Origin of the sequence: Pseudomonas sp. FSL R10-1350 (assembly GCF_009600525.1) — a bacterium.
In the GTDB taxonomy this organism is placed as follows: domain Bacteria; phylum Pseudomonadota; class Gammaproteobacteria; order Pseudomonadales; family Pseudomonadaceae; genus Aquipseudomonas; species Aquipseudomonas helleri.
This window is the reverse complement of sequence record NZ_WIVR01000042.1, coordinates 1-45,832: the sequence shown is the minus strand read 5'-3', so window position 1 is coordinate 45,832 and position 45,832 is coordinate 1. Positions and strand designations below refer to the sequence as shown.

Genomic DNA, 45,832 nt, shown 5'->3' with positions numbered 1-45,832 from the left:
CTCCACAACAGGCCCATGGCCGAAACGCCGGCGTAATCGCCTGCCACCGGCGCGTCCTGCGTCAGGTCAACCCGGCCCTGGGCGTTGGCGATAAACGTCGCCGAACTGCGCCAGAGCAGCCCGTTGCCGCGCACGGTCTGGCTGGTCAAGGTTACCCGTGCGCCCGCTGCCAAGCCTTCCAGGACAATCTGCCGGAGCTCATCGAGCAAGCCATCGGCCGGGGTGATATGCAGGTGCGCCATTACTTTTTTTCCTCGGTGACCATCATCGCCGTGGTCCGGTCACTGAGCCATGGCTCGACCCGCAGCCCTTTACGCGCCGCCCAGATGTTCTGGTAATGAAACAGCGGCAACACGCCCACGTCGTCGGTCACAAGCTTGACTGACTCGCGCAAAACGGCCTCGCGCTTGCTGTCGTCAAACTCGGCCGAGGCCTGTTGCAAGGCTTGGTCCACCAGCGGGTTGCTGTAGCGCCCCCAGTTCGATGAGCCCAGGCCTTTGTTGGCGTCGGCCGTGGCCAGCACGTTCGCCAGCCCGTAGCTGGCCTCGCCAGTGCCGTTGCCCCAGGCGATCACCGTGACGGCGTATTCGTTTTTGTTGGCGCGGCTGGCGTAGACCGACCACGGCACCACTTGCAGATCAACCTTGACCCCGATGCGCGCCCAGAACTGCGCCACGGCTTGCAGGGTTTCCGGGGCCAGCGGGTAGCGATCACCCGGCACGTGCACGGTCAGTTGGAAGCCGTCGGGGTAGCCCGCCTCGGCCAGCAGTTTTTTTGCCTGCGCCGGGTCATTGGCGATGTCTGTGACCGCCGGGTTGTAGCCGAAGGTGTTGGCCGGCATCCACTGGTTGGCCGGGGTCACGGTGTTTTGCAAGATGCGCTCAGCGATTGCCTTGCGGTTGATGGCCAGCGACAGCGCCTGGCGGACCCGCACATCACGCAGCGGATTTTGCGCCAGCGGCTGGCCCGCATTGTCGCGAATAAACTCGTTGGGCCCCGCACGGAAGCTCGGCTGAATCAGCAACGCACGCAAGCCGGGGTAGGCAAAGACGCTGACACTCGGCGTGGCGCTGAGCTTTTTCACGTCCGAGGGCGACACCTTGTCGATCACGTCCACGTCCCCGGCCAGCAAGGCGGCCGTGCGGCTGGCCGGGTTGGCGATGTAACGGTAATCAACCGTGTCCCACGTTGCAGGCTTGCCCCAGTAGCCGGTGTTGCGTTCAAACAGGGTACGGTCGCCCTGGGCATTGGAGACCAGCCGATACGGCCCGGTGCCGACCATCGCCTTGCCGCTGTTGTAGTCGGCTGTACTGGACTGTTCACCGACATGCCGGCTGACGATGTAAATCGAGTCGATATTTTGCAACAGCAATGGATTGGGTTCAGACGTCTTGACCCGCAAGGTGTAAGGGCCAGGGGCGCTCACCGACTCGACGGTGCGCAGCGAACTGGAATACGGCGCCACGCTGCCGGGAACGTTACGCGCCCGCTGCAATGAATACACCAGGTCATCGGCGGTCAGCGGCTGGCCATCCTGCCATTTGACGTCCTTGCGCAGGTAGAACTCCCACGTGGTGGCATCCACGGTTTTCCAGCTTTCAGCCAGCCCCGGCAGGGTCTTGTCGTCGCGACGTTCCAGCAGCGACTCAAACACATGCAGCGCCAGCGAACGGTCACCGGCGTGGTTGTTCAGTTGCGGATCCAGCGACGACACCGGGTCGGCGTAGGCGATGCGCAGGGATTGGGCATTGGCCCCCGCCGCGCCGGTCAACAGTGCAGCGGTCAGTAACGTAAGCAGCAGCGGTTTCATGGCAGTTATCCGAAGGTTCAAGAAACAAGGTTGAGATGGCAGGCGCTGAGGTGCCCCGGCGACACTTCACGCAGCGTCGGCGCCTGTTCGCGGCAACGTTGGCTGGCGTGCGGGCAGCGCGGGTGAAAGTGGCAACCGGACGGCGGATTCAGCGGGCTGGGCATTTCGCCGCGAATGGCCTGGTACTGGCTGCGGCGCAGCTCGAAACGCGGGATCTGCGCCAGCAATGCCTGGGTGTACGGGTGGTTGGCGCGGCTGAACAGTTCATCCACCGTGGCCGACTCCACCACCCGCCCCAGGTACATCACCACCACCCGGTCACACAGGTGCTCGACCACGCCCAAGTCATGGCTGATAAACAGGTAAGTCAGGCCCAGTTGCTCGCGCAGGTCCATAAACAGGTTGAGGATCTGCGCCTGAATCGACACGTCCAGCGCCGCCACCGACTCATCGCACACCAGCAACTCAGGCTGCACCGCCAGGGCCCGGGCAATGCCGATGCGCTGGCGCTGGCCGCCACTGAACTGATGCGGGTAGCGTTGACGCAGATCCGGGCTTAACCCGGCACGACGCAGTTGCGCACTGACGTAGTCGTCAAAATCGCTGCGACTGGTCAGGCCCTGGCGCAAGGCGCCCTCACCGACAATGCGGTCAACCCGCAGGCGTGGATTGAGGCTGGCGTAAGGGTCCTGAAAGATCATTTGCACCTTGAGCCGCGCACCTGCGCTCAAGGACTCATAGGGTTGCCCCTCGACATTGACGCTGCCGCTGGACGCTGGCAGCAGGCCCGCGACCATGCGCCCCAAGGTCGACTTGCCGCAACCGGACTCACCCACCAGCCCCACCACTTCGCCACGGGCGATGCGCAGGTCGACGTTGTCCACAGCGCGGGTCAAGGGCCGTGGCTGGCTCAAGCCCAAGCGTTGCAGCAGGCCACCAGGTGCCTGACCAAATTGCTTGCTGACCTGGCGAAGTTCGATCAAAGGCACGGATTCATTGGCCATGGGCAGCTCCAGCTTCATAGACGGCGGGATGAAAGCAGCGCAAGCTGCGCCCCGGTTCAATTTCAACGGCGGGTGGCAATTCGCTGCATGCGCTGCTGGCCCGGCTGCAACGCTGGGCAAAGGCGCAACCGTCGGGCATCGACAGCAGGTTGGGGGCCATGCCGGGGATCTGCCGCAGGCGTTGCCCGCGCTGATTACGGCTTGGCAGGCTGTCGATCAGGCCTTGGGTGTACGGGTGCAGCGGGCGGTCGAGCACCGCATCGACACTGCCCTGCTCGACAATGCGCCCGGCGTACATCACCGCCACTTGATCGGCCAGCCCGGCCACCACCGACAGGTCATGGGTGATCCAGATCAGCGACGTGCCCTGCTCACGTACCAGCTTCTGCACCTCGCCCAAAATCTGCGCCTGAATCGTCACATCCAGCGCCGTGGTCGGCTCGTCAGCGATGATCAGGTCCGGGCGGTGCAGCAAGGCAATCGCAATAGCGACCCGCTGGCGCATGCCGCCAGACAACTGATGCGGGTAGGCGCGCAGGCGCTCTTCCGGGCTGGCGATGCCCATCGACGCCAACGTGTCACAGGCGTGCTGGCGCGCCTCGCGACGGCTCATCGGGCTGTGCGCGCGCACCGCCTCGATCATTTGTGCATCGATGCGCAGCACCGGGTTGAGGGTCATCATCGGGTCTTGAAAAATCATGGCGATCCGATTGCCCTGCAAATGGCGCAGCTCTTTGGCCGACAACCGGGTCAGGTCGCGGCCCTGAAAGATGATCTCTCCGCCGCTGATTCGCCCCGGAGCATCCACCAGCCCGAGGATCGAAAAACCGGTCACCGACTTGCCCGAGCCCGACTCGCCCACCAGGCCCAGAATCTGCCCCGGCTGCAAGCGCAAGGACACCTCGCGCACGGCAGGCAGCACGCCGTCACGGGTATGGAATGAGGTCGACAGGTTGCGCACTTCAAGGGTCGCAGGCCGCACGTCTTGCTGGAATGCATTCATCGTTGCAGCCTCGGGTTGAGTACATCACGCAGACGGTCACCCACCAGATTGATCGCGACGATGGTTAACAGCAGCGCCAGACCGGGGAACACGCTGATCCAGTATTCGTCGCCGAGCATGAATTGAAAGCCGTTGGCAATCAGCAGGCCCAACGACGGCTCGGTAATCGGCACACCGAGGCCGAGAAACGACAGGGTCGCTTCCAAGGTGATGGCGCGGGCGATCTGCAAGGCGCCGATCACAATCAGCGGCGGCAGGCAGTTGGGCAGAATGTGCCCCACCAGAATCCGCCAGCGGCTGATGCCCTGCCCGCGTGCGGCCTCGACGTATTCGCGACGGCTTTCGACCAGCGCCTGGCCCCGCGCGGTGCGGGCGTAATAGGCCCACTCCAGCAGCACCAGGGTCAGCATCACGTTGCCCACGCCCTTGCCCAGCCAGGCGAGGATCATCAGCGCCATGAGAATCCCCGGAAACGACAGCAGCAGGTCCACCAGACGCATAACTAACGCGTCGACCCAACCCCCTGCATACGCCGAAATCAGCCCCAGCAACGTCCCGATCACGGCCGCGATCAAGGCCGAGCCCACGCCCACCAGCAAGCTGATGCGCAAGCCATAGACAATCGCCGAATACAGATCACGGCCCTGCCCGTCTGTGCCCAGCCAATAGGTGTAAGCCCCTTCGGCGCTGTGCGCTCCGGGCGCCAAGCGCGCATCGAGAACGTCCAGTTGCATCAGGTCATAAGGGTTTTGCGGGGTGATCCAGGGCGCAAACAGTGCGGCCAGGGTGATCGACAGCAAAATCAGCAGGCCGACCATCGCCAAAGGCGAGCGGATAAAATCCAGCGCACCGCGTTGCCACAACGATTCGACGCGCAACACGCGCGGCGGGTTTTGCAGGGCGGTCATTGCGCACCTTCCAGACGGACACGCGGGTCCAACAAGCGATACAACACATCCACCAGCAGATTGAGGCTCACAAAAATCACCACCACGACCAGCAGGTACGCCACCACCACCGGCCGGTCGAGGTTGTTGATGCTGTCCAGAATCAGCTTGCCGGCACCGGGCCAGGCAAAGATGGTTTCGGTGACCACCGCATAGGCGATGGTCGAGCCCAACTCCAGCCCCAACACGGTGACCAGCGGGATCAAGGTATTGCGCAGCACGTGCATCACAATCACCCGCCTGGGCGACAAGCCTTTGGCCCGGGCGAATTTAACGAAGTCCTGGGGGAGGATTTCACGCACCCCGGCGCGAGTCAGGCGCAGCACCAGCGAGACTTTGAACAGCGCCAGGTTCAACGCGGGCAGCAACAAATGCTGCCAGCCATTGAGGGTCAGCCATGACCACTGAATGCCAAACAATTCCCGCGTCTCGCCACGGCCACTGGCGGGCAACCAGCCCAGGTGCACCGAGAACAGCAGAATCAGCATCAAGGCGACCCAGAAAGCCGGCAGCGAAAACCCGACAATGCTGCCCGCCATCATCAGCCGCGCCGCCTTACTGTCCGGGTACAACCCGGCAAACAGCCCCAGCGGCACGCCGATGACGATGGCCATCAACAAGGCACTGAACGCCAGTTCGAAGGTCGCGGGCAGGCGCTGCAGAATCAGTTGCAGGGCGTCTTCGTGATAGACATAACTCTTGCCCAGATGCCCGTGCACAATCCCGCTGAGAAAATTCAGGTATTGCTGCCACAGCGGCTGGTCCAGGCCCAGCCGGGCAATCGCTTGCAAGCGCTCGGCCTGATTGAGGTCTTCACCGATCAGAATGTCCACCGGGTTGCCGATGGCATTGAGCCCGACGAACACAATCAGGGTCATCAGCAGCATCACCAGCAAGGCTTGCCCCAGCCGCCGCAACAACCATCCGGTCATGTGCGCAACTCCTGAGCGCGCAGGATGCCCGGCTGCCATTCATCGCCCTTCAATTCCGGCTCGGCATAGGCTTGCATCGCCTCGAAATGCAGCTCGATATCGTCGTTGAACAATTGCCCGGCCAGCCCTTGGGCCATGCGTTTGGCGCCTTCGCTGATGGCCGGAATATCGCCAGACACACCGCCGTAAGTCAGCGCTGCCGGGTAACTGAAGCAATGCACGCGGTCCAGCCCCGGGCAGGTGCCAGGCACACGTTCGAGAAATTCGAATAATGGCCCCAGGTCGGGCAACTGCGACAGCTCAAGATCTTCTTGCCCGGCCGGGGCACTGTAACGGTCGCTCCACAGTTTGATGTGCGGGGCAAACGGCGAGAACTCCGGGCGCAACGCCCAGTTGCTGCGAAAGCCGGTGGCAAACACCAGAAAGTCGTAGTGCAAACGGGCGGTTGGCGTCTGCAGCAACAGGCTGCCATCGGCTTGCACCGCCACCGATTCAACCGGGCTGCCCAGCAAGAACCGCGCGTTGGCGTGCCGCGACACGCGCAACGTACTGCCCTGCGGCGGCGGCACTTGTTGCAGGTTGAGGTAGTGGCGAATGCTCCATTTCCAGTCATCCGGCAGGCGCCAGTAACCGTGGGTCATGCCCGGGCTGCCGGCACCTTTGCCCTTGTTGATACGGGGTAAATCCTTGCGCCGGACCAGCACGTCCACCGACCGGGCGCCCGCCTCCAGCGCAGTACCGGCAGCGTCCATGGCCGAGGCGCCGCCGCCGATCACCGCCACGCGCTTGCCGACAAACCAGTGGTCCTGCAAACCGTCAGCCGAGTGCGCCCAGTATTCACGGGGTAGCGCGTCAGCCACTTCTGGTACCCAAGGCCCGCCCAAACCATCGCGACCGGTGGCCAGCACCACGTGCCGGGCCGAAACGTTGAGGGCTTGCCCGTCGGCATCAATACTCAGTTCGACGCGACCGTCCGCCCTCGGTTGCACCCGTGTCACGCGGTGACGATTACGCACATCCAGACGCAGCACGTGCCGATACCAGCGCAAATACTCAGCCCATTGCAGGCGCGGAATCTTGTCCAGTTGCTCCCACTCGGCCAGGCCGAACTGGGCTTCAAACCAGGCGCGAAAGGTCAAGGCTGGCAAACCCAACGCCGGGCCGCTCAATTGCTTGGGCGAGCGCAGGGTCTGCATGCGTGCTGTGGTCGCCCACGGCCCTTCAAAGCCTTCTTCGGACTGGTCGAACACCACCGCCTTCACCCCCAGATGGCGCAACTCGGTTGCCAGCGCCAACCCGGCCATCCCCCCGCCAATCACGGCCACTTCAAGCAGCAACTGGCCTGCTTGATGACGAGGTTTGACCCACGGCTGAGCCGGTAAATCGAGCCACTGCAAATCCTCGCGCAGGCGCGCTTCGAGGGCTGGCAGGCCAATGGGAGCTGTGGTGTGGGGCATTGTCGGTATCTCTAATAAAGTCATGAACGCTTCGCAGGATCTGCCGCAGACTGCGGCAGATCCTGCGAAGAGCGGGCCAGGCGTTGGCCCCGGGTTTAAAAATCGATGTTCAGACGGCCGTAGTAAAACGCCCCGTAAGAGCCAAACGGTGAGATCGACGAGTAGTACGAGCCACCGGAGACATCAATGATCTGGTGCTTGTCCGGGTACACGTTGAACACGTTGTCGGCCCCCACAGACACGGTGATGTTGTCGGTCAGGGCGTAGTTCACGTCGACATCGGTGATCCACTTGGCGCTGAAGGTTTCGTCAATGCCGCTGGTACCGCTGCCCAGGCGCTTGACCTTGCCGTAACGGGTGCTGCGCAGGCCAATGTCCCAGTCGCTGACTTGCCAGTTCACGCCGACGATGTACTTGCTCTTGGGCACCAGGTCGGTCACACCGCCCAGCTCCGTGCGCTCAAAACGCGACAGGCCGAGGCTTTGCAACTGGCCGGGATTGGCCTTGAGGTCGGTAATGGTGGCTTTGTTCCAGTTCGCCCCCAGGTTCCAGCGCAGACGTCCGTAACGGTCCAGGTGCTGGGTGTAATCAGCCACCAGATCCAGGCCCTTGGTGCGGGTATCAAAGGCGTTGGCGTAGTACTGCACCTGCTGCACATGGGAGAAACCATTGGCCGCGAGGATCTTGTCGACTGCCGGGCCTGACAGCGGGCTGATCAGTGCAATACGGTCTTGCAGGTCAATCAGGTAGGCATCCAATGCGATGTTGAGGTTCTGCACCGGGCTCCAGGTCAGGCCCGCCGAGATGCTTTCAGACTTCACCGGGTCCAGGTCTTCAGCGCCCAACGCCCGGCCAATCGCCGAGTTGGGTTGCACACGCTTGATCATGATGTCCTGGGTTTCATTGCCCACGGTGCGACGGCCCAAGCCGGTCTTGGCGTAGCCCTGTTGCACCATCGACGGCGCAACAAAACCGGTGCTGATGGCACCTCGCGCAGCCAGCTCCGGGGTAAAGGCATAACGGGTCGACAGCTTGCCGGTCCAGGTATTGCCCGAGCTGTCGGTGTAATGCTCAAAACGCCCGGCGGCGCCGACAAACCACTTGTCCGTCACATCCAGCCCCAGGTCGACATAAGCGGCCGAGTTGCTGCGACGCAGATTGACTTCATCCTCGGGCAGCAGCAGGTAGTTGCCCAGCGCACCGATGGCCGACAACTGCCCCGCCCGCGGGTGGCCTTGCGGGTAACGGTAACCGCCGTTGGCATAGGAATCGGCGTCCCCGGACTCTGTGCGGTACTGCTCGAAACGGTATTCGAGGCCGGTGGCAAAGTTCAGCGGGTTACGCGTGCCGATGTCCAGCTTGCGGTTGAGGTCCAGGTTGGTCGTCCACTGGGTGAACGTGTTGGTCTGCAGGTCAAAGTGCCGCGGGCTGTCCGGCCCCAACGACGGGTTGAGGTTGTTTTTGGTGCTTTGCTTCTGCCGGTTCGAGCCGTAAGAGGTGCTCAAGTCCCAGCCCCAGCCCGCCAAGTCATCGCCACGGGCACCGAACACGCTTTGGTAGTCAAAGCTGTCAAAGGTGAAATCCGGGGCCACGCCGTCCGGGTACAGCTCGTTGATAATGGTATTGCCGTTCGGCCGACGGTAAGCGATCGACACCAGCGCATCCTGCTGGCCGACCGTGCTGAAGGAGTACAGCGAGATCGAATCGTTAAGCGGCAACTCGGCGTTGTACGACACGTTGAGCTGCTCGATCTCCGGCAGGCCACCGCCATAGGTGCGCTTGTCGATGGTGTTTTCACGCGGGTCAGGCTGGCCGTTCACCGGGTAGTAAAAACTGCCGGTGGCTACCCCGGAACGTTTGGTGCTGTCCTGCTTTTTGGCATCCAGGGCGAAGTTGAAAAAGCCGTCATTGGGCAGCGGCAAACCGATGTCGAAGGTCTGCTGGTAGGTCTCACCGTTGGAGCCCACCCCGCTGTGATAATGCGAACGACGCCCGGCCATGGTGCTGGCGCTGCCGCCGCTGCTGTTGGACTTGAGGATGATATTGATCACCCCGGCGATGGCGTCCGAACCGTATTGCGCTGCCGCACCGTCGCGCAGCACTTCCACGCGGTCGATAGCGCTGATGGGGATCAGGTCCAGATCGGCCGGGTTCCAGCCTTCGGACAGCACCGAGTTTTCCGAGGCAACCGAACCGCCATGGCGGCGCTTGCCATTGACCAGCACCAGCACATAGCCGCCACCCAGGCCGCGCAAACCGGCCGAGCGGGCCACGTTGCTGTAGGCGCCGCCGGTCACCTTGGCCACGTTGAACGAAGGCAGGGTTTGCGCCAGGGCATCGCGCAAACTGGTACTCGCACCTTGCTTGAGCAGTTCCTGGCCGCTGATCACATCGATCGGCACGGCACTTTCAGCCACCGTGCGCTGAGTACCGCGGTTACCGACCGAAACCACGGTTTGCATGACCGGCTCCGTTTTAGCGTGAGCCTTGTCGTCATCTTCTTGTGCCACTACCGGTCCGCTGACCAGGCACAGGCCGGTCAGCGCGAGGGCTGCCGGGGTAAAAAGTGAAGCCGATGAAGCGCCGGATTGCATATGCAAACTCCCCGATAAATCGCCAAAAAAGTTAAAACACGTCTTGCGGCGATTTGCCGAGGTCGGCTGGATGCCCGCGAAGCTGAAGGTCTGTGTTAGCAGCCTTCAATTCATTTTCATGATTCATTAGCGCATTGAATGCGGTAAATGAATACTAAGGAGCAGCGGTTATTCCATCAACTGGCAAAAAAGAATATGGATATTTCCTTCTGGAATAAAAACTGTAGGAGCAAGCTTGCCTCCCGATCTTTTAGAAGGTCAAAAGATCGCGAGCCAAGCTCGCTCACACACGGGCAAGGGGTTTAACCGGCGTAGATGCTTTGCATCAACGCATCATGGCTGCTGGCCGGGTGCACGATCATGCCCGGCAGTAAGGCCTGGGATGAGGTTTTGAGGGTTTCGACCAACGCCTTGGCCACTTCTGATAACGGTGTGGCGTAGGCCGAGATCAAGCCAAAAAAGAACGGGACGTTGCTTTCAATCGGTCTCACCACCACCCCGTTCAATGGTACGCCAAAGGCCGTAAACGGGTCGGCCAGCGCCACGCCCAGCCCCACGCGGGCCATTTGCATGGCGGTCAGCGAGGTGTTGGTGTCAAGAATGTGCTGCGGCTCAACCCCGGCGGCTTCGAACGCGCGGTTGATGCGGCGGCGGAAGCGGAACGGGTTGGAGATGCTGATCAAGGTCTGTTGTGCCAGGGTTTGCATGCTCAACACCGGCTCTGCCGCCAGCGGCGAGTCGGCCGCCAGCACCGCCACGCAGGCGGCTTCGCCAATCCAGTGCAACTCAAGGCCGCGATGTTCCAGCGGCAAACTGACCACCCCCAGATCCACGGTTTTGGCCAATACCGCCTGCACCGCTTCTTGCGCGCTGAGGCTCTGGATTTGCAGTTGTTGCGGCTGCAAACCCGGCGGTAACTGCGCCAGCGCAGGCGGCAACAGGCCCGAGGCCAGGGCCGGGGTGGCCACCAGACGCAAACTGAGGTTTTCGTCACGGGCAATGTTCAGAGCCCGCTGCTGCACGTGACGCACCCCTTGCAGGGCATTCTCGACCTCGGCCGAGAGCATGAACGCCTTTTGCGTCGGGGTGACTTTCGGCCCGCTGCGTTCGAACAGGGCAAACCCCAGTTCCTGCTCCAACTCCTGTATCAGCCGGGTCACGGTAGGCTGCGAGCGCCCGAGCATCTGCCCCGCCCCCGTGACACTGCCCGCCGACATGACCGCAGCAAACGCTTCCAACTGGCGTAGATCCACCGGGATCTCCTTTGACATGACCTGAGGCGATGCAGTGTACACAGCACCGCCGGTTCGGGGCAGGTCACTCAGCCCGCCAACAGCGCAACCAGGGCCGGTACGGTCAGCACCGCGGTGTAATACCCCATGAACTGCACGCCGATGTTGAAGCCCAGAAAGCGCGAGAGAAAACCGCCCAGCAGGCCAACGGTGACAATCACCAGCAAGCCGAGCAAACCGCCCTCCCAGATCCCGATCACCAGAATCAGCCCGACAAACGTCGCGATTACCGCTTCGTGGCTGATTTTGCGCGACACGTACGACGCCGCGCGATACGCGTAGTTCATGGTGAAGGGATAGGCGATCAACAAGGCCACCACCACTGCCAACATGCCGTAACCGAGAAATTCCCAGGTGCTGAGCAACGAGTGCAGGTTGTGCACCTCGCCCGAGGCCGAGTCCACGCTAAAGCGCGGCGGCGCGTTGAACAACGGCGCTGCCGGGCCCGCCGCCACCGGGCTCAGTGGCAAGCCAAAGGCAATCAGCGGGATCAGCGCCTCGGCAATGTAAGTGGACTCGGTCACGCCATTGCGCGCGGTAATCACTGTCGTCAGGCGATGGTAAACATGCTTGACCCGCGAGCCGACCAGTTCACCCATGATCACGGTCATGGCCACCGGGCTGAACACGAAGGTGGCACTGGAGATTACAGCGGTAATGCCGGTCCACAGGCTTTGTTTGCGGTCCAGAACCTTGAGCGGGTTGGGAAAGAAGCCGCCGCCGCTTTTTACATCAGGCGACAGTGAAAACGTGCGCACTTCACTGCGGCGCATGTTCTCGCGCTCGGCCGGGGCCATCATCGCGAACAGGGCTGCAATCAACGGCCCGATGGCGATGCCCAGAAAGTAACTGACGGTGAGCTTGACCCCGTATTGGCCGGTGAGAGTTTGCAGGCCGAGAATGATCAGCACAAAGGGGATCAAGGCCAGTACTGCCGCCAGCCGCCCTTTCGAAAACCACGCAATGGCAATCGCTGCCGCCAGGAAAATCCACGGTGCCGAGCGTTTGATAGTGTCGCCAAACGGCGCCAGCATGACCGCAAACAGAACCGCCATGGGCACGGCGATCAGCGCAGCAATCACCGCCCCGGAAATCATCTTGCGCAAGGCAATGTGCGGCACCCCGAGGTTGCGCAAAAAGTTGGCCTCGCGCATTAACGGCGTGGCCATGGTGTCACCGGGAATCCCCAGCAGGGCCGTAGGCACGGCGTGGGTCATGTGCTTGGCCACCGCACCGGCCAGAAAGAACGTCAGCACCCCCGGCGCAGGCACGCCCAGCAGCACCACCAGCAAGGTCAGCGGTGCCAGGGTGGTGGTTTCGTCGCTGCCGGAAATCAGCCCGATGGCGGCAAAAATCACCGCCCCCAGAATGCCCATGCCCAGAGCAATCAGCACTTGATCGAACAATGAAACGATCATGAGCGACCTCCATTGGCAGCCAGGCCATCGACCGCTGGCGCCGAGTCAGCCCCGACGTTGTGCAAGCCCTTCTCGTAGTCCACGAACAGCTCGTACAGGTCCATCTCCTTGAGCTCGGCGATGGTTTCGGGGGGCAAATCAGCTAGACGCCCAAGGTCACCAAACTCGCTTTGCAAATCCTTCAAGATCTGGCTGCGCCAGGCCGGGTCTGCCTCGTGTTCGACCACATGGCGCTTGGGTTTGAACAGGCTCGCACTGATTGCCCCGCCCACCAGACAACCTACGATGCCCACCAGCATGGCGTAGGCCCGGGCCATCTGTGCGGAGGCCACCCACTCAAGCAAAAAGTGCTGTGCGGTAAAAAACGCGCTGAGGCTGACGATGGCGCCAATCACAATGGCGTACACCAGATGGCGCACATCAACCGTGTCACCCCAGACTTCATAGAGTTCAGGTTTCAAAGAATTCTCCCACTGCTTTTATTGTTATGGAGGTGAAGAGAGATGCCCCAATACCTGTAGGAGCGAGCTTGCTCGCGATCTTTTAAAGGCTCGCGAGCAAGCTCGCTCCTACAGATGAAGTGGTGTTTTACATCACAGCCCGCGTTTTTGCTTGAGCAGTGCCGCCGCATGATCCGCACGCACGTCGTGGGCTTCGACCATCTGCTTGACCAACCAGTCGAGTTCTTCACCCTTGGCGCCCGCCGTCAGCGCAATGTTGCGCGCATGCAAGGCCATGTGTCCGCGCTGGATGCCTTCGGTCGACAGCGCCCGCAGCGCACCGAGATTTTGTGCCAGCCCGACTGCAACGGCAATTTCCGCCAGTTCCTGAGCACTCTCGACACGCAATATGCGCAGCGACAACTGCGCCAGAGGGTGAGTTTTGGTGGCGCCGCCCACCAGCCCGACCGGCATCGGCATTTCCAGGGTGCCCACCAGATTGCCCTGGCCGTCTTTCTCCCAGGTGGTCAGCGAGCCGTAATGGCCATTGCGACAGGCATAAGCATGTGCGCCCGCCTCCACCGCCCGCCAGTCATTGCCGGTGGCGACAATCAACGGGTCTATGCCGTTCATGATGCCCTTGTTGTGGGTGGCGGCGCGGTACGGGTCAATCACCGCGAAGTTGTAAGCGTCGAGAATGCCTTCGATCACCTCCTCCCCCTTGAATGCAGGCGTGGTGAGCAACTCGGGGGCGATGCGGATTTGCGCACGGGCCAGACGCAAGTCGGCCAGATTGGAAAGGATGCGCAGGCGCACCTTGGCCCCGGTGATTTCTTCGATCAGCGGCGCAACCGCCTCGGCCATGGTATTGACCGTGTTGGCGCCCATGGCATCGCGCACATCGACGATCAAATGCGCGACCAGCATCGGCCCGCGCGGGCTTTGCGCAAAGGTGTGGACTTCAATGTCCCGGCAGCCGCCGCCCAGCGAGTTGAGGAGTTGGTCTTTGCGGTTCGCCAGCTCGATGATTTCGTCCTTGCGCCGCAAAAGGCTCAAGCGCGCATTGAACGGGTCAGCGACATCAACGATCTGCACCTGCGCGCGCATCAACGGCAACGAACTGGAGGTCTGGAACCCGCCCGCCTCCCGCGCCAGCTTGGCCATAAAGGACGCCGCCGCTACCACCGACGGTTCCTCGACCACCATGGGCACGATAACGTCGCGGCCATTGATCTGGAAGTTGCTTGCGACGGCATAGGGCAATTCGAAGGTGCCGATCACATTCTCGATCATGCCGTCAGCCCGCTCCAGCGCCAACGCCCCCGGATCACGCAGCAGCGCGACGTCATCAGCGGGCAGGTCGAGCAGCGCTTGCAGGTGCTGCAAACGCTCGGCGGGCGCCAGGCTACGGAACTTGGGAAGGCGCGAATCAATACTCATGGTTCAATCCTGTGGTCATTATTGTTGTCTTTGAGCGCCACCCTAAAGCGCCCTGTGCCCGCATGAAAGGTACAGTTCGCACAAACAGTACCCAAGCTGTACCCTCGCTAAAAAACAGCAGGATGGCCAACCATGGTGCGTCTGACACTCGCTCAGCAACTGACCGCGTCACTGGTCGAACAGATCGGCAATGGCACTTATCGGGTGGGCGACCGCCTGCCGTCACTGCGTGAATGCATGCGCCTGTTCGGCCATTCGAAAAATACCGTGATCAATGCCTATGAAGCCCTGGCGTCCCAAGGGCTGGTCGAACCGCGCCATGGCCAGGGCTTTTTTGTCCGTCAGGGCAGCCCCAACCACAGCGAACCGGACGAACCGCAGCCCTATGCGCGGGCCATGGACACAATCTGGCTGATGCGCCAGCAGTTCGTCCGTGAACCGGGGCATTCGCCGCTCGGTGAAGGCTTCCCGCCGGTGGAATGGCTGATGGACATGCGCCTGGACAAGTTCACCCGCCAGATCATGCGCACCGAGGTCAACACGCTGTTTCGCTATGGCAACCGCCTGGGCAATGCCAGCCTGCGCCAGCATCTGGCGCAAAAACTGGCCAGTTATTCGATCACCGCCAGCCCCCGCCAGATCGTCACCACTCACGGCGCCAACCATGCGCTGGACCTGATCATCCGGCGTTTCATTGCCCACGGCGATACGGTACTGGTTGAAGACCCCGGCTATTACCCGCTGTTTGGCAAGCTGCAACTGCAAGGCGCACACATGCTCTGCGTACCGCGCCTGGCTGATGGCCCGGACCTGCAGGTGCTGGAGCAACACCTGCGCAGCCACAAGCCGAAACTGTTTTTTATCCAGTCGGTGGGCCACAACCCGACCGGTTCAGATATCTCGCCGGGCAAGGCCCATCGGCTGGTGCAACTCGCGCAGCAACACAACTTCATTCTGGTTGACGACGATGCCCTGGCCGACTTTAAACCGGCGTCTGCGATCAAGGTGTCTGCGCTCGATCAACTGCAGCGTTCACTGTACGTGGGCAGTTTTTCCAAATCGGTGTCTGCGGCGCTGCGAGTAGGCTTTATCGCCGGCAGCAAGGACGTGATTGATGAACTGGGCGACTTGAAAATGTTGTTGCACACCAGCTCTTCTGAACTGTGTGAGCGAACCATGGACGTGATCCTTACCGAGGGGCATTTCCTGCGCCATTTGATTCGCCTGCAAGAACGGCTGCAAGCCGCCACCGCTGCCGGGCTGGCGATGCTCGATGAGATTGGCGCCGAGGTGTTTTGCCGCCCGCAACAAAGCTTGTACCTGTGGGCACGCTTTGCCCACATCGACGACGCCAAAGACCTGACCCGCCAGTTGCAGCCCAAGGGCTTCATGATCGCGCCGGGGCACATCTTTTCTCCCGAGCAATCGCGCACCAACCCCTGGACCCGGCTCAACGTGGCGTATTTGAACGACCCGCTGCTTAAAGCGCTGTTCAAGGGCTGACGGACGGTATAACGACACAACCTGACAGATACGCGGCCCAAGGCGTGACTTTCCAGCAGCCCGCCCCTAGTATCGCCGGCGTTTTAAATCCCTTCCCTAACAATAAAGTATGGAAACTCGCATGCTCCCTTTCGCTCGCACCCTGCTCGCCCTCTCTCTGGGCATGACATTGCTGCAAACCCCAACCTTCGCCGCTCCACCATTGACCATGAGCAATGGCGTCGCGCAGGTGAACACCCAAGACAGCAACGCCTGGGTTGAAATCAACAAAACCGCGTTTGAACACAATATTCAGGTCCTGAAAGACACCCTCGGCGACAAATCGAAAATCTGTGCGGTGCTCAAGGCCGATGCCTACGGCCACGGCATAGGTTTGTTGATGCCTTCGATCATCGCCACTGGCGTACCTTGCGTCGGCGTTGCCAGCAACGAAGAAGCCCGCGTGGTCCGCGAGAGCGGTTACAAAGGCCAATTGATTCGCGTGCGCACCGCCGCCCTCAGCGAGCTGGAAGCGGCGCTGCCATACAACATGGAAGAGTTGGTCGGCAACCTCGATTTCGCTAAGAAAGCCGCGCAAATTGCCGAAAAACACGGCCGTCCGCTCGTCGTGCACCTGGGCTTGAACTCCAGCGGCATGAGCCGTAACGGCGTAGAAATGAGCACCGCTCAAGGCCGCAGCGATGCCGTAGCCATCACCAAAATACCGAACCTGCAAGTGCGGGCGATCATGACCCACTTCGCCGTGGAAGACGCCGATGACGTGCGCACGGGCCTGAAGGCGTTCAACGAACAGGCACAGTGGCTGATCAAAGAGGCCAAGCTGGATCGCAGCAAAATCACCCTGCATGCGGCCAACTCATTCGCCACCCTGGAAGTGCCTGAGTCGCACCTGGACATGGTCCGCCCAGGCGGCGCGCTGTTCGGTGACACGGTGCCTTCGCACACCGACTACAAGCGCGTCATGCAGTTCAAGTCGCACGTGGCCTCGGTCAACAGCTACCCGAAAGGCAATACCGTCGGCTACGACCGCACCTACACCCTGGCGCGTGATTCGAAGCTGGCGAACATTACGGTTGGTTACTCCGACGGCTATCGTCGTGCGTTCACCAATAAAGGCATTGTGCTGATCAACGGCCACCGCGTGCCGGTGGTGGGCAAAGTGTCGATGAACACCCTGATGGTTGACGTGACCGATGCGCCGGACGTCAAAAGCGGCGATGAAGTGGTGCTGTTCGGCAAACAGGGCGACGCCGAGATCAGCCAGAGCGAAGTTGAAGACATCAACGGTGCATTGTTGGCTGACCTGTACACCGTATGGGGCAACTCCAACCCTAAAGTCTTGATCGAAGAGTAAGACACTTGCCTCGCGATCTTTTAAAAGATCAAAAGATCGCGGGGCAAGCTCGCTCCTACCGGGTTTGGGTGGTTATTTATCCGATTTGATGCTGGTCCAGGTGCGGGTCCGTACACGCTCCAGCTTTTGTGGCAGTGGTTGCACCACATACAGTGATTTCAACGCCTCTGGCGTCGGCGTCAGGTTCGGGTTGCCGGTGATGTCTTTATTGATCAGTGGCAGCGAGTCTTTGTTGGCGTTCGGGTAACCCAAAAAGTCACTGATCGACGCAATCACCTTGGGCTCCAGCAAGGTGTTCAGGAACTCATGCGCTTCTTCGACATTCTTTGCACTTTTAGGGATAGCGAAGGTGTCAAACCAGATCGGTGCGCCCTCTTTTGGCAAACGCCAGTCCACTACCACCCCGTTCTTTGCTTCTTTGGCCCGGTTGCCAAACTGGTAAAAACTGCCCGAGTACCCAATGGCCACGCAGATGTCGCCGTTGGCGATATCGGTCATGTATTTGGCCGAGTTGAAGTAGGCGACATACGGGCGAATCTTCAGCATCAGCTCTTTGGCTTTTTCATAGTCGGCCGGGTTCTGGCTGTTCGGGTCCAGGCCCAGGTAATGCAGGGCTAGCGGCAAGATCTCTGACGGCGAATCCAGCATGGCGACGCCACAGGATTTCAGCTTGGCCATGTTCTCGGGCTTGAACACCAGGTCCCAACTGTCTACCGGCGCGTCGTCGCCCAAGGCCGCCTTGACCTTGGCCGGGTTAAAACCGATCAACACCGTACCAACCATGTAGGGCACGGCGTACTGGTTGCCGGGGTCGTTGGTTTCCAGCAGCTTGAGCAATTGCGGGTCTTGGTGCTGCCAATTGGGCAGCTTGGATTTGTCGAGCTTCTGAAACACCCCGGCTTTGATCTGGGTGTCGAGGAACTGGTTGGACGGCACCACCAGGTCATAACCCGAGTTGCCGGTCAGCAGCTTGGCTTCCAGCGATTCGTTGGTGTCGAAGGTGTCCCAGGTCACTTTGATCCCGGTGTCCTTGGCAAAGTCTTTGGGCACTGACGGCAAGATGTAGTCCGCCCAGTTGTACACCCGCAATTCGCGCTGATCGGCTTGCACCGCGCTGGCCAACAGTGACAACCCACATACCGTGGCGCCCAGTAAGCGTTTGATCGTGCTCATGAATGTATTCCCCATCTTTGGCGTGAGATCGATAGTTGTTATGTTTTGTACACGGCAGCAGCCCGCAAAAAGGGCAAGGGTCAGGAAGACAACTCTTATAAGTTGATTTGATTCTTGCCGACCGCTGGAGCGGTTCACAGGGGTAGGCAGGCCAAAAAGGGATCGTTACGGCCATTGTTTGTGTCCGAATCTATGTCCGCCATCGCCCTCTTGCATCGCCCAAGTGTTCATCCAGCAACTGTTGCAAATCAAACAGCAAATCTGCACTTAACCACTCAATCAACAGCGCCCGCCTTGCCCGCCTCCGGCCAACCCCCCGAATTACAGGGGGTTTGCCTGTTGGTACGGAGATTGCTGACAGGGAGTACCTGTCCACAGTCTGCTGAACACTAGCCAAGGATTCGAACATGTCTAACGCGCTGCAAGTCGTCGTCGTTTCGGGTGGGGCGTACAGCCCTTCGCGCACTCTGGTGTTGGCCAAGGCCATTCTCGATGAACTGCAAACCCGGCTCACTATCGAAAGCCGCTTGATTGAGCTGGGCACTATTGCCCGGCAACTGGGCGGCGCCTTGTCACGCCAGGAACTGAGCCCTGAGGTCGATGCCGAGATCCAGGCGATTGAAAACGCCGACCTGCTGATCATTGTCACCCCGGTGTATCGCGGCTCCTACCCCGGCCTGCTCAAGCATCTGTTCGATCTGGTGGATATCAACGGCCTGATCGACACCCCGGTGTTGCTGGCCGCCACCGGTGGCAGCGACCGCCATGCGCTGGTGCTCGAACACCAGTTGCGTCCGCTGTTCAGCTTTTTCCAGGCGTTGACGCTGCCGATCGGCGTGTATGCCACCGAATCTGATTTCGCCAATTACCAAATAATCAGCGAGCCCTTGCAGGCTCGTATCCGCCTTGCTGCAGAACGTGCCGCGCCGCTGTTTGGCGCCTCGGCCACACCTTTGCTGAAAATCGCTTAAGGACTTCTTCATGAATGTGTTTTGGTTCCTCCCCACCCACGGTGACGGCCACTTTCTGGGCACCACCAAAGGTGCTCGCCCGGTCACGCTCAACTACCTCAAACAAGTCGCCCAGGCGGCTGATGACCTGGGCTACTACGGCGTTTTGATCCCGACCGGGCGCTCCTGCGAAGACTCGTGGGTCATCGCCTCGGCATTGGTACCGTTGACCGAGCGCCTGCGTTATCTGGTGGCGATTCGTCCGGGGATCATCTCGCCGACCGTGTCGGCGCGCATGGCGGCCACACTGGACCGGCTGTCCGGCGGGCGCTTGTTGATTAACGTGGTGACCGGCGGCGACCCGGATGAAAACCGCGGTGATGGCAGCTTCCTCAGCCACAGCGAACGCTACGAAGTGTCGGATGAGTTTCTGAAAATCTGGCGCCGGGTGCTGCAAGGCGAGTCGGTCGACTTTGAAGGCAAGCACTTACACGTGAAGAACGCCAAGGCGCTCTACCCGCCGGTGCAAAAACCTTATCCGCCGCTGTATTTCGGCGGCTCGTCCGATGCCGCTCACGATCTGGCCGCCGAGCAGGTTGACGTGTACCTGACCTGGGGCGAACCGCCTGCGGCCGTGGCAGAGAAAATCGCCGATGTGCGTGAACGCGCAGCACGCTTGGGCCGCACCGTACGCTTTGGCATTCGTCTGCACGTGATTGTCCGTGAAACCGAGCAAGAGGCCTGGAAAGCCGCCGACACCCTGATCGAACACATCAGCGACGAAACCATAGCCGCCGCGCAAAAGTCCTTCTCACGCTTTGATTCCGAAGGCCAGCGGCGCATGGCTGCGCTGCACGACGGGCGCCGCGACAATTTGGAGATCTCACCCAACCTGTGGGCAGGCGTCGGCCTGGTTCGCGGCGGCGCCGGCACCGCGCTGGTGGGCAACCCGCAACAGGTGGCTGAACGCATCAAGGAATACGCCGACCTGGGCATCGAAAGCTTTATCTTCTCGGGCTACCCGCACCTGGAAGAAGCCTATCGCTTTGCCGAACTGGTGTTCCCGCTGCTGCCCGAACCTTACGCCAGCCTGGCGGGTCGCGGCATCACTAACCTGACCGGGCCCTTTGGCGAAATGATCGCCAATGATGTGCTGCCAGGACAGGCCAAACCCTGATCGAACCTGCATCTAGCCGGATAATATCCGGCTAGTTCAACCCCGAAGCGCCTCGGTTATTTTTAGGGCCATATTTAGAAATTACACTTGGCTTTGCCATGCCTATAGCGAGATGCGCCCAAGAATCCGCATTATTAAGAAATACCCATTGATTTGCTGCAGTTTCCGTACAACTTCCTGCGGCTGGTGTCGGCATTTTAGCCATCACCTCCCTGTATTTATCAACATTGCGTACCGCTTTACTATTTTCTCCTTTGCTGCCCACGTCACGACTTATAGCCATAGCCGTTTTAAGCGTATCAAACAATGCTTCATCACTATCCGGGTAACCAAAATTCTTTACCGGCATATAAAAGGCGTCATAAGTTCCCAGTTCAAGATGCGACTCCTCATGAATTAACTGCCTGGCCAGCGACGTTATATCACTGGTCTGGATAGTGGATTGTTTAATAAAGATTCGTCGCTCAGTGTCGACTTTAACCACAAAGGCATCAGTTTTGCTGTCTTCTTCATAGATCACTATCCGATCTTTACCCTTTTCGATCCGTGATAGTTGCATGCTTTTCAGTTTTTCGAAGCCCTCACGCAACTCTGTTTGAGTCCGACCACTCACAGCCGTGCCGCCCAGAAAAAGCGACATCGCTGCATGAGCAACTTTGCTTTGCTGGGGACTGGATACACTTTCAATCGCTGAGCTCAGAATATCGACCGCCATCGTTTGCGCGTCACGAAGTTTTCCTGCCAATTCGCTCCCCGTTTCGCCGAGCGCTTCAAACTCTTGCAGCCCTCTTGCAACAAACGCTATAGAAGAGCGTTTTAATCGAACACCTTGTTCTATCGCATCGTTGACAGGTAAGGAGATTGCCCCTGCAGAATCCATCCATGACAAAGGTGAATTGAGAACAAATCGAAATACATTCAAACCATCGACTTCGCCCATCGGGTCCGGATTTATCCAGCGCTGCAACCACGGTGCGTAATATCTAAACCCGTAGTAATACAACCCGGTCGCATCCCGCTCTTTGCCCGAATAACGAATCACTTTGTAGCGGGCTTCCAGTGCACTTTTTGCCGCCCACCAGGCCGTCCCGCCGTAGGGGTAGTAACTTTCCTGACTCAGCAACTCGCCGTTTTGATCCAGCTCCAGCGTGCTGCTGCCCAAATGGTCATTCACGCTGTAACGGTGTTGATGCTGGCCATTTTCCCGGTTCAACAAACGCACGGCATTACGCCCCGATTGGGCAAGCACCACGTGCAATTGCTCGCCTGCTGTGCGGCTGCGGATCTCCAGCCCCGGCAAGTAGCGCACTTCGCTGATGTGCTCGCCACCCCGGGTTTTGGCGCGGCGCACTTTACGCACGCGCTGGCCGCCGCCTTCATAGACATAGGTTTCTGTATCGTCGTCCTGACCATCGGGATCTTCGCGCTGCACTTGGGTTACGAGCTGCAACTGATTGCGGCTGTCCCACTGCATAAGTTGGCCCGGTGCCAGAGCCTGTTGATTGCCGTTGGCATCAAACGCCTTGGCAAAATCCATCGGCGAGCCGTCCTTGAACAGGCTGCGGTTGCTGCGTGCGTCGACGACCATTTCGCGGGTATAGCTATTGCCAGCCCCGGCAGCGTGCTTGAGCCGGGTCAGGTTGCCGCCGCTGTCGTAGCTGTAGGTCTGGCTGTAAGTGCGCCAACGGCTGTCGTCTACCGGGCCGAAGATCTCCAGCCCCGGCAGGCTCGGGCCGATGGTTTGGCTGGCGTTTTCGCGACCGGTGGCGCTGATCAATTGATAGAGCGTGTCGTAGGTGTACGTACTGACTGCCTGAATACGCTGCCCGGCAAACCATTGCACCGGCTGCGCAAGGTCTTCGATGCGGGTGATGTTGCCTACCGGATCGTATTGGTAGTACAGGTCCTGTAGCGTCTTACCGTCTGATCTATTGATCTTAAGGTTGGACAGCAGGCTGTCCCGCGCCGAGTAATAGGCCGTGGTCGTCACATCGTTGCCTACCTGCTCAATTTCTACTCGGCCCAAAGCGTTGTAGGTCGTGCTTTTGAGCAGGGCAACATCGTCCAGCCAGGACGCAAAAGGTTGCCCGGCCACATCAAATTCAAAACGTTGCACGTGCTCAAGGGCGTCGGTCTGCTCGATAACAGCGCCCAGCGCATCGTGACGCCAGCGCGTAGTGTAAGCCGTGTCTTCAAGATCGGCCTCAGACGCGGGCCAATGGGGCTGCGTCAGTGCGGTGCAGAATTGCCGCGCCTCGCTCAGCGGCTGCCCGGTGAGGGCAAATGCGTCATGCCACAGAGTGCCCGCCTGATCATCGTGGCGAAGCAGTTGCCCGCAGCGGTTGTGGTGGGCGTCTTCTTCGTCGGCACCCGCGTAGGTAAAACGCTCCACGCACAGCGGCGGTTCGTGTTCGAGCACATTCACTGGCCGCAGGAGTTCATCGTAGTTAAAGCGCCGATGGGTATCGCGCCCGTCCCAGCTATCACGCAACTGCCCGGCGGCGTCATGACAGGCAAGCCGCCAGCCGGCATCCACGCTCGTGGTCAGCAGCGCTTGGCCGCTGAGGCTGTAGCGCGTGGACTGGTTTGCAAGATCGCTCAGTTCAAATAAGCGCGGGTCCCATTGCTGGTTCAACCGACCGCTTGCGTCGTAGCGCTGAAGCGTGTTGCGTGCTTGTACCGTGTCCTGCGTTGCACTTCGGTGCCAAGACACCGTGCGCACGACAAGACCGCGAGGGTCGCTCACAGTCAAAGTCGGGGTGTTTTGGTGCAGGGACATGCTCAATAGCGCCTCAAAATATGAGGTTGGTGTTCAATCTGGTGACAGTAGCGCTCTGTAAATACTTTAAACAACTGTCAGAAATGACAGGTCACAGAAGTAGGAAAATTCCGTAGTTTGCTCAGAAGTCATCAACACGAGCAGGATGCGGAAATGGCAACACATTCACTTCTCATGACACTTGTGCCCACCGCCAAACTTCCCGAAAAGGCCCTCGCACTTGGTCGACAGGACCTCATGGGCGCGCTCCCGGCTGCTGTACTCCCTGCCCAATCAGGTAAAGCCGCCAAAAAACTGCCCCACCGGAGTGTTTGATCATGGCCGAAGACTCGCTGAGTGTTTCTACCCCGGTACTGCCCAAAGGCGGCGGCGCGATTCAAAGTATCGGTAAAGGTTGGGGCGCGGTTGGCAGCTCAGGGGCTGCCAGCAGCGGGCTGCCTTTACCTGTGTCGGCGGGACGTGGTTATGGGCCTTCTCTGAGTTTGAGCTACAGCAGTGCAGCGGGAAATGGGCTTTTTGGCCTGGGTTGGGCGCTCAACCTGGGGGTTGTTGCCCGACGCAGCAACAAGGGCGTACCCACTTACACTGACGAGGATGTGATTGTCGGCCCCAGCGGTGATGTGTGGCTGGCTGAGCGAGATCAACAGGGCGAGCGTTTCGCGACGCGTGTTACCCAACAAGGCATTGCATACGATGTGACCCGCCACTTTGCCCGTGCCGAAGGCGCTTTCGATCGCATTGAGCACTGGCGGCCAGTACCGGCCAAACCGACAGATCCGCTAGACCCGGGTTTTTGGCGGGTATACAGCGCCGATGGCAGCCAGTCTGTATTTGGCTTACGCCCCGGCTCTCGCAGTACGGACCCGCACAACCCGCTGCGGGTCGGCGAATGGTTGCTGGAAGAAACCATGAACGCCCATGGTGAGCACGTGCTTTACGAGTACAAGCCTGAAGACGAGGTGGCGCTGGACCCCGAGCACCCTCGCGACTTCATCGCCCAGTGCTATCTGAACCGTGTGCGTTACGGCAATTTCGAGGCGCATGACGCGCTTTACTTATGGGATGAACAAGCGCTTGAAAGTGCTCAGTGGCATTTCGACCTGCTGTTTGACTACGGCGAGCGCACAGTCGAGCTGACCGAAAAACCCACCTATGAAGAAAAGTCACCGTGGCCGGTACGCAGCGACCCGCACTCAAGTTTTGCCTACGGCTTTGAACTGGGTAATCTGCGTCTGTGCCGTCAAGTATTGATGTTTCATCACTTCCCCGATGAATTGGGTGAGGCGCCATTGCTGGTGCAGCGCCTGCTGCTGAACTATGAAACCAGCCCACTGAGTTACAACTGCCTGGTGGCAGCCCATCTCATCGCCTATGGCGATGATGGCGCAGCAGAGTTTCGCCCTCCTGTGGAGTTCACCTACTCAGCGTTTAAGCTGCAGGATCAGCACTTTACCGAGTTTGAGTCCATGCCCGGCCTCAATGATGGCCAGCAGTATCAACTGCTGGACCTTTATGGCGAAGGCATGCCCGGCGTGTTGTATCGAAGTGATGATAATTGGCTGTATCGCGAACCGATGCGCGCCGACTCAGCCAATCCCGATCAAATCGAATATGGTCCTTGGCAGCCGTTACCCGCACATCCGGTAGCTGACTCCAGCAAGCCGGTGCAGCAGTCACTGACCGATTTTACCGGCGACGGAAGACTGGACTGGATCGTGGCCCAACCTGGATTAAGCGGTTTTTTTACCCTTAACCCGGATCGCACCTGGTCGCGCTTTGCAACGTTCGCGGCGTTCCCTCAGGAGTTCTTCCACCCGCAAGGGCAAATGGCCGATTTGATCGGTGCCGGACTCTCCGATCTGGCACTGATCGGCACGCGTAGCGTGCGCCTGTATGCCAATCGCCGCGAAGCAGGTTTTAGCGCTGCACTGGACGTGCCCCACTCGCTGCCAGACGACCATCTGCCCTTGCACAGTGACAGCCGAACCGAAGTCGTAGCATTCAGCGACCTGCTGGGCAGCGGCCAACAGCACTTGGTGCGTATTCGCCACAACGAGGTGCGCTGTTGGCCGAATCTGGGCCGGGGGAACTTTGGCAAAGGCTTCTTGCTGCCTTGCCCACAGTTTGCGCAGTACGCTGACTTTGACGCATCCCGTGTATTGCTGGCTGACCTGGATGGCAGCGGTGCGGCCGATATTCTGTACCTGAACTCGCAGAGCATCGACGTCTATATGAACCAATGCGGTAACGCTTTTGCTGCCAGGCAAAGCGTGCCCTGGCCCGAAGGCGTGCGTTACGACAATACCTGCCAACTCAGTACCGCAGACCTGCAAGGGCTGGGTTGTTCGAGCCTGATTTTTACATCACCGCACATGTCACCACGCCATTGGCGTTGCGACTTTGTGCAGGCCAAGCCGTACATGCTTGTTGAAACCAATAACAACATGGGGGCAACAGGCACTGTCAGATATCGCAGTTCGGCCCAGGAGTGGCTGGACGAAAAGCAATCACTGCTTGCCGCTCAAAAGCCTGCCGTTTGTTACCTGCCGTTTCCCATGCATGTGGTGGCTCAGCAAACTCAACTCGACGAAATTACCGGCAATCGCCTGACTCAACACTTCCAGTATCGTCAGGGCTTCTACGACGGTCTGGAGCGAGAAGTCCGCGGTTTTGGTCTGCTGATCCAAACTGATACCGAAGCTGCCGACAACGAAGACATACCGGTGGGCTATACCGCCCCGACACTGACCAAAACCTGGTTCCACACCGGCCGCTACCCCGAGCTTGCGCCAGAAGGTTATGACCTGCGGGACACTAAGGCTCAACCCTTGGGCCCTACCCTGCTGAGCCGTTACAAGGCTGAAAACATCGGTGGGGGTGAAACTCGGCACCATGACAACCTTGTTCTCGCGCCTACGCAGGCCCAATTGCGCGAAGTGGCACGAACCCTGAGCGGCTCCCCCCTTCGCGTAGAAGTCTTTGGTCTGGAAGATGCCGACGGTCATAACGTGCTGTATTCGGTGCAACACAATCGATACCTGGTCCGTGAGCTAATGGCCCAGGACCTTGAACACCGTCAGCCCTACGCGGCAATGCTGGTGTTGCCGCTGGAATCCATCAGCTACCAGTACGACAGCGCTACCAACCAAAACGAAGATTTTGATCCGCTCTGCAAGCACAGCGTAGGACTGAGTTGGGATGCCTATGGCAGCTCGACTCACGCCGTTGTAGTCGATTATGCACGGCGCAAAACGTCTGCCAGCGTGCCTCCGTTCATAGACGAACATCAACAACGGTGGTGGCAGGCAGCCCACGATGAGGCCCAGCAGTCTTATTATTTGAGCGAAAGCCGGGCCCAGGCGATCAACCTGACGACCCGTAAAGCCTGGCGTCTTGGCTTGCCCTACCAGACGCGCACAAATGCACTGGTGCTCCCTGCAAGCGAACTGTCCCCCGAAACGCTGGGTTACGAAACGCTATTGGATACCCTGACAGGGCCGCTCAGGCCACGACAAGAGCGCGTGCTGACAGGGCAAGCCGTCCAGCATTACAAAGGTGGCCAAGCCACACTGACGGCACTCGCCGACTTCACTGAAACGGCGGAGCTGGATGAAACCGCGCTGGCCGCCTATGACCGTGTATTTACCAAGCGTGCTGATCTTTATCAGCGCCTCGAAGAGCTGGGTTATGTGCGCATGGCGGTTTTTTTACCCAACGATGGAGAGGCGCTGTGGGCCGTTAGACGCGGGTTCGCGAGCTACGGCACGGCGGCCCAGTTTTACAACATCCTGCAATTTCGGCCCACCCTCAGTCATGGTCTGACAACCGTCACCTATGACCCGTACTTCCTGGCGCCGCTCAGTGTCACCACCCCGGATGGCTGTAGCACCGTGGCTACCTATGACTACCGAACCCTGCAAGCGTGGCGCATCGTCGACCCTAACCAAAATACTCAAGAGGCCATTTTTGACGCCTTCGGACAATTGCGGGCGAGCAGCTTCTACGGGACCGAACGCGGGGAAGCGATCGGATTTGATCCGATCAGCAGTTTTGAAACGAGCATCAAAGATCCGGGTACGGCCATCGAAAGCCCTGAAGACGCGATTAAAAACGCCGCATCGGTGAGTGTCTACGACGCGTTTAGCTGGATGGGCCGTGTGCCAGCCACCTTGCACAATGACAAGGCCTGGATGTGCGAGCATGTGGCATCAGGTGACGTCATACCCTCCGGGCATTTGTGCGCCAAGGCTCGGGCCCGCGCCATGACCCACCCGGAGTTGGCGCTCCTGGCTCAGGCGGTACGGCGCGAGCCGGTACACAGCGCCGTGCTGGTGGCAGATCGCTACCCTGGAGATGCCGCTCAACAAATCCGCATCAGCCTGGCGAGCTTCGACGGTTTTGGCCGCCCCCTGCAAAGCAAACAAAAAGTCGAGAATGGCTATGCCTATGCGGTCGACGATGAAGGCAACCTGATCATCGACAACGGTAAACCGGTCCAGGTACAGGACGTACCGCGATGGCGGGTCAGTGAGCGGGTGGAATACAACAACAAAGGCCTGGCGATTCGTACGTATCAGCCTTACTTCGCGGATAAACATCGCTATATCAACGATGAGTCCTTTCGTGAGTTCGGTTACAGCGATCAACAGTTCTACGACTCTCTCGGGCGGCCGACTGACACCTTCACTGCCAGAGGCGGATGGCGCCGCCAAACTTACCTCACGTGGTACACCATCAGCGAAGATGAAAATGACCTGGACCAAGAGGTACCGCCAGCACCGTTGAAGGCGACATTACTGGCACAGTTGCGAAGCCGTCGTAAATGACGGCACTCAAGATCGGTTTGCACCAGTACACACCCTCCCTCTTGGTCACAGATCCACGTGGTTTGGTTGTACGCAGCATTGCTCACCATCGACAGGAAGTTGAGGAGCCCATCGCTGAGCAGGTCCAGCGTCAAGTGTTCAATGCCAAGGGGCACCTGTGCCAGCAATGGGACCCGCGTTTATCTGAGCTGAGCGATCTTGCAAACCAGTCCATGCGCTACAGCCTCAGCGGCCAAGTGCTGCTGACCACGAGCGTGGATGCCGGCTGGCGGCTTGCCTGCCATGACGCCGCCGGGCAGTTGCGTGATAGCTGGGACGGGCGCGACACCCATCGGCGCTTTACCTACGATGAATTCATGCGGCCAGTGAATGTTTTCGAGAACGAACCGCCGCTGTGCGTGGAGCGTTTTACCTACGCAGGTGCCGACGAAGAGGCCGCCCGCCACAACCGCTGCGGGCAACTGCTTCGCCACGATGATCAGGCGGGCAGTCTGTGGCATGAAGCATTTGCCCTCAGCGGGCAGCCGCTGAGCGAAACCCGGCGATTCTGCACCGCACTGACGCCGCCCCATTGGCCCGCGTCTGAAGCCGATCTTGAAGACACTACTTACACCACGCGCTGGCGTCACGATGCGCTGGGCGCTGTTATCGAACAAATCGATGCCCTTGAGCACGTGCAACGTTTTGAATTTGATGTGGCCGGGCAACCTTTTGCGTCCTGGCTGGACGACGTTGCCCTGCTCAAAAGCACGACCTACAACGTCTTTGGTCAGGTAGAAATTGAGCTGGCAGGCAACGGCGTCACTACCACGGCCTATTACTCGGCTCGGGACGGTCTGCTGTCCAACCTCAAGGCCAAAAGGTCAGACGGCAAGACGCTACAGGACCTGAACTACCAGTACGATCCGGTAGGCAACATCACCCGCATCGAAGACCTTGCCCAGTCAGTGCAATGGTTTGCCGGGCAGCGTATTCAGGCAGTCAGTACCTTCACCTATGACACGCTCTATCAACTGATCAGCGCCACCGGTCGCGAAAACGCCAGCCAAACCATCGGCCCGGGTCTGCCGGGGCTAGAGATCTTCGGCCCGGTAGATGACAGCCGTTGGCGCACTTACAGCCAGACCTACAGCTACGACAGTGGCGGCAACCTGACCCGGCTCAAGCACGCTGCCGGAGCTGGCAACAGCTGTACCCGCGAAATGGTCGTCGACGCACGCAGCAACCGCAGCCTGTTCAAGGACGGTTCGCCGATAGATTTTGCCAAGGCGTTTGATGCCAACGGCAATCAACAGGCTCTGGCACCGGGCCAACTTATGCAGTGGGACAGCCGCAACCAGTTGCAGCACGTAACGCAGGTGCAGCGCGAAGATCCCGATGGTCAGGACGACGATACGGAAACCTACATTTATGACGGCGGCGGCCAGCGCGTGCGTAAAGTGCGCCGCGCCAAAACCCTTGGCGGTGAACACATCAGCGAAGTGCGCTACTTGCCGGGGCTGGAGATCCGCAGCCGAACGACAGGCGAGCAATTGCACGTGGTGCTTGCCCAAGCGGGGCGTAATGCCGTGCGTTTGTTGAACCGTGATAATGGCCAGCATCAACACCGTTACAGCGTGAACGACCATTTGGGCAGCAGCACGCTGGAGCTGGATCAAAATGGCGAGTTGCTGAGTCAGGAGAGTTACTATCCCTACGGCGGTACGGCTTGGTGGGCGGCCAAAAATGCACTGGAAGCCCGCTACAAAGTGATTCGTTTTTCGGGTAAAGAACGGGATGCAACCGGGTTGTATTACTACGGGTTTAGATATTACGCGCCGTGGTTGCAGCGCTGGATTAATCCGGATCCGGCGGGGGATGTGGATGGATTGAACCACTATCGGTTTGTAGCAAACTCCCCAATACGTCTGACCGATAATGATGGACGAAACTTTGAAGACGCCATTGTCAAAACGCCTTATAGAAGAAAAGAATCTTCAGGACGCTTTTTAATTAGAACTTTGGGAGCACTCAACACTTCTCTGGCAGCAGAAGTTGCTTTTTCTGACGAGATCAACTTAACCGAAGTTCACCCTTTGGACATGTCGGAGTATGTTAATCGCTTTGATGCATTAAGCATGGATGAAAAAGCGGCCATTCGGGGATGGAGCAGTATTGGCGACGCATTTGAATACCATGATTTCATGGATAGCGATGATTACCCGGACGCTATAAGCTACGAACTCAATCAACATCTTGCCGAAAACAAGCCTCTGGATAATAAATTCCGAAAAGCCTATGTAAACTTACAGTCGAGCATTAGCAAACTCACCATTGACAAAGCGGTTCTACTGCGCACGGATGAATACGCACATAGCGATGATATACCGTGGGGCAAGACTATCAACAAAGGTGACATTGTCTCTAATCAAGCATTATTGATGGCGGTTTCGGAAAGTAATTCCTATGCTCAAACCTTGACGGACAGCCCAGAAAAAGAAACGACTACAACACTTGCGCATTATTTGATTAAGAACGCAGAGGCTGCCCCTCTTGTCTATGGAATAGCGTCTCCTGTACTTGAAGAGTATGAGCGACTAATAGCACCACACACCTATTTTGAGGTGGAAGATATAGCCTACGCAGAAAAAATCGACACACAGGGAAACGTAAATAACTCATTTATGAAAAGAATCGGCGTTGTGCTAAAACAACTAAAAAATTATAGCGGCCCGGCCAAAAACATACATACAGGTCGATAGCTTGACGTTTGTTCGATAAGTCATTCGTCTTGTCTATACACAGGATTGATTAAGGTGTTGACCTGATCGAAAGGCAGAGCGAACCTAAGCCTCGCCAAACAAGGCCGAAAACCGCGGGCAACCGGGGCGCATATCGCCTCATCCCACGCCTGCGACACTGCGTGATCACTTGGGATTGAAGCGTCCGGCCAACCGGGATGCAGGGTCTCTACCTTCTCAACACGAGACTTTTCGATGACTTATACCGCAGCCGAAAACCGCTATGAATCCATTCCTTATCGCCGCGTAGGCCGCAGCGGGCTGGTGCTGCCAGCCCTGTCCCTGGGGCTGTGGCACAACTTTGGCGACAGCACGCCCATCGACACCCAGCGCGCCTTGCTGCGCACCGCTTTCGACTTGGGCATCAACCACTTTGACCTCGCCAACAACTATGGCCCGCCGTATGGCAGTGCCGAGATCAATTTTGGCCGTTTGCTGCGCGAAGACTTCAAGCACTACCGCGATGAGTTGATCATCTCCAGCAAAGCAGGCTGGGACATGTGGCCCGGCCCTTACGGCCAGGGCGGCGGCTCACGCAAGTACGTGCTCGCCAGCCTTGACCAGAGCCTGCAGCGCCTGGGCCTGGACTACGTCGATATTTTCTACTCGCACCGCTTCGATCCGGACACCCCGCTGGAAGAAACCGCCAGCGCCCTGGCCACCGCGGTACAACAAGGCAAGGCGCTGTACATCGGGATTTCGTCGTACTCCGGGGTCAAAACCCGTGAAATCGCGGCGCTGCTCAAAGAGTGGAAAGTACCGCTGCTGATCCACCAACCGGCGTACAACCTGTTGAATCGCTGGGTGGAAAAGGACCTGCTGGACACCACCGAAGAACTCGGCACCGGGGTGATTGCTTTCACTCCGCTGGCGCAGGGTTTGTTGACGGACAAATACCTCAATGGCATTCCGGCTGATGCGCGGGTCAATCGCCCGGGTGGTGGTTCGTTGCAGAGCAAGCACTTGTCTGAAAGCAACATTGCCCATGTACGCGCGCTCAACGAGATCGCCAAACGCCGTGGTCAGAGCCTGGCCCAACTGGCACTGGCCTGGACCCTGCGTGACCCGCGCGTGACCTCGGCACTGATTGGCGCAAGCCGCCCTGAGCAAATTGTCGAAAACGTCGGTGCGTTGCAAAACCTGGCGTTCAGCGCAGAAGAACTGGCCGAAATCGACCGCTTTGCCCAGGAAGGCGGGATCAACCTATGGGAAAAACCGTCAACGGCTGAATAACCCACTCTTTTGACGGTGGGAGCGGGCTTGCTCGCGATACAGACAACGCGGTGTCATTGACGTCCGCGTGCGCCCTATCGCGAGCAAGCCCGCTCCCACCAAAAGAGTGAAGCCGTTACAACCCGCGTTCAGCCAACCGCGCCGCCAACGCCTTGGCCTGCAAGGCCACATCGGTCACGGCGGTACTTTCCCACCATTCGCCACGCAACGGCGGGCCCATGGCAAACAGGCGTTTCGCCGGTTCCGACTGCGCATTGAGCACAGCCCCTGACGGATCAGCGGCGATACCCAGGCCCAGGTTGCCCGCACGAATCAAACCCCGCTCCAACAACTGACGCGGCAAGGCTTTATCGACCCGACGCCAGTCGTATTCAATGCCGGTGGAGTTGATCAGGCCATCCCCTTCAACCAGCCTCACCTGCGCCTGCCCACGATAGCGCAGGCGAATCCGCGGACGCCCGTCAGCGCTGACCTCCACGCCCTGCAGTGACGCGGCATTGATGGTCAAGCGCCCTTCCCCCAACAGTTGCTCCAGCAAGGCATTACCCTGGGGCGGGGAACGGTGGTGATGGCTTTCCCACCACGGCCGCACATGGCGCACAAACTGGCGGCGCTGAACATCACTGGCCTGGCTCCACAACCGACCGATATGCACGCGCACGGTGTCCAGCGGTGCCTGCCAATCAATGCCCGCCGCCTCGGCCAGCTCACACTGGCGACGCAACGCCCGGAGCAATTGTAACGGGCTGCGAATCTCCGGATCCCGGGTCAAAAAGTCTTCCCAGGCCGGTGGCTGACGCCGCACATGCGGCAACAGGCCGTGCCGTGAAAATACCTCGATGGAGCCTCGATGCCCGGCCCGATTCAACGACTCAAGCGCATCGACCATGGTCAGCCCGGAGCCAATGATCAGCACCCGTGCATCCACCGGCAAACCGCGCAATGCCTGAACATCCCAAGGGTCCAGCGCCGCTGCATTAAGGCCGCTGGACTGGCGCTGCGCCGTACGCGCGGCCGGGAACATGCCGGTGGCCAACACGGCCACCGCCGCCTGCAACTGACGCCCATCCTTGAGGGTCACCTGAACCCGGTTTTGCTCGGTTTGCAGGTCGATGGCTTCGTCACGCACATGGGTCAGGCTTGAGCCTTGCGCCGAACCGGTGGCCAATGCTTCGGCCAGCCGCTGCTGGGCATACTGGCCAAACAGCCCGCGTGGCGGGAACAGGTGCTCGACCGGCACGTCCTGCAACGCCGACTCAGGCCAGCCGCCGCTTGCAATATGCGCTTTGAGCCAACGCGTCAGATCGTCGGCATCGTCCGGGTCAATGCTCATGCGCGCCGCATTGCCGTTCAGGGTGTGCCCCAGTTCTGTGGCACTGTAAGCCTCGCCCCGCCCCAGTTCGACCCGCGGCTCGACCAGTACGATATTCCGGGCACCCGGCAAACGCAGCAATTGCATGGCCAGCAAGGTGCCGCTCAGGCCACCGCCAACAATCAACACATCGGCCTCGCGGATGGCAGGCGTTGCCTGTCCGCCTTGTGGCTCACTCATGGGTATTCTCTCTTTTGAAGACAGCTCATCACGCACGTTCTTTTTCACGCGCCCGGTTCAGTTCGCCGAGGTTACGGTAGCCGGCACCGGGGTGCCAATCCGCCAGTTTCGGGCCTTCGCCAAACAGTTTCTCGCGCAATGTACCCGGCGCATATTCCTTTTTGTACACCCCGCGCTTTTGCAACTCCGGTACCAGCAACTCCACCGCGTCGATAAAGGTTTCGTGGGTCACGGCATAAGCCAGGTTGAACCCGTCGACGTCGGTCTCGGCCACCCACTCTTCAAGCAGGTCGGCCACGGTTTCCGGGCCGCCGACAAACAACGGGCCAAAACCACCGATACCCACCCAGTCGGCCAGCGCATTTGGCGTCCAGATCGTGTTCGGATCGGCAGTCGAGAAGGTTTCCACTGCCGACTGGATGGCGTTGGTATGCACGTGCTTGAGCGGTTCGTCAGGCTTGAACTGGCTGAAGTCGATACCGGTCCAGCCTGAAATCAAGGCCATCGCCCCTTCGTAGCTGACGTAGCTTTTGTACTCTTCGAACTTGGCTTTGGCCTTGGCGTCGGTCTCACCGACGATCACCGTTTGCAGGTTGAAAATCAGGATTTTCGACGGGTCACGGCCCGCCTCGGCAGCACGACGGCGAATATCGGCCACGGTCTTTTTCAACAAGGCCTTGGACGGCGACGCCACAAACACGCACTCGGCATGTTCAGCGGCAAACTGCTTGCCACGGCTGGAGGCGCCGGCCTGGTACAGCACCGGCGTACGCTGCGGCGATGGCTCACAGAGGTGAATGCCGGGCACCTGGAAATGCTCGCCGACATGCTGGATCTCATGGATTTTGCTCGGATCACTGAATACCCGGCGCTCACGGTCACGCAAGATCGCGCCGTCTTCCCAGCTGCCTTCCCAGAGCTTGTAGCAAACCTCCAGGTATTCCTCGGCGAAGTCGTAGCGCGAGTCGTGGGCCGTCTGGGTTTTTTGCCCGAGATTCTTGGCCCCGCTTTCCAGGTATGAGGTCACGATGTTCCAGCCGGCACGGCCCTTGGTCAGGTGATCAAGCGTGGACAGACGCCGGGCGAACGGGTACGGGTGCTCAAACGACAACGACGCAGTCAGGCCAAACCCCAAATGCTCAGTGACCATCGCCATGGGTGGAATCAGTTGCAGCGGGTCATTGACGGGCACTTGCGCCGCCTGACGAATCGCTGCCTCGCCGTTGCCGCGATAAACATCGTAAATGCCCTGCACGTCGGCGATAAACAAGCCGTCAAACTTGCCGCGCTCGAGGATTTTTGCCAGATCGGTCCAGTATTCCAGGTCCTTGTATTGCCACGAACGATCACGCGGGTGCGCCCACAGGCCGGGCGACTGGTGGCCCACACAGTTCATGTCGAAAGCGTTGAGACGAATTTCACGGGACATCTGTTTACTCCTGAAGCTGAGGCGGTATGACGCCGTTCAAACGGTAGTTACCAATAATCCGGGCCTGCCAGCGCAAGGGTTCGCGGCCTTCCAGAGAAGGCGACGGCGAACGGCTGCCAGTGAGTTCTTGCTGCACGTTGCCCACCGCCTGCAACGCTTCGGCGCTGGCGAGCACGGCTTCGGCCGTCGCCACCAGGGTCTCGGCAGCCGGGCCAACAAAGTGTTGCGCACGCAGATATAGGGCTTCGGCCACGTCGAGGCGAATGTTCAGGTCGCCAAACTTGCCGATGATGTACGGGTCGTCCACGGCCTTGCTTAAGCCGCTGAGCGCCCACGGTTGGGCCTGTTCGCGAACGAATGTGAGGGTCTTCTCCAGGCCTTGTCGGGCCAGACGCAGGTCTTCGGCCGCTGCTGCAAGCTGGTTGGGCAAAGCGATTGCCGGGCTGTTCATGGTGGTGAGTCCTCTATCAGTTCCAGGCATGGCGTGGAGGCAGAATGCCGTTGAGCAGACGATTGCCGATCAGGTGGTATTTCCAGCGCGCCGGGTCATGCAGGGTGTGAGTGCGGGCGTTGCGCCAAAAGCGGTCGAGGTTGTGTTTGCCGAGCACCGAGCGCGTACCGGCCAGCTCGAACAGCTTGCTGCTGGCGAGCAAGGCGATCTCGGCTGAAAGCACTTTGGCCTGAGCCACAATCACCGAGGCTTCAGCCACGCTCTCTTCGCTGGGCGAGCGCAACGCATGGTCAATGGCCCGCCCGGCCTTGGCCAGAATCGCGTCGGTGCCGTGCAGGCGCCATTGCAAATCGCCAATGGCGGCAATCGTGTAAGGGTCTTGCCAGCCGTGATCCAACTGGCTGTCGACCCACGGGCGGGACAACCGCGCATGAATCAGCGCCTGTTCAAAGGCGCCATGGGCAATGCCGGTGTCCACTGCCGCCTGAATGATTTGCGAGATCGGACCGTCTGCCGTGGGCTCTTCAAAGGCTTTGTACGCCGGGATCACGGCACTCAATGGCACGCGCACGCCTGCCAATACCGCACCACCACTGGCGGTGGTGCGTTGGCCGAAACCGTCCCAACTGTCAATGATGGTCAGCCCCGGATTGTCGCGCTCGACGAAGGCGATAAAGGGACGATTCTGTTCATCCACGCCCACCGCCGGGACGATATGGGCGAACAGTGCACCGGTGCAGTAAAACTTCTCACCGTCGACCACAGCATGCTCGTCTTCAAAGCGGATCCGGGTCTGAAAGGCGCCGACATTTTTGCTCTTGGATTCTGAAAAGGCGTTGCCGAAACGCCAGCCCTCCAGGGCTTTGCCGTAGTAGTAACGCTTTTGCTCTTCGCTGCCGGTGTGCAGCAGGATATCCAGCACGCCCAAGTGGTTTTGCGGGATTTGCCCCAGGGACGAGTCGGCAGCCGAAATGATCTTGATCACCTCGGCAACGGTGACATACGACACCCCGGCCCCACCGTAGGCCTTGGGCACCGTAATGCCCCACAGGCCACTGGCGGCAAACAGATCCAGCTCGGCCACCGGCAAACGCCGGTCCCGGTCACGCACCGAGGCTTCTTCAGCAAAACGCACCGCCAGGGCTTTGGCGATCTCGATGGCCTCGGCATCCGAGGCGATCACATGGGCCTTGGCAGGGGGTGATACAGAAATGCTCATGGGCAGACTCCAATCCAGTGGAAAACACTGAAGTCCCCATTGCACAGGTCGTGCCGTTTTTAAATATCGTTATAAATCAGATAGTTATTAAATTTAACGTTGAACAGATAACAACAACTCACGTGCAATCTGTCCACTTGCTGTTGGCTAAGCAACAGTTGCCATAGCAACACATACCTGTAGGACCGAGCTCGCCTCGCGATCTTTTGATCTTCAAAAAAGATCGCAAGGCAAGCCCGGAGCGGTGCTGTTGGATTGGCGTACAACGTGTTAATCCACTGTTGGAAAGCCAACAGTTGGGCTGGCAAAAACACATCAAACGCCCGGATTATCGGCTTGCGACTTAACGGCACAGAGTGTGCAACGGACATGCCAGTGACCTTTATTTATGCAGGAGCATTGTCATGAGTCAAAACCCTCTGTCCGTCGGCACCGACTACGAAACGCTGGCCAATCGTTTTCGCCCACTGTTCCGGCAAATCGCCGCCGGGACGGTGGAGCGCGAGCAGGCACGCGACCTGCCTTTTGAGCCGATACGCTGGCTGAAAGAGGCCGGGTTTGGCGCCGTGCGGGTGCCCGTGGAGTTCGGCGGCGCGGGGGCTTCAATCAGCCAGCTGTTCCAGTTGCTGATCGAACTGGCTGAGGCCGACTCGAACATTGTGCAATCGCTGCGTGGCCATTTTGCCTTTGTCGAAGACCGCCTCAATGCTCCACCGAGCCCGGCGCGGGATGCCTGGTTTGCGCGTTTTGTAGCGGGGGATCTGGTGGGCAACGGCTGGACCGAAATCGGCGCGGTTAAAATCGGCGAGGTCATCACTAAAGTGCGCCCGGCAGGCGAGAATTTTGTGCTCAACGGCGCCAAGTATTACAGCACCGGCAGCATTTTTGCCGACTGGGTGGACGTCTACGCGCAGCGCTCGGACAACGGCGCCGATGTGATTGCCATCGTCGATGCCCGTCACTCAGGCGTCAGCCACAGCGATGACTGGGACGGCTTTGGCCAGCGCACCACCGGCAGCGGCACGTCGCTGTATGTCGAGGTACCGCTGAGCGCCGAGCAGGTGATCCCGTTCGAAACCCGCTTCAAATACCAGACCGCGTTTTACCAGTTGGTCTTGCTGGCAGTGCTGGCCGGGATTGGCCGTGCCGTGGAGCGCGATGTGGCCCATGAAGTGCGCACCCGCAAGCGCGTGTTCAGCCAGGGCTCTGCCGATACCACCCACGGCGACCCGCAAATACAGCAGGTGGTGGGGCAAATCTCGGCACAGGTCTACGCCGCCGAAGCGGCCACCCTGCGCTCGGCCGAACCGCTGCAGCGCGCTTACCTTGCGCGTTTTGCCAACGATGCCGAAGCCGAACGCCAGGCCAATATCGACGCCGAAATTGAAACGTCCAAGGCTCAGGTCGTGGTCTCGGAACTGGTACTGCGGGCAACCACCGACCTGTTCAATGCACTAGGTGCCTCGGGGGTCAGCATCAACAAGTCGCTGGACCGTCACTGGCGCAACGCCCGCACCGCCGCTTCGCATAACCCGTGGATCTTCAAGGCACGGATCATCGGCGACTGGGTGGTCAACGGCATCGAACCCAAATACGTCTGGCAGATTGGCAACAGCGTAAAAAGTTAAAAGACGTAGTCGCTGACGAGGCACGAGGCTGCGATGCGGGCCGCAGGACCGCCGTCAGAGGGGTCGCTTCGCAACCCATCGCAGCCTCGTACCTCGGCAGCGACTACAGGTTTTTGAACAGTTCAAGCGTGGGTCAAATACCAGCGCCAGTCCTGCTCACCCACTTCAGCGTTGAACAGCCGGTACTCCTGCCACTTGATAGCCAGGTAGACCTTGATAAACCCCTCCCCCAGCGCTTCCCGTGCCCAGCTTGAACGCTCCAGTGCCAACAGCGCAGTGAGCCAGTCGGTGGGCAGAAAGTCAGTCGCCTGCTCATAGCCATTACCTACAATCGGCGCCCCCGGATCGATCTGCTGACGGATGCCGAGATGGATCCCTGCCAGCAACGCAGCCGCCGCCAGATACGGGTTGGCGTCGGCGCCGCAGATACGGTGCTCGATGTGCCGACTCTGCGCAGGGCCACCGGGCACGCGAAATGACACGGTGCGGTTGTTCACCCCCCAACTCTTGGCCAGTGGCGCATAACTGCTGGCCTGAAAGCGCCGGTACGAGTTGGCGTGAGGGCAAAAGATCGCCAGCGAATCCGTCAGGGAGTGCATCATCCCGCCGATGGAGTGACGCAGCAGCGGCGTACCGTGCGGGTCATCACTGGCGTAGAGGTTATGCCCCTGTTCATCGGCCATACTCACGTGCAGGTGCAAACCGCTGCCTGCCTGATCGCTGAACGGCTTGGCCATAAAACAGGCCTGTAGCCCGTGCTTGTTGGCCACCCCTTTGACCAATCGCTTGTAGCGCACGCCTTCATCGATGGCCTGCAGTGCGTCGAAACGATGCTCAAGGGTCAGCTCGACCTGACCGGGCGCGTACTCGGAAATTGCCGTGCGCACCGGCAAGCCTTGCGCTTCGCAGGCGGCATACAGGTCGTCCAGAAACGGCTGTAGCTGCTCCAGCTCGTAAATCCCGTAGACCTGCGGCACCTGCGGGCGCGCGCCATTGGCTTGCAGTGCCGGTTGCGGGCGGCCATTGGCGTCACGTTGGCGGTCGAGCAAATAAAATTCCAGCTCAACCGCCATCACCGGGTGGTAACCGTCGGCCTTGAGCCGGTCAATGGTCTGCGCAAGCACATGCCGGGGATCGGCCGGGGCTGCTGGCAAGCCCTGTTCGGGGTGCATGCTCACTTGCAACTGGCCGGTCGGCGTGGTGCGCCAGGGTTGTACGGTCAGGCTGCCGGGCAACGGGTATGTCCAGCAGTCTGCGTCGGCCACGTCCCAGACCAGCCCGGTGCTTTCAACGTCTTCACCCAGAAGGGTCAACGCCAGAATCGAACTGGGCAGCGGTCGCCCATTGTCGTAAATGGCCAGCAGTTCATCGCGGTGCAGCAACTTGCCACGCGGCACGCCGTTGGCGTCGATCAGGAACAGCTCGATGCTGCGCATCTGCGGGTTGGCAGCCAAAAAGGCTTCAGCTTCTTTTCTATCGGCAAACTGCATATCAAACCTCGTGAGTGGCGACGCGGGCACCCGGCAACGCCAGCAAGATGCTTAGCGCTTGATCCAGTTCGCCAATTAAACGTTCGACGTCCGCCGCGCTGGTGGACGGACAGCACAGGGTCATGTTGTGGAACGGCGTGATGAGGATCCCGCGGTTGATCAGGTACAGGTGCAAGGCCATTTGCAGGCTGTCGTGGAACGCTGCCTCGGCTTGCGCGCCGGTTTTAGGGGGCGTGGCACAGAACTGAAACTCGCAACGCGCGCCCAACTCTGTCACCGACCAGTGCAGGCCGTGCTGTTTAAACACTCCCCGCAGCCCTTGGGCCAGATCGGCTGCCAGCGGCAAGATGTGCCGGTAGGCCTGTTCGGTCATGACCTCCTGCAAATTGGCGCGCATGCAATGCATGGCCAGGGCATTGGCTGACAGGGTCGTGCCCATGCCGCTGTGGCCATGCCCGGTACTTTGCTCAGTGTTTTGCTGTTGCACGGCCTGCATCCCCGCCGCGACTTCTTGGGTAAACCCGAATACCGCGCAGGGCACGCCCCCTGCAATCGGTTTGCCGACCACAAAAAAGTCCGGCTGCAAGTCCCACAGGCGGGTACAACCGCCCATGCCGGTGGAGATGGTGTGGGTTTCATCGATGATCAGCAGGCTGCCATAGCGGCGCGTCAGTTCACGGCACTTTTGCATAAAGCCGTCAGTGGGCAGGACCATGCCGATATTGGTCATCGCCGGTTCGCACAACAGCGCGCAAACATCGCCCTGAGCCAGCGCCGCCTCAAGGGCGTCGACGTCATTGAACGGGATCGAGCGGCTGAACTGGGTCAGGTCGTAGGCCTGGCCGACCAGGCCGGAACGATGCACCGTGGCGCCCTCGCGATTGCGCACCATCACGTCATCCACGGTGCCGTGGTAGCAGCCGTCGAACACCAGCAGTGTCTTGCGTTGGGTGATCGCCCTCGCCCAGCGCACCACGTAGCGGTTGGCATCGGTGGCCGTGGCGGTCACCTGCCAATACGGCAAGCCAAAGCGCTCGGCAAGCAGCTCGCCGCAGACCACTGCATCTTCGCCGGGGAGCATAGTGGTCAGGCCTCTGTGGGCTTGCTCGATCATGGCGCGGGCAATCGGCTCGGGGGAATGTCCGAACATGCTGCCGGTATCGCCCAGGCAAAAATCGACGTATTCATGACCGTCCACATCAGTGAAACGTGCGCCTTTGGCCTGCTGCACAAACAGCGGCGTGGGCATTGACCAGTCACTCATCCAGTGCATGGGCACGCCGTTATACAGGTTGGCCCGGGCCCGCTCTGCCAGCGCAATCGACTTGGGGTTGTTCTCGATGAAACGCTCGCGTTCGGCCGCTGCGAACACTTCAACCGCTGCTTCGCTAATTCCACTGATCGACATGCTTAAGTCCTTTTTGCTGCGTGTTGTTGTTAGTTGCCAGCCGAGAGGCCGCAATCGATGACCAGGTCGGCGCCGGTAATCGAGCGCGCACCGGGCTGGCTCAAGAAAAACGCCAGTTCGGCTATTTCCTGCGCCTGAATAAAACGCGCACGCGCGCCCTGCGGGTACTTGTCCAGCAAGGCCCGGTAATAGCCTTGTGTATCGCCCTGGCCGTATTGCTCGGCCTGAAACCTGAGCATCGGGGTCTCGATATCTCCGGGGGAAATCGCGTTGCAACGCACGCCAAAGGGTGCCAAGTCCAGCGCCAGGGTTTTGCTCAGCAACGTCACCCCGCCTTTACTGGCGCAATACGCGGCGGCGTTTTTATTGCCTTGGCGACCGGCATCGCTGGAAATATTCACGATGCTGCCTTCAGATTCCTTTAAATACGGAATGGCCGCAGCGCACATAAAAAAAGTGCCCTTGAGGTTCACATCCAGCACCAGATCAAAGTCTTCTTCGCTGCATTCCTCTACCGGGCCTTCACGCCAGACACCGGCGGCGTTGATCAGCACATCCAGACGCCCCATGGCCGCCACGGCAGCGGCAACCACCGCTTTACACGCTGCGGGGCGGCGAATATCGGCTTGGTAGTCAACCTCTAAAGCCGCGAGGTCGGTGGCGAAGACCTTGCAGCCCTGCTTTGTAAAATGCTCAACCAGCGCTCGCCCGACGCCGCCTGCGGCACCGGTCACCAACACTGAAACAGTGGACTCAGACATTCAGGGCGCCTTGTTTTCGATCAGACAGTTGCCGCCATCCACCACCAGCACTTCGCCGGTGATATAGCTGGCCTCGGATGACGCCAAAAACGCCACGGCGCTGGCCACTTCTCGCGGGTCGCCTGCACGCCCTATGGGCACGTAACGTGCAGCTTCTGCTTCTTCGGGCGTGCTGGAGCCGGTGGCGATCCAGCCGGGGGCCACCGCATTGACGGTAATGCCGTGGCTGGCCACTTCCAGGGCCAGCCCCATGTTCATTCCGAGCATCCCGGCCTTGGCCGCGCTGTAAGCCGACTCGCCAGGGTTGCTGCCGCGCGTGCCGGTGGTCGAGCTGATATTGACGATGCGCCCGTAGCCACGGGCTTTCATGCCCGGCAACACGGCGCGGGTGAGCAAAAAGGCACTGGTCAGGTTGCGCGCCAGCGACAGGTTCCAGGTGTGCAAATCCATGCTCGCCAGTTCACTGAACGGTTCCGGGCTGCCCTGCATGGCCATGCCGGCGTTGTTCACCAAAATATCGATGCGCTCCCAAAGGCTTTCAGCCCACTGCCCCAGCTCATGCACTTGATGTTCATCGGTCAGATCAGCGACCCGGCCGTGGGCGTCAAAGCCTTCTGCTCGCAGCTCTGCGACCCGCTCAGCAATGCGCGCGCTGCTGGCAGTAATGATCAGCTTGACCCCGGCCGCCCCCAGCCTGCGGGCAATGGCCATGCCGATACCCCGTTCGCTACCGGCGCCACTGACGAGCGCGACGCGCCCCTGATCAATCGCGTTGAACATGCTGCGCTCCACTTGCGGTTGTGATGGGACTGGAATTTAGGTTCATAAAGCTGATAAAAAAAGACGATTATCATCAACAAAACTGACAACCCATGGCCTTTACCAGCGAAACACTCAAGGTTTTCCTCGCCGTCGTCGACAGCGGTTCGTTTTCTGCAGCAGCGCGCAAGCTCGGGCGCGTGCCCTCGGCGGTGAGCATGGCGGTGTCACAACTGGAGGCCGAACTGGACCTGGTGCTGTTCGACCGCTCGACCCGGAAAGCCATCCCCACCCCCGCTGCCCGCGCATTGGAGCCGCAGGCCAGACAGGTCGCCAGCCAATTGAACCTGCTCGATGCCCATGCCTTGCAACTGCATCAAGGGCTGGAGCAACGCTTTATCGTGGCCATGGCCCCGGAGCTGCAAACCGGGGTCTGGAGCCGCCCGCTGGCGACGCTGGCCAAAGAATTTCCCACCCTGGAAATCGAAATCCGCTCAGCTTCGCAGTCCCAGGCCATCCGCATGCTGCACGAGGGCACGGTGCAACTGGCGCTGGTTTTTGAGCGTCCGGGTATTGATGAGCGCGAAACCTTTCTCGAGGCCGGCAGCCAGTTGCTGGTGGCCGTGGTGTCGCCAGACCACCCTGCGGGTGGCGAGCAGAAAAGCCCGCTGCGTGAAGAAGAGCTGGTCAATACCCGGCAGATTATCGTCGCCACCGACGAGCCCACCGGCTCCGACCCGCGGGTGGTGCTGTCACGCCGTGTGTGGTTGAGCGACAGCTACCTAGCGACTCTTGATCTGGTACAAGCCGGGGTCGGCTGGGCATGGTTGCCGCGACCGTTGGTGCAACCCTTGATTGCAACCGGTGCGCTGACCGAAGTGGTGTTTGACAACATGGCCAGCCAGATGCGCTTGTGGGTTGACATTGTCTGGGTCAAAAACCGTCCGCTGGGATTAGGCGCCAGCCGTTACCTGGCGCTGATGCGTGAGATGGTCAACAGCGAACCGCGCCGCTCGTAGATTGGCACCACCGTCACCTGATCTGCCGCCCCGTCTTCAACGCCGAGCTGTCGCGTAGCAAACAGGCCACCGATAATCGACAGCATCACCCAATCGGTTCCCTCTCCTTCGGGAGAGGGACTCTTGGATCAAAAGATCGCGAGGCAAGCTCGCTCCTACAGAGGGGTTATGTGCCTCGTTCGAAAATCGCGCCTTCGATGCCCAGCACTTCGCGGGTGTCGGCATAGATGCCCACGCCCTTCTCCCAGACTTTTTTGATCGCGCCATCCGCGCAGCGAATGCGATAGCTCAATTCAAACGGTTCGCAACGCGTCAGGGCGTATTGCACTTCGCGCCAGACGTAATCGGCATCCTGTTCCAGGATCAAGCTGTTGTAGGTGAATTCATGGTTGTCCACCAGACGCTCCGGCGGGTAGCCGGTCAGGCGCAAGCACCCGGCGCTGACAAACTCCATGGTCCAGTCGCGGTTGTTGCGCCCGCGATAGATCAACCCCGGCATGCTGTCGAGCAAACTCGCGCTGCTGCGCTGGCTGGCTTGCAGGGCAATCTCGCGGCGTTTGTGCGCGGTGACGTCGCCTGCCACCAGATAAAACCCGCCAGGCCCACGCTTGAGGCTCACCTCCAGCCAGCGCAATTCGCCTGAGGGGTGAACAAAGCGCAAGCGCTGGCTGAACGTGGTGGCCGGGCGCCGTTGCAGTTCTAGCAGGGCCTGGCGCCATAACGAGCGGTCTTCACGGTGTACGTAGTCGATCAGGTTGCGCTGCGCCGACGGCTGGTCCATCAACTCGACCCAGGCCCGGTTGAAATGAACGATTTGCCCGTTGTCGCGCAGCTCCAGCAGCGCCGCCGCAAAACCATCCATCAGCGCCCACGACGGCACCTGCGGCTGTGTTTCTCGTCGTTCCATCATTTAATGTCGCTCCTCGGACCGGTTCGATGCCCCGTTATGCACCCAGGCTGCCAGTTCGAGGCGTGAGTGCAAACTGAGCTTTTGCAGCAAATTCTTCACGTAGATTTTCACTGTGCCGTCGCTGATCCCGAGTTTGCGGCCGATCTGTTTATTGCTCATGCCCGCCGCAATCAGCGCCAGAGTCTGGCCTTCGCGCTCGGTCAGGTGACTTGTGTCCAACGGATCGCACGCACTCACCGCCTCGTTTTGATCGGCGAGCAAAGCAATCAAGGTGGAATCCAGAACAATCGCGCCCTTGTTGCAATTGCGCATGTAGGCCAGCAAGGCATCGGGTTCGGTTTCCTTGAGTACATAACCGTTGGCGCCCAAGCGCAAGGCGCTGAGCAACTCGCTACGGTCCATGGACGCGGTCAGCACCACGATCTGGCACTCCAGGCGCAACTGGCGCAGTTCGTCGAGCACTTGCAAGCCGCTCAGGCCGGGCATGTGCAAATCCAGCAGGACTTGCTGCGGTGCCAGGCTGACGGCCAGGTTGATGCCCTCGCGCCCACTGGCAGCCTGCCCGACCACTTCGAAGTCGTCACTGGCACTGAACAGCTGCGCCAGGCCCTTGCGAAACAGCGGATGATCATCGATCAGCAATAAGGTGGTGCTCTGCATCGAAACTCCCCTCTGGCACGTCTGGATGGCCGACCAGCGCAAGGTGCACACGCACCCCGTGCGGGCGGTTGGCGTCGATGCTCAAACGTGCGCCAATGCTGGCCGCCCGCTCACGAATGATCGCCAGACCAAAATGGTTTTCTTCACCGGATGCAGGGCTCAGGCCGATGCCGTCGTCTTCGACCGACACCGATACCTCGCCGCCCTGGCTTTGCCGCAGTTCAATGCGCACATGCCGCGCGTGCGAGTGGCGCACTGCATTGGCCAGCGCCTCGCGGATGATCTGCAGCACCTGCAATTCGGTTTCCGCGCTCAAGGCGTTGTCGGCCAAGCGGTTATCCAGCTCGAAGACGATGATGCAACGCCGGGAAAACTCTGCCACCGAGTCTGCCAGGGCCTGGCGCAACGAGCGTCCGTCCATGGTCAGGCGGGCG

34 protein-coding genes are annotated in these 45,832 nt (G+C 59.8%); 9 read left to right on the top strand and 25 right to left on the bottom strand.

Annotated elements, in window-relative coordinates:
• The 12 genes from GHO25_RS17620 to GHO25_RS17565 all read right to left on the bottom strand — a co-directional run.
• A partial coding sequence (locus GHO25_RS17620) for an acyl-CoA thioesterase/BAAT N-terminal domain-containing protein (protein WP_178110132.1) occupies nt 1-242 on the bottom strand: 242 nt, incomplete at its 3' end.
• Nucleotides 242-1,810: an ABC transporter substrate-binding protein gene (locus GHO25_RS17615; RefSeq protein ID WP_153391507.1), complete on the bottom strand. Its 1,569-nt coding sequence runs from the start codon at nt 1,808-1,810 to the stop codon at nt 242-244. The genes GHO25_RS17615 and GHO25_RS17620, both read right to left, overlap by 1 nt.
• Nucleotides 1,811-1,827: 17 nt before the next feature.
• The gene (locus GHO25_RS17610; RefSeq protein ID WP_153391505.1) at nt 1,828-2,814 is read right to left on the bottom strand and encodes an ABC transporter ATP-binding protein; all 987 of its coding nucleotides are present in this window, start codon (nt 2,812-2,814) and stop codon (nt 1,828-1,830) included.
• The gene (locus GHO25_RS17605; protein ID WP_153391503.1) at nt 2,804-3,817 is read right to left on the bottom strand and encodes an ABC transporter ATP-binding protein; all 1,014 of its coding nucleotides are present in this window, start codon (nt 3,815-3,817) and stop codon (nt 2,804-2,806) included. The genes GHO25_RS17610 and GHO25_RS17605 overlap by 11 nt, the downstream gene beginning before the upstream one ends.
• Complete coding sequence (locus GHO25_RS17600; protein ID WP_153391501.1) at nt 3,814-4,725, bottom strand: ABC transporter permease; 912 nt, start codon at nt 4,723-4,725, stop codon at nt 3,814-3,816. The genes GHO25_RS17605 and GHO25_RS17600 overlap by 4 nt, the downstream gene beginning before the upstream one ends.
• The gene (locus GHO25_RS17595) at nt 4,722-5,696 is read right to left on the bottom strand and encodes an ABC transporter permease (protein WP_153391499.1); all 975 of its coding nucleotides are present in this window, start codon (nt 5,694-5,696) and stop codon (nt 4,722-4,724) included. The genes GHO25_RS17600 and GHO25_RS17595 overlap by 4 nt, the downstream gene beginning before the upstream one ends.
• Complete coding sequence (locus GHO25_RS17590; protein ID WP_153391497.1) at nt 5,693-7,153, bottom strand: FAD-dependent oxidoreductase; 1,461 nt, start codon at nt 7,151-7,153, stop codon at nt 5,693-5,695. The genes GHO25_RS17595 and GHO25_RS17590 overlap by 4 nt, the downstream gene beginning before the upstream one ends.
• Before the next feature lie 95 nt (nt 7,154-7,248).
• Nucleotides 7,249-9,747 carry a TonB-dependent siderophore receptor gene (locus GHO25_RS17585; RefSeq protein ID WP_153391495.1) on the bottom strand — a complete coding sequence of 833 codons (2,499 nt, stop codon included), beginning with the start codon at nt 9,745-9,747 and terminating at the stop codon, nt 7,249-7,251.
• A gap of 302 nt (nt 9,748-10,049) precedes the next feature.
• On the bottom strand, nt 10,050-11,000 hold the full coding sequence (locus GHO25_RS17580) for a LysR family transcriptional regulator (RefSeq protein WP_048389469.1): 951 nt from the start codon (nt 10,998-11,000) through the stop codon (nt 10,050-10,052).
• Between the two features lie 68 nt (nt 11,001-11,068).
• The gene (locus tag GHO25_RS17575) at nt 11,069-12,457 is read right to left on the bottom strand and encodes a tripartite tricarboxylate transporter permease (RefSeq protein ID WP_048372638.1); all 1,389 of its coding nucleotides are present in this window, start codon (nt 12,455-12,457) and stop codon (nt 11,069-11,071) included.
• On the bottom strand, nt 12,454-12,918 hold the full coding sequence (locus tag GHO25_RS17570) for a hypothetical protein (RefSeq protein WP_153391493.1): 465 nt from the start codon (nt 12,916-12,918) through the stop codon (nt 12,454-12,456). Before GHO25_RS17570 ends, GHO25_RS17575 begins: the two co-directional genes overlap by 4 nt.
• Nucleotides 12,919-13,050: 132 nt before the next feature.
• The gene (locus GHO25_RS17565; RefSeq protein ID WP_153391491.1) at nt 13,051-14,337 is read right to left on the bottom strand and encodes a hydroxymethylglutaryl-CoA reductase, degradative; all 1,287 of its coding nucleotides are present in this window, start codon (nt 14,335-14,337) and stop codon (nt 13,051-13,053) included.
• Nucleotides 14,338-14,469: 132 nt separating this feature from the next.
• Here GHO25_RS17565 and GHO25_RS17560 point away from each other — a divergent pair, with 132 nt between their 5' ends.
• Complete coding sequence (locus GHO25_RS17560; RefSeq protein WP_153391489.1) at nt 14,470-15,840, top strand: PLP-dependent aminotransferase family protein; 1,371 nt, start codon at nt 14,470-14,472, stop codon at nt 15,838-15,840.
• A 121-nt stretch (nt 15,841-15,961) separates the two neighbouring features.
• Complete coding sequence (gene alr / locus GHO25_RS17555; protein WP_153391487.1) at nt 15,962-17,194, top strand: alanine racemase; 1,233 nt, start codon at nt 15,962-15,964, stop codon at nt 17,192-17,194.
• Between the two features lie 72 nt (nt 17,195-17,266).
• Here the strand turns inward: alr and GHO25_RS17550 are convergent, their stop codons facing one another.
• The gene (locus GHO25_RS17550) at nt 17,267-18,367 is read right to left on the bottom strand and encodes a polyamine ABC transporter substrate-binding protein (RefSeq protein ID WP_153391485.1); all 1,101 of its coding nucleotides are present in this window, start codon (nt 18,365-18,367) and stop codon (nt 17,267-17,269) included.
• A gap of 407 nt (nt 18,368-18,774) precedes the next feature.
• On the opposite strand from GHO25_RS17550, the gene msuE reads away from it, so the two are divergent.
• Together msuE and ssuD are read left to right on the top strand one after the other, a co-directional pair.
• Nucleotides 18,775-19,338 carry an FMN reductase gene (msuE, locus tag GHO25_RS17545; protein WP_153391483.1) on the top strand — a complete coding sequence of 188 codons (564 nt, stop codon included), beginning with the start codon at nt 18,775-18,777 and terminating at the stop codon, nt 19,336-19,338.
• 10 nt (nt 19,339-19,348) lie between these two features.
• Entirely contained in the window at nt 19,349-20,494 is a 1,146-nt protein-coding gene (ssuD, locus tag GHO25_RS17540; protein ID WP_153391480.1) for an FMNH2-dependent alkanesulfonate monooxygenase, read from the top strand.
• Between the two features lie 31 nt (nt 20,495-20,525).
• Here the strand turns inward: ssuD and GHO25_RS17535 are convergent, their stop codons facing one another.
• Nucleotides 20,526-23,273 carry an RHS repeat-associated core domain-containing protein gene (locus GHO25_RS17535; protein ID WP_153391478.1) on the bottom strand — a complete coding sequence of 916 codons (2,748 nt, stop codon included), beginning with the start codon at nt 23,271-23,273 and terminating at the stop codon, nt 20,526-20,528.
• A 317-nt stretch (nt 23,274-23,590) separates the two neighbouring features.
• Here GHO25_RS17535 and GHO25_RS17530 point away from each other — a divergent pair, with 317 nt between their 5' ends.
• The 3 genes from GHO25_RS17530 to mgrA all read left to right on the top strand — a co-directional run bounded on the left by GHO25_RS17530 (nt 23,591) and on the right by mgrA (nt 32,112).
• Nucleotides 23,591-28,099: a SpvB/TcaC N-terminal domain-containing protein gene (locus GHO25_RS17530; RefSeq protein ID WP_153391476.1), complete on the top strand. Its 4,509-nt coding sequence runs from the start codon at nt 23,591-23,593 to the stop codon at nt 28,097-28,099.
• The gene (locus GHO25_RS17525; RefSeq protein ID WP_153391473.1) at nt 28,096-30,840 is read left to right on the top strand and encodes an RHS repeat domain-containing protein; all 2,745 of its coding nucleotides are present in this window, start codon (nt 28,096-28,098) and stop codon (nt 30,838-30,840) included. The genes GHO25_RS17530 and GHO25_RS17525 overlap by 4 nt, the downstream gene beginning before the upstream one ends.
• 234 nt (nt 30,841-31,074) lie before the next feature.
• The gene (mgrA, locus tag GHO25_RS17520; RefSeq protein ID WP_048369108.1) at nt 31,075-32,112 is read left to right on the top strand and encodes an L-glyceraldehyde 3-phosphate reductase; all 1,038 of its coding nucleotides are present in this window, start codon (nt 31,075-31,077) and stop codon (nt 32,110-32,112) included.
• Nucleotides 32,113-32,227: 115 nt separating this feature from the next.
• Here the strand turns inward: mgrA and GHO25_RS17515 are convergent, their stop codons facing one another.
• The 4 genes from GHO25_RS17515 to GHO25_RS17500 are packed head-to-tail and all read right to left on the bottom strand — an operon-like array spanning nt 32,228 to nt 36,763.
• Nucleotides 32,228-33,664 carry an FAD/NAD(P)-binding protein gene (locus GHO25_RS17515; RefSeq protein ID WP_153391471.1) on the bottom strand — a complete coding sequence of 479 codons (1,437 nt, stop codon included), beginning with the start codon at nt 33,662-33,664 and terminating at the stop codon, nt 32,228-32,230.
• Nucleotides 33,665-33,692: 28 nt separating this feature from the next.
• Nucleotides 33,693-35,093: an LLM class flavin-dependent oxidoreductase gene (locus tag GHO25_RS17510; RefSeq protein WP_153391469.1), complete on the bottom strand. Its 1,401-nt coding sequence runs from the start codon at nt 35,091-35,093 to the stop codon at nt 33,693-33,695.
• A 4-nt stretch (nt 35,094-35,097) separates the two neighbouring features.
• A complete protein-coding gene (locus GHO25_RS17505; RefSeq protein ID WP_153391467.1) occupies nt 35,098-35,544 on the bottom strand; it encodes an acyl-CoA dehydrogenase in 447 nt (148 codons plus the stop codon).
• 16 nt (nt 35,545-35,560) lie between these two features.
• The gene (locus GHO25_RS17500; protein WP_048369112.1) at nt 35,561-36,763 is read right to left on the bottom strand and encodes an SfnB family sulfur acquisition oxidoreductase; all 1,203 of its coding nucleotides are present in this window, start codon (nt 36,761-36,763) and stop codon (nt 35,561-35,563) included.
• 404 nt (nt 36,764-37,167) lie between these two features.
• Between GHO25_RS17500 and GHO25_RS17495 the strand changes: the two genes are divergently transcribed.
• Nucleotides 37,168-38,391, top strand: a complete 1,224-nt coding sequence (locus GHO25_RS17495; RefSeq protein WP_153391464.1) for an acyl-CoA dehydrogenase family protein — start codon at nt 37,168-37,170, stop codon at nt 38,389-38,391.
• 122 nt (nt 38,392-38,513) lie between these two features.
• Here the strand turns inward: GHO25_RS17495 and GHO25_RS17490 are convergent, their stop codons facing one another.
• The 4 genes from GHO25_RS17490 to GHO25_RS17475 are packed head-to-tail and all read right to left on the bottom strand — an operon-like array spanning nt 38,514 to nt 42,830.
• Nucleotides 38,514-39,881, bottom strand: coding sequence for a glutamine synthetase family protein (locus GHO25_RS17490; protein ID WP_153391462.1), 1,368 nt, complete (start codon nt 39,879-39,881; stop codon nt 38,514-38,516).
• Between the two features lies 1 nt (nt 39,882).
• Nucleotides 39,883-41,289, bottom strand: a complete 1,407-nt coding sequence (locus GHO25_RS17485) for an aspartate aminotransferase family protein (protein ID WP_153391460.1) — start codon at nt 41,287-41,289, stop codon at nt 39,883-39,885.
• Nucleotides 41,290-41,318: 29 nt separating this feature from the next.
• Nucleotides 41,319-42,050: an SDR family NAD(P)-dependent oxidoreductase gene (locus GHO25_RS17480; protein ID WP_153391458.1), complete on the bottom strand. Its 732-nt coding sequence runs from the start codon at nt 42,048-42,050 to the stop codon at nt 41,319-41,321.
• Complete coding sequence (locus GHO25_RS17475) at nt 42,051-42,830, bottom strand: SDR family NAD(P)-dependent oxidoreductase (RefSeq protein ID WP_153391456.1); 780 nt, start codon at nt 42,828-42,830, stop codon at nt 42,051-42,053.
• A 92-nt stretch (nt 42,831-42,922) separates the two neighbouring features.
• On the opposite strand from GHO25_RS17475, the gene GHO25_RS17470 reads away from it, so the two are divergent.
• Nucleotides 42,923-43,828 carry a LysR family transcriptional regulator gene (locus GHO25_RS17470; protein ID WP_153391453.1) on the top strand — a complete coding sequence of 302 codons (906 nt, stop codon included), beginning with the start codon at nt 42,923-42,925 and terminating at the stop codon, nt 43,826-43,828.
• A gap of 166 nt (nt 43,829-43,994) precedes the next feature.
• On the opposite strand, the gene GHO25_RS17465 is transcribed toward GHO25_RS17470, so the two are convergent.
• From GHO25_RS17465 to GHO25_RS17455, 3 genes are all read right to left on the bottom strand, one after another.
• Nucleotides 43,995-44,738, bottom strand: coding sequence for a PAS domain-containing protein (locus tag GHO25_RS17465; RefSeq protein ID WP_153391451.1), 744 nt, complete (start codon nt 44,736-44,738; stop codon nt 43,995-43,997).
• On the bottom strand, nt 44,739-45,398 hold the full coding sequence (locus tag GHO25_RS17460) for a response regulator (protein WP_153391449.1): 660 nt from the start codon (nt 45,396-45,398) through the stop codon (nt 44,739-44,741).
• The coding region (locus tag GHO25_RS17455) for an ATP-binding protein (protein ID WP_178110131.1) at nt 45,367-45,832 on the bottom strand (466 nt) is incomplete at its 5' end. The genes GHO25_RS17455 and GHO25_RS17460, both read right to left, overlap by 32 nt.

Bases quoted from the DNA above. Each gene is read 5' to 3' on its own strand.
- GHO25_RS17615 (WP_153391507.1), bottom strand. From the start codon at position 1,810: ATGAAACCGCTGCTGCTTACGTTACTGACCGCTGCACTGTTGACCGGC.
- GHO25_RS17610 (WP_153391505.1), bottom strand. From the start codon at position 2,814: ATGGCCAATGAATCCGTGCCTTTGATCGAACTTCGCCAGGTCAGCAAG.
- GHO25_RS17605 (WP_153391503.1), bottom strand. From the start codon at position 3,817: ATGAATGCATTCCAGCAAGACGTGCGGCCTGCGACCCTTGAAGTGCGC.
- GHO25_RS17600 (WP_153391501.1), bottom strand. From the start codon at position 4,725: ATGACCGCCCTGCAAAACCCGCCGCGCGTGTTGCGCGTCGAATCGTTG.
- GHO25_RS17595 (WP_153391499.1), bottom strand. From the start codon at position 5,696: ATGACCGGATGGTTGTTGCGGCGGCTGGGGCAAGCCTTGCTGGTGATG.
- GHO25_RS17590 (WP_153391497.1), bottom strand. From the start codon at position 7,153: ATGCCCCACACCACAGCTCCCATTGGCCTGCCAGCCCTCGAAGCGCGC.
- GHO25_RS17585 (WP_153391495.1), bottom strand. From the start codon at position 9,747: ATGCAATCCGGCGCTTCATCGGCTTCACTTTTTACCCCGGCAGCCCTC.
- GHO25_RS17575 (WP_048372638.1), bottom strand. From the start codon at position 12,457: ATGATCGTTTCATTGTTCGATCAAGTGCTGATTGCTCTGGGCATGGGC.
- GHO25_RS17565 (WP_153391491.1), bottom strand. From the start codon at position 14,337: ATGAGTATTGATTCGCGCCTTCCCAAGTTCCGTAGCCTGGCGCCCGCC.
- GHO25_RS17560 (WP_153391489.1), top strand. From the start codon at position 14,470: ATGGTGCGTCTGACACTCGCTCAGCAACTGACCGCGTCACTGGTCGAA.
- alr (WP_153391487.1), top strand. From the start codon at position 15,962: ATGCTCCCTTTCGCTCGCACCCTGCTCGCCCTCTCTCTGGGCATGACA.
- GHO25_RS17550 (WP_153391485.1), bottom strand. From the start codon at position 18,367: ATGAGCACGATCAAACGCTTACTGGGCGCCACGGTATGTGGGTTGTCA.
- msuE (WP_153391483.1), top strand. From the start codon at position 18,775: ATGTCTAACGCGCTGCAAGTCGTCGTCGTTTCGGGTGGGGCGTACAGC.
- ssuD (WP_153391480.1), top strand. From the start codon at position 19,349: ATGAATGTGTTTTGGTTCCTCCCCACCCACGGTGACGGCCACTTTCTG.
- GHO25_RS17535 (WP_153391478.1), bottom strand. From the start codon at position 23,273: ATGTCCCTGCACCAAAACACCCCGACTTTGACTGTGAGCGACCCTCGC.
- GHO25_RS17530 (WP_153391476.1), top strand. From the start codon at position 23,591: ATGGCCGAAGACTCGCTGAGTGTTTCTACCCCGGTACTGCCCAAAGGC.
- GHO25_RS17525 (WP_153391473.1), top strand. From the start codon at position 28,096: ATGACGGCACTCAAGATCGGTTTGCACCAGTACACACCCTCCCTCTTG.
- mgrA (WP_048369108.1), top strand. From the start codon at position 31,075: ATGACTTATACCGCAGCCGAAAACCGCTATGAATCCATTCCTTATCGC.
- GHO25_RS17515 (WP_153391471.1), bottom strand. From the start codon at position 33,664: ATGAGTGAGCCACAAGGCGGACAGGCAACGCCTGCCATCCGCGAGGCC.
- GHO25_RS17510 (WP_153391469.1), bottom strand. From the start codon at position 35,093: ATGTCCCGTGAAATTCGTCTCAACGCTTTCGACATGAACTGTGTGGGC.
- GHO25_RS17505 (WP_153391467.1), bottom strand. From the start codon at position 35,544: ATGAACAGCCCGGCAATCGCTTTGCCCAACCAGCTTGCAGCAGCGGCC.
- GHO25_RS17500 (WP_048369112.1), bottom strand. From the start codon at position 36,763: ATGAGCATTTCTGTATCACCCCCTGCCAAGGCCCATGTGATCGCCTCG.
- GHO25_RS17495 (WP_153391464.1), top strand. From the start codon at position 37,168: ATGAGTCAAAACCCTCTGTCCGTCGGCACCGACTACGAAACGCTGGCC.
- GHO25_RS17490 (WP_153391462.1), bottom strand. From the start codon at position 39,881: ATGCAGTTTGCCGATAGAAAAGAAGCTGAAGCCTTTTTGGCTGCCAAC.
- GHO25_RS17485 (WP_153391460.1), bottom strand. From the start codon at position 41,289: ATGTCGATCAGTGGAATTAGCGAAGCAGCGGTTGAAGTGTTCGCAGCG.
- GHO25_RS17480 (WP_153391458.1), bottom strand. From the start codon at position 42,050: ATGTCTGAGTCCACTGTTTCAGTGTTGGTGACCGGTGCCGCAGGCGGC.
- GHO25_RS17475 (WP_153391456.1), bottom strand. From the start codon at position 42,830: ATGTTCAACGCGATTGATCAGGGGCGCGTCGCGCTCGTCAGTGGCGCC.
- GHO25_RS17470 (WP_153391453.1), top strand. From the start codon at position 42,923: ATGGCCTTTACCAGCGAAACACTCAAGGTTTTCCTCGCCGTCGTCGAC.
- GHO25_RS17465 (WP_153391451.1), bottom strand. From the start codon at position 44,738: ATGATGGAACGACGAGAAACACAGCCGCAGGTGCCGTCGTGGGCGCTG.
- GHO25_RS17460 (WP_153391449.1), bottom strand. From the start codon at position 45,398: ATGCAGAGCACCACCTTATTGCTGATCGATGATCATCCGCTGTTTCGC.